General features: G+C 45.7%; 23 protein-coding genes (2 of these 23 cut by a window edge). 6 read left to right on the forward strand and 17 right to left on the reverse strand.

The window, feature by feature from the left end; translation table 11 throughout:
• The 12 genes from ASG16_RS07295 to ASG16_RS07350 all read right to left on the reverse strand — a co-directional run.
• Window positions 1-314, reverse strand: the start of a protein-coding gene (locus tag ASG16_RS07295) for a GHMP family kinase ATP-binding protein (RefSeq protein WP_056495279.1). The gene continues 586 nt to the left of window position 1, outside the view; the window shows 314 of its 900 coding nt (coding positions 1-314); its start codon is at window positions 312-314; the stop codon falls past the left edge of the window.
• A 13-nt stretch (window positions 315-327) separates the two neighbouring features.
• Window positions 328-9,096 carry a non-ribosomal peptide synthetase gene (locus ASG16_RS07300; RefSeq protein WP_056495276.1) on the reverse strand — a complete coding sequence of 2,923 codons (8,769 nt, stop codon included), beginning with the start codon at window positions 9,094-9,096 and terminating at the stop codon, window positions 328-330.
• Between the two features lie 18 nt (window positions 9,097-9,114).
• Window positions 9,115-11,157 carry a condensation domain-containing protein gene (locus tag ASG16_RS07305; RefSeq protein WP_056495273.1) on the reverse strand — a complete coding sequence of 681 codons (2,043 nt, stop codon included), beginning with the start codon at window positions 11,155-11,157 and terminating at the stop codon, window positions 9,115-9,117.
• Window positions 11,158-11,237: 80 nt separating this feature from the next.
• A complete protein-coding gene (locus ASG16_RS07310; protein ID WP_056495271.1) occupies window positions 11,238-17,609 on the reverse strand; it encodes a non-ribosomal peptide synthetase in 6,372 nt (2,123 codons plus the stop codon).
• 10 nt (window positions 17,610-17,619) lie between these two features.
• Window positions 17,620-24,741: a non-ribosomal peptide synthetase gene (locus ASG16_RS07315; protein WP_056495268.1), complete on the reverse strand. Its 7,122-nt coding sequence runs from the start codon at window positions 24,739-24,741 to the stop codon at window positions 17,620-17,622.
• 781 nt (window positions 24,742-25,522) lie between these two features.
• Complete coding sequence (locus tag ASG16_RS30840) at window positions 25,523-25,687, reverse strand: hypothetical protein (RefSeq protein ID WP_198674191.1); 165 nt, start codon at window positions 25,685-25,687, stop codon at window positions 25,523-25,525.
• Between the two features lie 70 nt (window positions 25,688-25,757).
• Complete coding sequence (locus ASG16_RS07325) at window positions 25,758-30,725, reverse strand: Ig-like domain-containing protein (RefSeq protein ID WP_056495265.1); 4,968 nt, start codon at window positions 30,723-30,725, stop codon at window positions 25,758-25,760.
• A gap of 188 nt (window positions 30,726-30,913) precedes the next feature.
• A complete protein-coding gene (locus ASG16_RS07330; RefSeq protein ID WP_056495262.1) occupies window positions 30,914-31,441 on the reverse strand; it encodes a hypothetical protein in 528 nt (175 codons plus the stop codon).
• Entirely contained in the window at window positions 31,422-33,209 is a 1,788-nt protein-coding gene (locus tag ASG16_RS07335; RefSeq protein WP_056495259.1) for a sensor histidine kinase, read from the reverse strand. Before ASG16_RS07335 ends, ASG16_RS07330 begins: the two co-directional genes overlap by 20 nt.
• Window positions 33,206-33,886: a response regulator transcription factor gene (locus ASG16_RS07340; RefSeq protein WP_056495256.1), complete on the reverse strand. Its 681-nt coding sequence runs from the start codon at window positions 33,884-33,886 to the stop codon at window positions 33,206-33,208. Before ASG16_RS07340 ends, ASG16_RS07335 begins: the two co-directional genes overlap by 4 nt.
• Window positions 33,887-34,140: 254 nt before the next feature.
• Window positions 34,141-36,711: a winged helix-turn-helix domain-containing protein gene (locus ASG16_RS31590; RefSeq protein ID WP_056495253.1), complete on the reverse strand. Its 2,571-nt coding sequence runs from the start codon at window positions 36,709-36,711 to the stop codon at window positions 34,141-34,143.
• 242 nt (window positions 36,712-36,953) lie between these two features.
• Complete coding sequence (locus ASG16_RS07350) at window positions 36,954-38,072, reverse strand: hypothetical protein (RefSeq protein WP_056495250.1); 1,119 nt, start codon at window positions 38,070-38,072, stop codon at window positions 36,954-36,956.
• A 136-nt stretch (window positions 38,073-38,208) separates the two neighbouring features.
• Between ASG16_RS07350 and ASG16_RS07355 the strand changes: the two genes are divergently transcribed.
• From ASG16_RS07355 to ASG16_RS07365, 3 genes are all read left to right on the forward strand, one after another.
• Entirely contained in the window at window positions 38,209-39,282 is a 1,074-nt protein-coding gene (locus tag ASG16_RS07355) for an RDD family protein (RefSeq protein WP_056495248.1), read from the forward strand.
• Between the two features lie 272 nt (window positions 39,283-39,554).
• Entirely contained in the window at window positions 39,555-39,971 is a 417-nt protein-coding gene (locus tag ASG16_RS07360) for a hypothetical protein (protein WP_233220522.1), read from the forward strand.
• Between the two features lie 8 nt (window positions 39,972-39,979).
• Window positions 39,980-40,306: a hypothetical protein gene (locus ASG16_RS07365; protein WP_048034918.1), complete on the forward strand. Its 327-nt coding sequence runs from the start codon at window positions 39,980-39,982 to the stop codon at window positions 40,304-40,306.
• Between the two features lie 149 nt (window positions 40,307-40,455).
• On the opposite strand, the gene ASG16_RS07370 is transcribed toward ASG16_RS07365, so the two are convergent.
• The 4 genes from ASG16_RS07370 to brnQ all read right to left on the reverse strand — a co-directional run bounded on the left by ASG16_RS07370 (window position 40,456) and on the right by brnQ (window position 46,688).
• Complete coding sequence (locus tag ASG16_RS07370; protein ID WP_056495245.1) at window positions 40,456-42,777, reverse strand: S9 family peptidase; 2,322 nt, start codon at window positions 42,775-42,777, stop codon at window positions 40,456-40,458.
• A 204-nt stretch (window positions 42,778-42,981) separates the two neighbouring features.
• On the reverse strand, window positions 42,982-44,574 hold the full coding sequence (locus tag ASG16_RS07375; protein WP_056495242.1) for a sensor domain-containing diguanylate cyclase: 1,593 nt from the start codon (window positions 44,572-44,574) through the stop codon (window positions 42,982-42,984).
• Between the two features lie 174 nt (window positions 44,575-44,748).
• Entirely contained in the window at window positions 44,749-45,345 is a 597-nt protein-coding gene (locus ASG16_RS07380; RefSeq protein WP_056495239.1) for a hypothetical protein, read from the reverse strand.
• Entirely contained in the window at window positions 45,342-46,688 is a 1,347-nt protein-coding gene (gene brnQ / locus ASG16_RS07385; protein ID WP_056495236.1) for a branched-chain amino acid transport system II carrier protein, read from the reverse strand. The genes ASG16_RS07380 and brnQ overlap by 4 nt, the downstream gene beginning before the upstream one ends.
• 811 nt (window positions 46,689-47,499) lie before the next feature.
• Between brnQ and ASG16_RS07390 the strand changes: the two genes are divergently transcribed.
• The 3 genes from ASG16_RS07390 to ASG16_RS07400 all read left to right on the forward strand — a co-directional run bounded on the left by ASG16_RS07390 (window position 47,500) and on the right by ASG16_RS07400 (window position 50,651).
• Window positions 47,500-48,978 (forward strand): hypothetical protein, encoded by a 1,479-nt coding sequence (locus ASG16_RS07390; protein WP_056495233.1) that lies wholly within the window; start codon window positions 47,500-47,502, stop codon window positions 48,976-48,978.
• Between the two features lie 252 nt (window positions 48,979-49,230).
• A complete protein-coding gene (locus ASG16_RS07395) occupies window positions 49,231-49,854 on the forward strand; it encodes a DUF2306 domain-containing protein (RefSeq protein ID WP_056495230.1) in 624 nt (207 codons plus the stop codon).
• Window positions 49,855-49,931: 77 nt separating this feature from the next.
• Window positions 49,932-50,651 carry a hypothetical protein gene (locus ASG16_RS07400; protein ID WP_056495227.1) on the forward strand — a complete coding sequence of 240 codons (720 nt, stop codon included), beginning with the start codon at window positions 49,932-49,934 and terminating at the stop codon, window positions 50,649-50,651.
• A 119-nt stretch (window positions 50,652-50,770) separates the two neighbouring features.
• On the opposite strand, the gene ASG16_RS07405 is transcribed toward ASG16_RS07400, so the two are convergent.
• Window positions 50,771-57,671, reverse strand: the 3' end of a protein-coding gene (locus tag ASG16_RS07405) for an SDR family NAD(P)-dependent oxidoreductase (RefSeq protein WP_056495224.1). 7,421 nt of this gene lie beyond the right edge of the window; the window shows 6,901 of its 14,322 coding nt (coding positions 7,422-14,322); its start codon lies beyond the right edge, outside the window — the gene reads right to left on this strand; its stop codon occupies window positions 50,771-50,773.

The raw sequence follows: 57,671 nt of genomic DNA on the forward strand, positions 1-57,671 counted from the left end.
CCTTTTCCTACTGGGAGTTCCGAATTGATCTCCAAAATTCCGCCAGCCGGAAAGCCATAATGCTTGAGTATTTTTTCTACGAGTCTTTTCGATTTTTGCTTGGAACGAGGTACAATGACGATCTCTTGTAAGGATGGAATAGAATAAAAAGTAGCATAGGAAGCATTTTTTATAGGCAAAGTCACTAGAAAATCCCGATTATTTTCCCCTAGAATCCCCTGCAGAAGCTCCCCAAAAGTACCGTTAGCTGCTCCGTTGCCTACGTCTGTTGTTTGAGGAAAATTACGAATGGAACTCGTCTTTATCATGCTCATAGAGGCCCCCCAATTAAATGGATATCGTTTCTGCAGGATGATAGTTCTTCATAAAATAATCAAAAAATTCTATTTTGTTAAACTGACTTTTATTCGTACTAATAAAAACCCCCAGATTCTTTTCTGGCAGCAACCACATGAAGGAGTTATACCCGATTACCTCGCCTGCTTTCGCCAAAATATTTTCATGGACATAATCAGGATGGAATTTCGCAGTGAAGCCATACCCTGTATAAGCCCCTTGTGGGTGAGGCACCGCTTTACTGGCGAACATTTTGCTAATCGAATCTTCATTTAGTACCCTTTCAGTCCCATAAGCGCCTTTGTTTAATAGCGTCAGCATCCATTTTGCCATATCGTCCCCAGTTGAGAGCAGACTGCCATCTGGAGAGTCCGCAGGGCTAAAATCGTACCTTTGAATCGGATTATTTTCCAGATCATAGCCTGTTGCCAGCTTCGCCTCCAGCTCTGGCTGCAAAAGAAAACTGCTCCTTCTCATTTCGAGAGGCTTAAATAATTTCTCACTGACATAGCGATGGAAAGGAACTCCAGTCACTCTTTCTACTAAATACCCTGCCAGCATAAAGGAGAAATTCTCATTGCAGTATTGTTCCCCAGGTTGATAAATAACGGTTGGCATATAGCGTTGAATGTATTCCTGCAAGGTTACGGACTCACGCTCGCCGTAATGGTAGCTTTGGTCATTTCCCGTAAACGGCTCGTCAAATCCTGCTGTATAGCTGAGTAAATGCTCAACCGTCAGTGGTCCTTCAACCTTTCTCGGTATTTCCATATCATCTAGATACGGCTGAATATCATCGTTCCATCCGATAAGTCCCTGCTCCACGAGTTGGATGATGGCAGCGACTGTGACAATTTTGGATATCGAACCTACCTTCATTACCGTTTCATCCGCACTCATCCGCACTCTTTCGTTTCGATTCGCATATCCATATGCTTTCTTTAGCTGCACCTGACCATGATGCACGACAACTACGACGGCACCAGGAATATCGTTCAACCTAGAAGCATCAAAAAATCCGTCTACCACTCCCTCGAAATCTACCGATTCCCCGAGGAGTCCGCGGTCAGTACTGTTGTGTATTTTCGTCAAGCAATGTTGAATGATTTCACATAAGCTCTCCTGAAGGCATGCCATTAATTCGTCTATGGTTTCATTTTTATACTGATTCTCACTGTAAGCTACCATAAATTGAAAACGACCATGTAATACAACGCACTCAATATCGATCTTGCATTCTCGGGACTGATCCAGACTCATTGATTCGCCACCAGAAAATGTAGACAATTGAATGTCGCCATCCTCTTCTTTTCGATCCAGATCAAACTGCCCCAAATAATTAAAGCTGACCTCAGGCTTTATGTTGTTCTTTCGAGGATTTTCCGCCAAATATTTCAATATCCCGTAGTGAATCCCTTTGTGAGGAATTTGGCGCACATCCTTTTTCATTTTATGGATGATAGCAGACAGATCCTGTTCGTTGCCAACGTCTACAATCACGGGATATTCACTTGTAAACCATCCCACTGTGCGGTTTATCTCCACATCAGGTAGAATCGATTCCCTGCCGTGCCCTTCCAAATTGATGGCGAATCGATCGATATTCGCCCATTTTTTAAAGGCCAACCCGATTGCAGACAACAACAACTCATCAATTTCCGTGTGATAAGCGCGATTGGCCTGTTTCAACAATTCCCTGGTCTGTTGCTCATCCATCACGATTGTTTTTGTCCTGGTTTGCTTCCGAAGAGGTTTCCATTCAACGTAATCGGTTGGCAACGATTGAAGTTCCATCTCCTCGATACGATTCCAATAAGCACGCTCGACCTCGATTCTATCGCTATGGGCATATTCGTTCAGCTTTTGTGCCCACAATTGGTAAGAATCGCTCTTAAGAGGTAGCGTCATCTCCTTGTCTTGAAGGAGCTGTAGATACGCTCGGTTGAAATCCTCGATTAGTATTCGCCACGATACCCCATCTACGAGTAAATGGTGAACTGCCATCAGCAGATGATCGCCATTATCGCATTGGAATAGCCCTAACCGAATAAGTGGACCATCAAAAATATGAAGACGGGATTGTATTGCGGTGCATTGTGCATCCATCACTTGCTGTATATTTGCATCGGTTATATTTCGATAGTCCCACACTTCCAAACTGTACATGTCGTCGCTTTCGCTGACCCCTCGGTTATAGGCTTGATAGCCCGTCTCCGTTTCGCGGAATACCATGCGTAGAGCATCATGGTGTTGCAGGAGCTTTTCAATTCCTTTGCGAACCAGTCTCTCATCAAACCGGTCTTTTCGATAGAGCATAAAAGATTGGTTATAGTGATGGGGATGCTGATTGTGCTCCTGAAAAAACCAATGCTGAATCGGGGTCAACTGTACAGCACCTTCGATATCCCGCTGATCAATTTTTTGTTTCATCGGTTTCAGTCTTGTACCCAGTTCTGCAATGGTTGGAGATGTAAACAGATCTCTGATCTCCATCTTGTATCCCAAGCCTGACAATTGAGAAGCAACTTGTATGGACTTAATAGAGTCCCCGCCAAGTTCAAAGAAATTATCCAAAATCCCCACCTGCTTCTCATGCAAAACGTCTTGCCATACTGATACCAATATCTTTTCGATCTCTGTTTTGGGTTCAACGAATTCCCTATCACTACGCAGCGTTATGTTGAGTTCTGTTAACGCTTTTCGATCAATCTTTCCATTTGGGGTCACTGGTATTTCATCTAACTGAACGAAATAAGAAGGTACCATGTACGCCGGCAACGTTTTTCGTAGCGCATCTCTCACCATACACGCTTCCAGCTCTTGCGCAGCCACATAAAAGGCAACCAGCCTCTTTTGACCTGATCCATCCTCTTTTGGGATAACGACTGCTTCTTGAATATCGCTTGTTTTTAACAATTCCGCTTCGATTTCTTCCAATTCGATACGATTGCCACGTATCTTGACTTGATTATCGAATCGCCCTAAAAATTCGATGTTTCCGCTGGGGAGCCATCGAGCCATATCCCCTGTCTTATACAATTTTTCACCCGCACAAAACGGACTCTGAACAAATTTTTCATTCGTCAAATCTGGTTGCTTGAAATATCCCCTTCCTACTCCCCGTCCACCGATATACAGTTCGCCAGGAATCCCCACAGGCACTACATTGCCGTTCACATCCAAAATATACATGTTCACTCCTGGCAACGGCTTGCCGATCGGTAAAAACTTGTAATCTTGCTGAGACTCTTTCTCGTAATAGGAAGCATCAATGGTTGCCTCCGTCACGCCATAGCTGTTAATGATGCGCATGGTGTGGCCGTACCTGTCTACAAGGTTGTGGAATACATGTAGCGGACATTGATCCGATCCAAGAATGAGTATTTTCATAAAATCCATGTTGAGGCCCTTCTCATAAATATCGTTCATGAGAGGGATCAGAAGGACCGGTGTGGATTCAAACAGGTTGATTTCGTGCTTTTCCATTAGCTGATAAATCCGTTCCAAATCAATTCTTGCGTCCGCTGGGCAAATGACCAGCTTTCCGCCGTATAACAGGCTCCTTATATAATCTCCAGTAAAAACATCAAAAGCAAAACTCGCCCATTGCAAGCATCGGACCGGGAATTCGTCCAGCTTGTATTCTTGCTTCCATGCCTGTGCAAGCGCTTGAAGCTGTTGGTGCTCGATCATGACTCCCTTCGGCTTTCCCGTTGTACCTGATGTATAAATGACATAGGCTAGCTGGTCGAACTGTATGGATAACCCCAAATTTGTATGCTCATGATGATAGGATTCATGGTCATCGAGTACAATTATTTTTTTGTCAAAATCGACTTTCTCTCTTAATGCTTGATGCAGTAGGAAAACTTCCGCTCCCGAATGCTCTAGCATATACCGAATCCGTTCATCCGGATAATCAGGATCAATGGGAATGTAGGCTCCACCTGCTTTTAAAATCGCCAATACACCGACAATCATCTCAATCGATCTCTCAGCCATGATGCCAACCAATTGATTGGCGCAGACACCCTCCGCTACCAATGTTCGCGCCAGTTGATTCGCCCGTTTATTCAGTGCGGAATAGGACAGCTCTTGCTCTTCGAAAACGACAGCAATGTGATCTGGAGTTCTCGCACTTTGCTCTTCGAACAGTTCAATGATCGTTTTGTTTTCATCCCCGTTGGTAAAATGCACGTCTATAAATCTGCTTACCGTAGCCTGTTTTTCTTCCGCAGACAATAACTCTATCTGTTTGAGAAAAATAGTTGGCTGATTCGTTACTTGTTCGATGATGTTATGCAAATATCCAAGCATCCGTTGAACAGTTTCTGGCCGAAATAAATCTGTCCGATATTCAATGCTAAGACTCGCCCCATCTTCTTGATCCAGGCATACAAGCGACAAATCAAAGTTCGTCATGGAATTATAGGATTCGACTGCCTTCATTTCCAGGCCGCTTATTTTTCCGTCTTTCTCTAACTTTTCAATATATTGGAACATAAAAGAAAAAATAGGGTTGCGGCTCACATCTCTCTCAGGGTTAATTTTCTCCACCAATTTATCGAATGGATATTCATTATGCGCGTATGACTCCAGCGCCAGTTGTCTGCAAGCCTGAAGCGCTTCAACAAAAGTGTGCTTCATATTCACTTCAAGCCTTAAAGGAAGGGTATTCACAAAAAAACCGATGACTTCTTCGATATCCATGTTGTTTCTTCCCGCTTCCGGAGTACCGATGATAATATCCTGTTGATTGGTCAGCTTGGACAGCCAAATGCCGACAACGGATAAAGTCACCATAAACATGGATGCATCATACTGCTGAGCAATCTCCCGCATACGACCGAAGATATTTTCTGGAAGATGATAAGATTCCACTGCCGAGAAAAATGTTTGGACGGGCTGACGCTGATAGTCTGTAGGCAAGTCCAATACAGGAATTTCTTTTTGGAACGTCTTCAGCCAGTACGCTTCTGATTCTGCCAGCTCTCCGTGATTGATAGCATGGTTTTGCCAGACTGCATAATCTTTATACTGAATGTGCAGAGCAGGTAATACGGGATCGATCCCTTGCTGCAAGGATTCGTAAATCTGACTGAAATCCTTCAGTAAGATCCCCCATGACCACTGATCACTGATCATGTGATGCATGTTCAGCAACAATGTATATTTTTCTTCGGCCACCTTACATAACTTCACGCGAAACAGTGCATCGCTCTCCAAGTCAAAGTACGTCTCCGACTCTTGTTGCATGATCAGTTGAATGGCTTTTTGCTTCGCGGCTTCTGACTGCTTGGAAACGTCAACGAATGAATAGGTAAAATCATGATTCCGCAGCACCTGTTGCACCGGATGTCCGTCTTTTACCAGGAATTTCGTTCGCAGTACCTCATGCCTCTGAACCAAGAGCGAAAATGCCTTATGCAAAATACGCTCCTTCAAGGGTCCCGTTATATGGTAAATCGTCGGCATATTATATGCCGTACTTTGAGGCTCTAGCTGCTGAATAAAAAATAATCTCCGCTGCGCATGTGAAACTGGGTAGTAATCCTTCTCCTCTGCCTTGTGAATCGTCGTTCTCTCCTGACTGGTATGGAGCTGATCACTTGCTGACTCTTCCCTGTGAGCCAGTAAGGAGGATAACTCTCGAATCGTTCGATGCTCGAACAAATCCTTGATCGTAACTTCAATACCCAACTCTTTTTTCATTCGCAAACGAACCTGAATGGTTTTCATGGAATGTCCGCCAAGTTGAAAAAAATCATCATCGATCCCCATATCATCTATGCTGAGCACTGTACTCCAGATCGCTGCTAGCCTTCGCTCCAAATCGTTACGAGGTGCGACGTATGCTTCATTCTTGGTTTGAACCGTATCCACTGTTGGCAATGCTTTTTTATCTACTTTTCCGTTTCGATTAAGAGGCATCGCATCGAGGATCATGATACGCTCTGGAATCATATATTCCGGCAGAATCGTTTTGAGATATTGCTGGAACTCCTGTTCATCCTGTTTTTCATGCAGGACAACATAAGAGACGATTCGATTGTCTCCATTTCTATCTTCGCTTACGACCGCGACACATTGTCTAACGCTCTCATGACGTAAAAGGGCGCTTTCTATCTCGCCAAGCTCAATCCGATGTCCGCGTACTTTCACCTGGAAATCGGCACGCGTCACGAATACAAGTCTCCCACTTGGCAAATAACGTCCCAAATCGCCTGTTTTATAAAGTCTTTCTTTTTTCTCTTTCAAAAAGGGATTCTCTGAAAATGCGTGCTCGGTACGTTCGGGATCATTTACGTATCCCCGCCCTACTCCCATCCCGGAAATGTAGATTTCTCCCACACAACCAATGGGAACCGGACGCATCCATTTGTCCAGCAAATAGTGCTTCATATGGCCGATAGAATTGCCCAACGCAACATACGGATAATCATCATGCTGATAAGAACGATCAATGATTTCATGCATCGTATCATCCGAGCATTCTGTCGCTCCATATGTGTTCACTACAATGCCTTCAGGATACAAAGTCTGCCACTTTTTACACAGTGTTACCGGCAGTCCCTCACCAGTAGAGATCATATATTGCAAGTGTGGCAAGGCTTGTTGTTCCGGAGAGTGAGCCAGCGCAGTGTTGTGCACGGCTTCAATCATTGCAGGAACCATTTGAATCACCGTTACCTTGTCACGGCTTATGGAATGAAACAATAACTCCGGGTCTGTTGCTGTCTCGTTGTCATAAATCACCACTTTTCCCCCTACCATCAGGGGAGCCAGGAATTGCCACACCGATATATCGAAGCAATGGGAAGCATTCTGTACAACAATGCTGTCTTGGTTCAGGTCGAGCACATCGATTTTTGCAAAAAGGTGATTTAACATTCCTCTATGCTCAATCATTGCTCCTTTTGGTATACCGGTAGAGCCCGAAGTAAAAAAGACATTTGCCAAATCATCATAGGCATTAATGATCTTAGGATCATTTGTATCCGCTGTTTGCAAAGAAGTCTTATCCGGACTTACGCCGTTGCCCTCGTTCAAGCAAAACACGATAGGTTTTTGCGCTACTTCCGTTGCCAGTGTCATGCTGCGTAACTGATAACTCGCCTCGGTTAGTATAACTTTCGCCTTACTATTTTCCATTATCGTAACCAATCGTTGATCAGGGTGGGCCGTATCTAGCGGAACATAGCATCCCCCTGCTTTTAGAACGGCCAGAATGCCAACCAACATATCGATGCTTCTCTCTAAAAAAATGGCAGCCAGATCATTTCTACCAAATCCTTCTCTGCGGAGCCAATGAGCCAAACGATTGGAAGTTTCATTCAATTCTCTGTAGGTAATAGAGTGGCTCATATAGACAGCAGCGACAGCATCAGGATTGCGCTTAACCCGTTCTTCTATGATTTGCTGAGCCAGTTGATCCATGTTTCGATGTGACTTCGTAAAATTGCCCATCACGTTCGTCATCATGTTTTGCTCTTCATCTGTCATGGCATTCAGATCGCTGATTTTCATTTCGAAATCCGAGCAAACCTGCTCAAGTATACGGATGTAATGGGACTGTAGCCTTTCCAGATCGCGCTTGGCAGAAGCATGGGGATGAATGAATTGAATTTGTATGGACTGGCCAACCTTCACCATTATTTCGAGCGAGGGAAGGCCACCTCGATAAAGGACGACCGATTCATAATCATCTCCTGCACCACTCACTACCGTCACTGTTGTTCCGATTAAAGGATGATCTTCCGGGACTCCAGCATAGTTACGAATCATCTCTTGTGTAATGAACTGATTTTGCTGCAATTCTTCCCAGCTTATCTGAACAATTTTTACAAAATGACACACGTTTTGATTCGCCTGTAATGTCATGAAGACTGGCAAACTGTGAGCCAATGGCCCAATAATGGTATCTGCCCCTTCCAGTGACTCAGGTCTCCCGGAGACGGTAACACCAATCGCTACCTTTTCATCCCCGCTATACATATTTAATAACAGCAGCCAAGCAGCCTGAAAGACAGCTTCAATCGAGACGCCTTGTTTGAATGCCATGCTCTTGATTGTTTGGGATAATGGTTCGGAAAGTACAGCATGGCAGATGGTCTGCTGATTCGCTTCCTGTTGTGCACCCTGACCCTGTACTGGGTAAAAAACTGACTCGTTATCATTGTGATTGATTTTATCTATCCAATAGCTTTTCGTTATGGAGCCATCTTGACTTGACTCCCAGATAAAATAGTCTTTGAATGATGTTCGATGATTATTAGATGAATAATTGCCCTTTGCTCTCTTTAGCCATTCCTCCAGAAGAAGCCCGCGACTGACATCGTCCATACACAATGTATGATTGGTCCAAATGATAACCGTTTGATTTTCCTCCATCTGCATCACAGACAGTCGGATCAATGGACCTTCCTCAAAGGCAATAGGCTCCTGATGGGACGCAATCTCAAGAAGATACCTTTGCTCCTGTTGTTCAGCAGATAATCCTCGCAGGTCGTGCCAGTCAATAGAAATCGGGAATTGCTTTAAAACCACTTGTACATATTTATTTTTTAGTTTACGAAAAACCGTTCGCATTAGCGGCGTCTCACTGACTAATTCATTCCACGCTTCTTGAGCTCTTTCCCTTTCGATAGGCTGTTTGATCAGATAGCGCACCGTTGTTATCATGTCTTGGCGTAAGAATTGCTTCTGCACCTTCGAAAGCTCAATTACTTCCCCTACATTTTCTTTTGTTAAATGCTGCAAGCCCGTGCACCTCTTTCACTAAAGGAATAGTTGCTCATAATCATCATTTGAAAGAAATTGGCTGTTTAGATGACTGACAAGTTCACGGATTCGTTGATGCGGTTGGGCTATCACACTTTGCAATACGTATTCATATTGGGATAACATTCTTTGTGCGGTCTCCCCCTTGAATACATTTGCATGATAGGTAATGGTTCCATGCAGTTGACCTTGTGACTCGTGGATGCGGAATTGAAAATCAATCGTGGAGTGTGGTTCTTCCTCGTTCATTTCAAACAAAATTTGCGGCTCAGGTTGTCCATGTAGCAACGATTCGAAGCCGTCTTTATATTGATAGGCTTCTTTTACCTTGCGCTGTACTTGCAGAACTAGCTCGGAAAAAAGTGGATTTCCTGATAGATCCGTTCGTAGCAATAGGAAAGGAATTTCTTGTAGCTGATCACAATCCGCCCGAAATGCTAGGGCCATTTCCTCTTTCTCGCTTTCAGCATGCAAAAGGACCAAAAATGTACTCATGAAAATATCAAACGATGAGCTGTCCCAAGATTGGGCCAGACGGGATATGTGAGTCGACAGCAACCCTGTTATTTCAAACTTCTCCCGTTCGAACACAGTGGAATCGCTAGAAAGACTGCTTCCATCCTCAGGCAGTATTTTAAAGGATGGCAAATGGACAAAGTTCTTCGTCCAGTAGTCTTTTTTCGCTTGGCTTTTTAGCATCAGGATATTTTCGCTATCATTTTTCAAAAGAAATAGACTGGCGGCTTCAAAATCGGCAATCCATTGGACGACCGTTTCTTCATTCAAAATATCCGCATTGTATTCAAAACCTGCCAAAATGTCCTGTTGGTTGTCCTTTTCAACCACAAAACATAAATCATACTGGGATATATTTTTATGAATAGGATAGGAACTGATTGTTAAGTCATTGCTTTGAAACGTATTTTGGGCATTGCCCACAAAATAGGCCCCATCTTGCTTAATCGCTTTTTGATGGACAAAAGCGGTTGAAAAAAAAGACGAATATTTTTTATCGCGATCATAATCCAGCTCTCCTGCTATCAGAGAAAATGGGTAGTTTTGATACTGGGAGCATAATGACAACTCTTCTTGAACAAGTCGGGCTAACTCTTTAAATGAACAATTCTTCGGGATTTTGATTCGGAGTGGCAGCATGACAAGACATGGTCCCATGATTGAATAAAACTCCTTTTGGGGCCTGCCAAATCTAGGGACACCGATAGTAATGTCATCTTGGCCTGAAATACGAGAAAGAAAAGCAAGGAAGAGAGACAAATAAATAACATCCGTTTGATAGTGATGATTTTTACGGTAAGCGATCATCTCATCGCGAAGCTCGTGTTTGCACGTAAAGAAAGAAATCCCGCCTTTAAACGACGGAGTATGGGGACGAGTTTTATCCATCGGCAACTCTAGCCTTTTAAGAGGTCCGCCCAGCTTCTTTTTCCAAAAAGCTCTCGCTTCCTCTCCTTCTTGGCTGGCTAAATAATTCAGTTCCCACTCAACAAAATCCGCATAATGATGTGTGGACGGTTGTATCACAAGCTCTTGATCTGCTTTCAACTGTTGATAGATCATCGTAAATTCATCGAGCATGAGCGAAACACTCCACCCATCTGAGCAGATGTGGTGGTACTTAAAGCTTAGAATGCTGCCCATCTCTTTATAATCCAGCAATCTGCAACTGAATAACGGCCCCTCGTCCAACTGAAACGACTTGCTCAATTCCTGATTCAGATATGCTCGAATCGTCTTATCGTCCCAGTCACCAGAAGCCACATGCTCAAAATCCAATATAGGCTCGCTGTAGACTTTTTGGATGGGCTCGTCTTCTAACACAAAAATCGACCGATTGATTTCATGACGCTTAACGATCTCGGTAAGCGTACGTATCGTCATCGTTACATCTAGTCGCTGCTCGAATCTGAAAAGAAACTGCTCATGATAAAAAGCACTTGTCGGGTGTACCAAATAGTGAATAAAGTAATCTTTTTGTGTTTCAGACAGAGCGATTGTTTTGATAAAGGTTCTCTGATCCATTCATGATCACCCCGATACTTTACTGCGTAATGGTTGGGCATGCGGCTTTCACCAGCATGCCCGAACAAGCAATCAAGCCGTTAGCTGAACAGTTCATTGAAATCGTATTCTTCCGCCAATTTCAATTGAGATAAACGCTGCATTGGATTTTCAATCATTTGGCATAGGATGTACTCGATTTGACTCATAAACGTATCCATGGCATTCCTGCTAAATACATCCGCATTATACTGTGCAGTAAATGTGAGCTGGTCATGATTCGTGGACAAAAATAACATCATATCCAATTGATCATCTTTTATAAAATGGCTTCCTTCATATGATTTGACCATTGTTTCATCCAGGAAACGATTTAACGGACAATACCTGTAGATAATGCCGTTTGATTCAATTAGACTTTTTGAGGCTTGTTGTCCAATAAAAACAGCGGAATACAAATTCTTCTTCAGGCCCTTCGCGGCTAGTTGATCCTCTACGACCATATTGTACGGATACTCTTGATTCTCATACGCCGCATACGCCGTTTCTCTCGTTCTCTTCAACATTTCCAAAACGGTTGGGTTGCCGGACAAATCTGTGCGCATGGCGACGGGATTGATAAGAGGACCAATAATTCCTTCGAGGTCCGTCTGGGTACGGCCAGATAAAGTAGATCCGACAGTAATGATCGTTTGGTCCGTGATGAGCGAAAGCCAAATGTTTAACGCCGTAAGCATGGTCGTATACACGGTACCGCCGGCCATTCGAGTCAATTCTGATAGCGACTGCGCTGTCGTTGGTTCAATGGGAAGCGACGTTACATTTGAAATCTGGTTGTCGCGAGTGAATGGATGTGCATCTCGCGGTATGAGCGGTGCAGCGACATTTTGTTGCAGTTGTTTTAACCAATAGTCCCGCTGCCGATTCAATTCTCCCTTTTGTAACCGCGCCTGCTGCCACACGGTGTAATCAATATAATCCAGCGGTTTGGAAAACGGACGATGCCCCCCGCTATTTTCTTGTTGATACACGTCCGCCAAATCATTCATAAACACATCTAACGACCAGCCATCAAATCCAATATGATGAGTGCCCAAAAGGAAGAAGTGCTTCGTTGGTGAGACTCGATATAACCTCATCCGAAAGAAAGACTCTCGGGAAAAATCAAATGGCTTGTACAAGTCAGATTCCAAATCCATTTTGATACGTTGCTCGCCTTCCGTAACAGATAAGGAAGACAAGTCCACATACTCGTTATCCGCCTTCAGGTCATCATGCACTTTTTGATACAATTGCCCTTCCTTTTCTATGATGGTCGTACGCATAATTCTGTGCCGTTCAAACATGAGACCCATAGATTTGTGCAGGACCTGACTATCAACAGGGCCCTCAACTTCAAAGAGGTACACCCCTCCGACTGCTTCCTGGTCACTGAATTTTACATGGAACCATTGTCTTCTTTGACCGTGGGATACTTCAAATAATGACTGACCCGGCTGATCCTCTACTCGTGAAACTTCATGAATACGGGTGTTCGACCCGCTGCCTTGCTTGATCTCAGCTATCCGGGCTGCTAGAGCTTCGATCGTCGTAAACTCAAATATGGTTCGCAAGGGGATGTCCATTCCCAGAACCGCTCTCATACGGGATATCACTTGGGTTGCCAATAAGGAATGCCCACCTATATCAAAGAAGGAGTCCTTGATACTAATCTGATTCATCTGCAAGATATCGCACCAGATGGAGTGGATAAGCTCCTCAGGAATTGTACGTGGTGCAGCGATGGAGGAGTCGGATGGTTTCATTACGGGTAATTCCAGTGCGTTGCGATTAATTTTTCCGCTTGTTGTTTTCGGGATGCTGTCCAGCTTTGTGAAATAGGTCGGAATCATATAAGCAGGCAATTGACCCTTCAGGAATGTACGCCATTCGTTTATATCCCCTTCGCCCACGATATATGCAGCCAATTCTGTAGAACCCCTGTCGTTTTGAACGGAAATTACGGCTGCTTCACGAATGGACGGAAGTCTGCTTAATGTCGACTCAATCTCCCCTAGTTCAACCCTGATGCCTCTTATCTTGACTTGATTATCTTGTCTGCCAACAAATTTGATATTTCCGGAAGGCAAGTAATATCCTTTGTCTCCGGTTCGATACATTCTTTCCCCTGCTACAAATGGATTCTCTATAAAAGCTTCCTTGGTTTTTTCGGGATTGTATAAATAACCTCTTGCCAGTCCCAGACCACCGATATAAAGGTCGCCTATGACACCAATCGGAACCGGGTTTAAATTTTTGTCCAGAATGTATATTCTGTTGTTGTCAATCGGCTTTCCTACACTGACACAGTCCTTCCCAAACGCGTCCTCAGGTGAGCAGGTATAAATGGTAGAGTCAATTGAGACCTCTGTTGCCCCCCAAGTATTATGGAGCTTGGCGTTCAATTTCCGATAGAACTTGCCTACTGTTTCCGGTAATAGCGCCTCGCCACTGGAGATAACATTTTTTAATGTCCCCAATTTTGCTGCATCATCAGGTGTAAGGGCATCGACAAACATGCTGAGCATGCTCGGCACAAATTGAATGCATGCCACTTGATACTGAATAGCTGCCTGAATAATTGCCTCTGGATCTCGATGCAACCACGGCTCCATCAGTGAGATCCGACCGCCTACAGACAATGGCCAGAAAAACTCAACAGCTGCATCATCGAATATCAGCGTTGTTTTTTGCAGGACGGACTCCCCTTGCTCCAAGCCATGTTGGCGCTGCATCCATAGCATTCGATTAACCCATCCGACATGGAGGTTTTCCACCCCTTTCGGAATACCCGTCGATCCTGATGTGTAATAAATCGAAACCAAATCCGTCGGTTTTACGGTTTGTTCCGGCAATCCCTCAGGCATGCTTGCTATCTTTTCCTTGTCTGCCTCTAGCTCTATGCATTGAACATGCGTCGCTTGTTCGAACAGATGCCTGAATTCCTGTTCTGTTATGCAAATATTCGTTTTTGAGCTTTCCAGCAAATGAGCCATCCTTGCTTCCGGCAGCTCGGTATCTAAGGGAATAAATGCTCCGCCTGCCTTTACGATGCCGAGAATCGATATGACAAGTTCAAGGGAGCGATTCATGCATAGCCCGACAGGTGTATTGGGTCGAACCCCGAGCGTAATCAAATAATGCGCCAGTTGGTTAGAACGCCTGTCCAGTTCCCGATAGGTTATCGTTTCATTGCCCATTTCGGCAGCGATTAGGTCCGGGGTCTTTCTTGCCTGTTCGATGAACAAATCATGCAAGCATGTATTCTCTGGAACGGCTGCTTCTGTCCGATTCCAATCCCCTACGATTTTGTGACGCTCATCCTTGGGTAACAATTCGAGTGATGCAATCGGAGCGTCCGGTGCATTCACCAGTTCTTGCAGCCAATTTTCGAAATGAACAGCCATTCTTCCTATGGTTGCTTGGTCAAATAAATCCGTGTTATAGATCATGTTCATGATCAGACCAGCTTCAGACTCACCCATGGACAACTCGATATCAAATTTTGAAACGTTATGACGAACAGGCATGATTTCTAACGCACCGGCAGACGATTGGTAAACATTCGATGACAATTCAGCCCACGTGAACATGGTCTGAAAAACCGGGGAGTAGCTTGTATTGCGTTCAAGCTGAAGCGTCTCTACGATTTTTTCAAATGGGACTTCTTGGTTTTCCTGTGCCAGAAGCGCTTTTTCTTTTACGCGAGCAAGCAGTTGTCTGAAGGTAGGACCGTCTTGAAAACTTGCCCGATATACGAGCGTGTTCACGAAGAATCCAATTAATCCCTCGATTTCTTTTACATTTCGATTCGCTACAGGGCTCCCCACCAAAATATCCGACTGTCCGGTATATCTGGATAAAAAGCTTTGATAAGCTGCCAACAGGGTCATAAATAAAGTCGCATTCTCTTGCCGGCTTACGGTTTTCAATTTCTCAAGCAACGTCGATGGCAGCACGGTTTTATGCATACTTCCTGCATAACCTTGAATCGCAGGTCTAGGCCGATCAATCGGCAATTGCAAGACGGGAAGCTCTCCAGACAGTTCCGCTTTCCAATAATCTAGCTGTAGACCTATCGCATCGTCCGTCAGCCATTCACGCTGCCACACAGAGAAATCGGCATATTGAATCGGTAGGGCAGCAAGCTCCGCACGACTTCCACTCTGTGCCTCCTCATAGAAGGCCAGCCATTCTTTTAATAAAATTTCCTCAGACCATCCGTCCGTAATGATATGGTGCATGGTACACAGCAGAACGGACTCTTCTTCCCCTAATGCAATCAATTTGGCCTGAATCAAGGGGCCTCGATGCAAATCAAACCTGATGCTTGCTTCCTGCTCCATAAAGTCGTTGAGTTGCTCTTCTTGCGATGCCTTGGTTCGTTCTCTCAGATCGATGACAGGCAAAGGTGTAAACTGATATGGTTGGACGGCTTGGAAAGGTTGACCATTCTCATTTGGAAAAACCGTACGCAATATTTCATGGCGCGAGAGCAGGGCATTCCATCCTTTTTCCAGCGCATTTGCATCCCACAGTCCAGTCAAACGCCAAATATGAGGAACGTTGTAAGCTGTACTATCCGGTTCCAATTGATGCAAAAACCATAAACGCTGCTGTGCATGAGATAATGGGAACTTTTCTGTATGCGGCGCTTTCGTAATCGTTGGTATCCGCTCTCTTTTTCCATTCTGACTGAGCTCCATTATTCTTGTATGTAAACTCGCGATCGTCGGACATTCAAACAAGATTCGCAACGGTATAGAAAGCTGGAAAGCGTCCTCCAGGCGGGATATGAGCTGTGTCGCAAGCAGAGAGTGACCGCCTAAATCAAAAAAGGAGGAGTGGATACTAATTCGTTCCACTTTTAAAGTCTCACTCCAAATGGATGCTATCTGACTTTCTGTCGCGGTACGTGGTGCGACAAATTCCTCCTCCATCATGACGGTTTCTGGCAATGGCAACGCCTTTCGGTCCACTTTTCCTTGCGTGGTAAGCGGAAATGCTTCCATTTTCACAAAATAGGACGGAACCATGAAAGGAGGCAATTGCGTACTTGCATACTTTTTCCACTGTTCGACTTCTCCATCTCCAGCCATATAGGCGATGAGCCTTTTATCGTCAGCTCCATACTCCTGTGCAATGACGATGGCTTCCCTGACGTCTTCCGGCTGATTCAAGACGGTCTCAATCTCGCCCAGTTCGATACGGTACCCTCTTATTTTTACTTGGTTGTCTTTTCGACCGATAAATTCAAGTCCTCGATCAGGCACATATTTCACCATGTCACCCGTCTTGTATAAGATGGCTTCCAGGTCTGGATCAAAGGGATGTTTAATAAATTTCTCTTGATTAATCTCGGGTCGATTCCAATATCCCAGAGCCAGTCCCTTGCCCCCCACGTACATTTCCCCTACAAGACCAACAGGCACAAGCTTTTGCTTGTCGTTTAAGATATACACTTCTGTGTCATTGATAGGGCGACCGATCGAAACGGAGTGTTGGATGGCGCTTCTATCTGTTACTGGATAAAAGGTGGCAAATGTCGTGGTTTCCGTAGGACCATAGCAATTGATCAATAACGTATCAGACAGGTTGTCTACTACCTTTTGAGCGTGCTTGGGGGACATAATATCCCCACCCACCAGCAATTGACGTAACCCTTTTACATCCTCCAGATGGAAATCAATCAGTTGATGAAAGACTCCTGCTGTTAACAATAATGTACTGACTCGATAATCACGCAATACCTGCCCCATCTCGCCAAGATCAAGCTCCTTGTATGGAAAAACAACGAGCTTCGCTCCATTTAGCAAGCTGCCCCATACCTCGAAGGTGGATGCATCAAATGAAATCGACGCCATATGCAGCATGGTTTCTTCCGCCGTAAGCGATACATAAGATACATGTTTAACGAGCCGGATCACACCACGATGAGGAATGAGTACCCCTTTCGGATTTCCTGTCGAGCCGGAAGTATACATCAAATACGCAAGGCTTTCTGGAGCTGCATGCTGCTCCAAATTCGCATCTGATTCCATGCTGATCGCCAGTTGGTCACGCTCAGGGCATACGACCTTCAAGCCTTCTGGCAGCCGCGATACCAAGCTTTCTTGTGCGAGTACTATCGTAATGCCTGCATCTTGCAGCATATAATGGATTCGCTGCTCAGGGTAGGCAGGATCAAGCGGGACATAAGCCCCGCCAGCCTTTAAAATCGCTACCATACTGATGATCATTTCGAACGAACGATCCATACACAAGCCGACCTTGCTTTCCGTCCCTACCCCACACTTTTTCAAATAATTTGCCAGCCTGTTGGCCCTGCTATTCAGCTCTTGATAAGTGAGTGAGGCATCCTTCCATAGCAAAGCGATGTTGTCAGGATGAAGTTCAACCTGCTCCTCAAAGAATGCAGTAATGGAATTGTTCATACAGCCCCTCCTAATTGCTCTTCCATAGTTCCAGCAATTGTTTTTCTTCATCCTCGGTAATGAGCCGCAAGTTTTCTATGCTCTCGTCAGGATATGCCGTCACTTGTTCGAGCCAATTCACAAAATGCCCGATCATTCGTTGTATAGTGGCATACTCAAACAAATCCGCATTGTATCCAAACGAAAACAATACAGAGTGCTCATTCATCACTTCGATTGAAATAGACAAGTCAAATTTGGCAACTTTGATGGCTAGCGTCACAGGCTCAACTTTTCGATTCGGCCATTCCTTTACATTTCGCAGATGAGTATTCATTGTAAAAATCGTTTGGAAAACAGGAGAGTAGCTTGTATTTCGTTCTGGTTGAAGGGCTTCTACTATTTTTTCGAACGGTACGTCCTGATTCTCTTGTCCACGCAATGCTTTTTCCTTGACTTGGGCGACCAATTGCCTGAAGCTCGGCCCTTCTTCTACATTCACCCGGTAAACAAGCGTATTTACAAAGAACCCGATCAATCCTTCCATTTCTTTGCGATTGCGATTGGCGACCGGACTGCCGACCAAAATGTCTGTTTGTCCGGTATATCGGGAGAGGAAGCCTTGGTAAGCTGCCAGTAAGGTCATGAACAGGGTTGTCCCTTCCTGTCTGCTGAATGCTTTTACTTTCGCTAATAAGGCAGGCTCCACTTGTATATGCTGCATATCCCCTCTATAGCTTTGAATGACTGGCCGTGGATGATCGAATGGCAACTGCAACACGGGAAGGTCACCCGCCAGCTCATTTTTCCAATACACCAACTGCTCGTTTACTGTCTCATCCGTTAACCAATCCCTCAGCCATACTGCATAATCCCCGTATTGAATAGCCAATGGCGGTAGATCGGCTGGCGTGCCACTGACTGCTTCTTCATAGAAAGCCATCCACTCGTCCAGCAAAATATCCTCTGACCAACCATCGAAAACAATGTGATGAACGGTACACAAAAGAACATACTCAGACTCATTCTTCTTAATCAGCTCCGCTTCAATCAGCGGTCCTTGACTCAAGTCAAATACGCGCTCAGCATTCCGTTGAATATGATGAGTGACGTGCCTTTCCCCTTCTTCCATAGAGAGGTGGCTGAGATCAATGACAGGCAACGATATCGGTTGATAAGGCTTGACGAGCTGTACAGCGGTATCATTTTGTTTTGCGAATACCGTACGAAGCATTTCATGACGTTCAATCAATCGGTTAAAGCCTTTTTCCAATCCGCTAACGTCCCAAGCACCGCTTAAACGCCAGACATACGGAATGTTGTAGACGTTGCTCCCAGGCTCCAGTTGGTCAAAAAACCATAGCCGCTGCTGCCCAAAGGATAGCGGAATCGGTTTCGTCCTATCCACTTGGTGCAATGCGGGCAATTGAGCCGCTTTTCCGCCTAGACGCAATTCGGATATCCGCTTGGCTAGGCTCTCGATGGTCGGGCATTCGAAAATATCTCGCAGAGGGAGATGCTGACCGAACACTTCTCGTATGCGCGAGGCGACCTGCGTCGCCAATAGAGAATGGCCTCCCAAATCAAAGAACGAATCAGATACGCCAATTTGGTCGATACGCAAAATGTCGCTCCATATGAGTGCTAGTAATTCCTCTGTTGTATTGCGAGGCGCTGAATAGTGATGGCTTACCGTATGGCTGTCAGGTAGCGGCAAGGCTTTGCGATCCAATTTGCCACTTGATGTGAGCGGCATTTTCTCCACCTGTACAAAATACGAAGGAATCATGTAAGGTGGCAGTTGTTTCTGCAGAAGGAGCTTATACTCTTCGACCGATGTGGTACCACTGTAATAGGCGATTAACCGTTTATCTCCCGGCTCAAATTCTTGGGCAATCACAGCGACTTCCCCTGCGCCTGGCTGCTTCCTCATGAGCGCTTCGATCTCTCCCAATTCAATTCGATACCCGCGAATCTTCACTTGGTTGTCCATTCGGCCAATAAACTCAATATTGCCGTCTGGCATCCACCGCGCATAATCTCCTGTCCTGTACATTTTTTCTGCCGATAAACGACCATATGGATTCGGGATAAAACGCTCTGCTGTCAGCTCGGGCTTTCCTACATACCCTCGAGCAAGCCCTACGCCCCCAATCACCAACTCTCCCATGACGCCAACGGGCTGCAAGTGACATTCTTTGTTGATGATATAAGCCTGCGTATTATCAATCGGTTTCCCAATGGGAATGACCGTACTGTCCGCGTGACAATCATAGTAGGTCACTTCAATGGTCGTTTCCGTCGGACCATACAGATTGTGGAGAGTCGTTTGATTCCGCTGCTGAATCAATCGATGAAAACGTTGAACCTGTTCCGTAGTCAAAGCCTCCCCAGTCGTGTACACGCGCTGCAAGCTTTTGATTTCTTCCGCACAATCGTTGCTTTCCAGATGGTCTAAAAAGATGCTGAGCATTGATGGAACAAAGTGAATATACGTGATCTGGTGTTTGGCGACCGTTTTTACAATCAGCTCCGGGTCTTTTTCAGCATAAGGAGCGAGAAAACATAGCTTGCTGCCGGTGAAAAACCATAAAACTAATTCGGTTACCGAAACATCAAAGCAATAGGGAGTTTTTTGCATGATCGTGTCGTATTCGCCCATAGGATAGCGATGAACCATCCAGTTCATGCGATTGACGACAGAGCGATGTTCAATCATGACGCCTTTTGGTGCTCCCGTCGAGCCTGAGGTGTAAATGACGTAAGCCAAATTTGTCGAGTGAGCAACTGGTTCAAGATTGTCGCATTCTACTTCTTGCTCAGGCATATTCTCACCAACGTACAGAACCGGACCATTGAAATCGATCGCTGTCCTGAATTTCTCTTGCATGACGACTACTTTCGTATCACTATCCTGAAGAATATAGGACAGTCTTTCTTTCGGTGCCATCGTGTCCATCGGCATATAAGCCCCACCAGCTTTTAAAATGCCAAGGATACCAATCATCATGTCAGGTGAACGTTCCATCATTAACCCGACTAATGTATCCGGTTTCACTCCCAGGTTTCGCAATTTTCTTGCCAGGAAGTTGGCACGATGGTTGATTTGCCGATAAGTCCACTGTTCGTTTTCAAATATGACCGCGATTTGCTCTGGTGTCCGTTCAGCTTGCTCCTCGAAAATTTGATGAATGGTTTTCTGATCCGCAAACGCAACAGAAGTGTCATTCCAGTTCTGGAGTATTTGATTCTGCTCAGAGACGGTCAACATTGGCATAGAATGGAGCGTCTGGTCACTGTGAGTAAGAACACTTTTCAGCAATTCTATATAGTGCTCAATCATGCGGCGCATGGTAGATTCGTCATACAAATCCGTATTGTATTCCCAATCCAAGCTGATACTCCCGTATTCCTCCTTCGTTAATAGAGAATCGGAGAGCTCAGAGTGGTTCGTCACTACCACGTTAATATCAAATTTTGCCGATCCGTTGCTAATGCCTTCAGTGAGTTGAATATCCAAATCGGATACAGGTAAATGGGTAACTTTCGTGTCTTGGAAGCTAAACATGACCTGGAATACAGGGTTCCGGCTTTGATCGCGCTTCAGTTTTAACGCATCGACTACCTGATCGAATGGAATTTCTTGATTCTCATAGGCTTCCAATGCTGACGTTTTGACTGCTTGCAAAACATCCTGAAACGTCATCTGATCGGTAAACTGCGTCCGAATCACAATATTGTTCACAAACATCCCGATCAAGTCTTCGGTGTCTTTCCAGCGCCGATTCGCGATACCCGAACCTACGATAATATCTTCCTGATTCGAATACCGATGCAGCAATGTCTGAAAGGCAGCCATCATGACCATGAATAAGGTCGTGTTTGTTTTCATGCAGTAATCACGCAATTGAAGATACAATTCTTCCGGTATTAAATGGGTGAACATGTTCCCGTTAAATGTTTGATTGACCGGGCGTGGCCTATCGGTTGGCAGTTCCAGAATCCCGTTGGCTCCGTTCAACAGATTCTTCCAGTATGTTAACTGCTTATTCTCCTTGCCCCGTTTAAACATCTCGTTCTGCCACACGCAATAATCTGCGAATTGAATCTGCAATTCCGCGAGTGGAGATGGTTTATTCTCCAGATACGCACTGTACAGCGTAAAAAGTTCTTTCAGGAATTTTCGGAACGACCAACCATCATGAATCAGATGATGCTCTACAAACAGAATGACCGATTCCCTATCAGAGATCTTGTAAACCAGCCATCTCGCCAATGGCAACTGCGAAATATCGATCGGCTTCTTGATCTCTGCTCGAATCAATCTCTGCACTTCACGTGCACGATCACTCTCAGGTACATGAGAAACATCAATAACGGGCAATTTCACATCGAATGGTTCATAAATGACCTGATACGGCCGCCCATTTTTCTCAAGAAAAACGGTTCGAAATATTTCATGTCTACGTACAATCTCGGTAAAACATTGATTCAAAATGGGGATATCTAGCATCCCTCGCACTTTCATGGTTGCCTGAAAGATATAAGCCAAATTATTGGAGCTTAACTGTTCTAAAAACCACACTCTCTCCTGCGAATAAGAAAGCGGCAAATCTCTGTCTCGTGATGCCCTGCTTATGGCAGGAAACGCATCCATCGAGTATGTATCCTCTGCGGCATTGATGACTGGCACGATACTTCGGATTGTCGGATATTGAAACAGGGTAGACAACGGGAGTTCTTTTTTGAAGACTGCGCGGATTCTTGCTACAACCTGCGTCCCTAACAGCGAATGTCCGCCTAATTCAAAGAAATTATCCTCTACACCAATCTCCTCATATCCAAACAAATCCTTCCAAATGTCCAAGAGCTGCATTTCCAGTTCTGTTTCCGGTTTTTTATATTCCGCTGAAATATGCGGTCGGCTATTTCCTACCTCTGGCAGTGACTTTATATCAATTTTTCCGCTGGGCATAAGCGGGAAAACATCCATTTTCACAAAATACGCTGGAACCATATACTCCGGAAGCTGAGCCTTCAAATAATCACGCCATTCCGTTATGCTTCCAGACCCTATCACATAGGCGACAAGCTTGTTATTTTCATAGGAATCCTTTTGGGCCACTATAATGGTTTGCTCAATAGATGGATGAGTGCTTAAAATCGTTTGAATTTCCTCAAGCTCAATCCGGTATCCCCTCACTTTGACCTGATTGTCATTGCGACCAAGATACTCCAGATTACCGTCGGCTGCATACCGAGCCAAATCTCCCGTTCGATACAATCGCGAATCTGCCTCTGGACGATAAGGATTGGCAATGAAACGCTCTTCGGTTAATTCAGGACGGTTTAAATACCCTCTTGCTACACCTGCTCCACCAATATAGAGCTCGCCAGCCACTCCGACGGGTTGGATTTGTAAATGCTCATTGAATACGTACAATTGTGTCTGACAGTTTGGCTTTCCAATGGGGATCAAAGAGCGATGATCCTCAGGCATACATTTGTAGCTGGCAACTTCGACGGTAGTTTCCGTTGGACCATAGGTGTTATATAAGATTGTCCCATGAGGAATAGTCAGTAGATGCGTAAATTTCCGGGCAACTTGAGGTGGAAGCACTTCCCCACCGGCAGTGACATATTTCAGAGAGGATAGGGCAGAAGACGTACGATCATTCTCGATATAATCCAAGACTACTTTTAACATGGATGGCACAAACTCAAGATGGGTAATGTTATATCTCTCCACTGCTTTTACCAGCAGGGCAGGGTCTTTCTCTTCGCCGTTAGGGAGGATGTACAAGCTCGCACCTTTCACCATCCACCAATAGAGCTCCCAGACAGACGCATCAAAAGAAATAGATGTTTTCTGCAAGATTCTGTCTGTATTCGTCAGTTCACTACGCTTCTCCAGTGTTTGAAGAAAATTCATGATGGAGCGATGTTCGATCATGACCCCTTTCGGATTGCCAGTCGAGCCCGAGGTATAGATTATATAGGCCAGATCGTTACCATTCACTTGGTTTTCAGGCTTTTCCATGCTTTCACTCGAGAATATTTCAGAATCATCAGATAAATTAATAGTTTTTATTCCGTCAGGTATTCTTGCGACAGATGCTTCATTCGCGATGACGATTGGCAATTCTGCATCTTCTATCATATAGCGCAGTCTTTGAACAGGATACGCGGGGTCCATCGGGACATAAGCGCCTCCTGCTTTCAACACGCTCAAGATGCTCACGATCATTTCACTGGAGCGCTCCAGGCATATGCCAACGAGCGTCTCACTCGTAACACCTATCTTTCTAAGATGATGGGCCAATTGATTCGAGCGTATATCCAATTCCCTGTAGGTAACTTCCTCTTGCCGAAAAACGAGTGCGATGGCCTCTGGATGACGATTAGCTTGGCAATCAAAGGCAGCTAAAATGGTATCAGGAAGCTCAAAAGCCTCGTCACTCCTGCACCACTCGTCTAGCAATTCGCTTTCCTGACTTTTGGTGATCAATCGCAATTGATCGACAGGTGTTTCCCTATTCGTTACAACCTGTTCCATCCAGTTACAAAAGTTCTCCAGCATTCTTCGGATGGTTTCTTGTGTAAACAACCTGGCATTGTAGGTGAAAGATATGCGCAAGACGTCTGCCTCTTCAACATCCACACGCAAATCTACCGTTGACTCGTCGTACTCGATAGAAAGCTTGTCTATCGTGACTACATTTCCGGCTTTTCTTACTCTCAATAAGGTATGAAATAATGGCGTGGCTACTGAAAGACTTGCGAACATCTGTCCCTTCTCTGCTTTATCCTTGCCCTCGGTTAGTAGCTGTTTAAAATTCATAGCTCCATCAACAAGGACTCGATTTATCCAAAACGCAGAGTCTCTCACCGCACCAACCCGAATATCCTTTTGACCCGTATACCTGTAAAGATAACTGTGATAAGCAGCTAAGAGTACAGTAAACAGATCGGCCTTTTCTTGTATCCCCACCTGTATGGCTTGCTTGCTCACCGTATCTGAAAGATCAATCGTTTGAGTCTCGCCCACATATCCAGTATGATGATGCCTGGAGATATCTAGCGGAAGCTGTAGCAATGGAGCTTCTCCAGCTAATTCTGACAGCCAATGGTTCTTTTGCTCTTCCATGGACATGGTCATCCTCCCTTTTCGCGTTTGGTAATGATGGGAATCTTCAAAACGAGCGAAGATCCTCACCTGTTCTGATTAATCAACACGACACCTCCCCTCCTCTTAGCAATGTCTGCAAAGGAATCAATGAGTGGCTTCATCGCACAGCATATGAAATAATCAGGCCAGCGTCTGATAATCGGTCTTTGTCAGTGCTGACACGCTTGTGGAGTATGCAATTGGAAGAATACCAAGAATGACAGCTTGATGAATCGACAATTCTAGCCCACGACTGTAATCTCGCCGCGGGGTGACTCTTCTTTTTAGGTGAATTGGAGTATAGATTTCATGTGGGAGTTGAATGATTAGCGCTTTATACACTAGTTGATTGGATTGCTATGATGGGAGATGGAGTGTAGAGTGAGGATGTTGTTATGTGTAATCAAACCAATGCAGGACACTGCACTTGATCATGAGAAATGGTTCTTTCGAATCAGAGTTGCTAAACTAGCTACTGACTCTATGAAAGGAGGGAAACTTGTTGAAATGCAAAGGAGTTGGTTAGGAAAGAATCGCAGAGAATTACCCATATCAAGTATGAATTGTAATCTTTTGCCATTTATTGATATTATATCATGTCTGAATTTTATGTCAAATAGGATGATATTGAGTCGTCTTTGCTCAACCGAAAACTATAATTAGGAAATTTTTGCACATAAAAAATATAAGACATTTCTTCTCCCTTGTGCTAGGTTCGTTTCACAGCTCACCTAACGCCAAGAAAGGAGAAATGTCTCAGACATTTCTAGGAAAAGTTATACACACCTACGCCCAATGACACTGCCAACAAAATACCAAAGTACCACTTCGTAAACCGAAGACTGAACCACGAGCCTTCCCACCATAAGACCCCAAAAAAAATGGCCCCAATCAAGATGCTGCTTGCAAAAGCAATGAGTGCATTTTCCATACTTCTTCACCTTTTAAACAGAATGGAAAAGGGGCTGCGCTCTACAGTTGATCGAACAGCCCCTTTTCGTTTACCAGACCGTAATGTTAATCGTAATGGTCTCGCCGCCGTATTCCACTGTAATCGTTGTTTTACCAGATTCCAGAGCGGTTACGACACCATTTTCTACAGTCGCAATCTCAGGATCTTCCACTGTCCATTCGGCATCCTTGGTGACGATCTCCTCGTATCTTTTTTCATAGACCGCATACAGGACGATCTCTCCAGTCTTGTCTGCCTTCAAGCGCAGCGAAGAGCGCGATGCTCGCAAATCTTTCACTTTCTTTTCCTCTACGACGAGCACACGATTGGTTACCTTTTTACCGCCAAATTTCGCAGTAATGACAGCCTTCCCTTCAGCCAGCGCTGTCACTTTTCCCTCTTTTGTTACTTCGATGACCTCTTCGTCGCTTGAGAACCAAGCTGCTTTTTCTGTGACCTCTTCGGTGTTCTTGTCACTGAAGACGGCTGTCAGCGTTAGCTGCTTCTCCTCATCGATCTCCAAAACCAAATCCTTGAAGGAAGTCGTCAACGAACGAATGGTTTTCTTAGAAACCGTCACCGGAATCTCCAGTTCCTCGCCCATATAGCTTACGGTAACGATGTCTTCTCCCTCTTCTTTGCCTGCCGTAATACGGCCCTGCTTGACGGTAACCAACCCGTTTTCCGTGTCGTACTCAACATTTTTGTCTCGCGTGATGTCTTTGCGTTTTTTGCCTTCTACTTTATAAAGGCGTAGGCTCGTGGTTCCCCTTGGCTTCATCCAGAAGGACGGTTCGTTTGTTTCCAACTGGAAGGTGGCTATTTCCTTAACGGTTACTTCCACCGAATCGGTTTTGTTCCCGTCTACGGTCGTTACTGTAATCGTCGCAGTCCCAGAAGCTACTGCCGTGATCTTGCCTTCCTCATCTACCTCGACGATCTCAGAGTCGCTGCTTTCCCACTCGACTCGTTTATTTGTTGCATTCGCTGGTTTTACAGTGGCACGAAGGCTTTCTGTATCGCCAACACGCAGCGTTAACTCCTCTTCCTCCAACTCAACTCCGGTGACCGGCTCTCTTGTTGGTGGATTCGGCACATTTGGCACATATAGCTCAATGGAATCATCCAGTTCGACGGAGTTTCCTGCCTGGTCGCGAAGCTGAATCAGAACTTTTTTCATCCCATTGCCATACGTCAAGTTCCACGGTACCGTCCCCGTCACTTTTTCCCAGCTACTCCACTTGCCTTGGTCATTGGAGATGCGCATCTCTACATCTCCCAAATTGTCCGTGGCAGTAACATGCAGTCTCACGCTGGTGGAGTAGGTTAGACGATCATCATTGTTAATGACGAACGTTCCCGTTGGTGCTGTCTTATCCAAGGTAAACGTGATCTTGATTTCGTTTCCGGAAGCATCGACGACCCGCAGTTCATGCTTGCCTTCACTGGTTACCTGGTCGCCACTTGCAAACGGAGCACTATTCAGCGTCGCGGTTCCTTCGTTGAATGTGATTGTCACGTCATCTTTGTAAATCCCTTTGTCCTCGACTCCTGTAACAACGGGCGCATCTGCATCCAGCTCGATCGTATCGGAAACGGTTGTGATGTGCCCTGCCCTGTCTGTGATCTGCATCTCGACAGTCTTGGTTCCATCACCGGACTTCAACTGCCATGCTTTGGTCGCAGTTACTTCCTCCCAATCGCTCCAGTCGTTGTCACCATTTGCAAAGCGGATTTGTACATCGCTCGTACTGTCGTTCGCTGTGATGGCGAGCGTAACATCACGGGACTTGGTGTAGCTGTCTCCGTTATTGATCGTGATAGATCCAGTCGGCGACTCCACATCGAGTTCAATCGTATCGCTTAGCTTTGTGACGTTCCCCGCCTTGTCCCGCAGCTTGACATAGACCGTTTTGATGCCGTTTGTACTGCCATCAGCCAGCTTCCATGCTTTGGACGCTGTGAATCGCTCCCACGTACCCGAATTGTCATCTGCGTTAGAGATAGCTATCTCGATGTCGTCTGGATTTCCGGACGCAGTGAGTTGCAGCGTAACCTCTTCTGTTTTCGCAAATTCAGCTCCGTTATCGATACTGAGTGTTCCAGCCGGTGGTGTTTTATCCAGTGTAAAACGAATCGTCGTGCGATTTTGTGCATCATCTGTGACGACCAACTCATACGATCCTTCCGCGCTGACGACAGAACCGCTCGTAAACGGATTGCCGTTCAGCAATGCTGTTCCCTCGTTGAAGGTAATCGTTACGTCGCTGGCATAGACACCATCCTGGGTGACTCCTGTGACAACGGGTCCAGAGGAATCCAGCGTGATTTGCTTTTGAAGAGCCAATTGGTTTCCGGCCGGGTCTTTCAGCTCGAGATAGACCGTTTTGGTTCCATCAGCACTGCTCAACTCCCATGGAACGTCGCCATTTGATGGTGCCGTTTTCCAATCGCTCCACGTCAGATTGTCATTGGACAAGCGCATTTCCACACCATGGGCATCAGCCGACTCCACACTCAAGGTAACTTTGCTCGTGTTGGTATTCGACTGGCCTTGATTGATCTCAAAAGCACCCGTAGGGATGGTCATATCGAGTGTAATCTCATCGGTAAAGCTGGCAATATTCCCTGCTTTGTCCTTTACTTCCATGTAAACCGACTTAGTTCCGTCCCCAGTCGGCAAGTTCCACGCCTTTGTCGTGGTCAGCGTTTCCCAGGAAGTCCAATTGGCTGGATCACTCGTATCATGGGAAAAGCGCATCTGTAGTTCATTGCTGAAATCGGTAACGGCAATTTGTAATGTGGCTGCAAGTGAATTGGTATAATTGGCGTCACCGTTGATTTTGAGACTGCCTGACGGCTTCGTTTGATCGATCGAAAATGGAAGAGCCGTTGTATTGCCCGCTTCATCAGTGACAATCAGCGTATAGGCTCCATCCTCATTTACGATTTCTCCGTCAGCTATCAGCTTTCCGTTCAAGGTCGCCTTTCCTTCGTTGAAGCTGATCGTGACACTCTGATTGTACAGCTTGTTGTTCTCTACCCCTGTGACTACAGGTGCAACCGTGTCGAGTGTAATCGATGCCTGTAAATCATGGGGGTTGCCAGCTTCGTCGATCAACTGTAGATAGACCGTTTTCTGTCCATCCCCATTTGTTAGCTTCCAAGTCTTGGTGGTCGCCACATCCTCTAGCACACTCCAACTGATGTTATCGTTGGACAGCTTCATTTTCACCTTGCTGGAAACGTCAGTGGCATCGATTTGCAAAGTGACATCCTGGTTGTTCGTATGGCTGGCTCCGTTATTGATCGCAAGAGTTCCAGTAGGCGCGGTTTTATCCAGGGTAAAGGTTACCGTAGTCGTATTCCCCGCTGCATCCGTCACGACCAGCGTATACTTACCCTCCACACTCACCTTTGTGCCGCTGGCAAAAGGTGCACCATTCAATGTTGCTGTGCCATCATCGAAGACAGGTGTGACATCTGCCGTATAGAAGCTGCCATTCGCAACCCCCGTCACAACAGGTGGCGTTTTGTCTAACACGATGGTATCCGATGTCGTAAACAGATTCCCTGCACCATCACGGAACCTCGCGTGGACTGTTTTTTGTCCGTCTCCACTAGCCAAGTTCCATTCCAGCTTATTGCTGGCTGGGACAGGTATCCAACTGCCTGTAAAGCTGTTATCATTCGACACTATCACTTCTACCGGGCCGTTCGCATCACTCCCCTGAATGGTAAGCTCTACCTTCTCTGATGAAGTGGCTACGTTCCCGTTATTGATCTCGATGGTCCCTGCTGGAGGTGTCGTATCCAGCAAAATGCTATCCTGCGCTTGCAGGACAGTTCCTGTTCCGTCACGCAGCTCCATGAAGACCGTTTTGGTCCCTTCGTCTTTCGTAAAGGTCCACGGTATAGGTGTCGCAAACGGCTTCCATTCGCTCCAAGAACCGCCTTCCACGTTCGTCAAACGATATTCGGGCTTGGCTGCGTCAGGATCATCATGGTTGATGGTGAGCATCACATTTTCTGAACTCGTAATGGCTGCACCGCCATTGATGGTAACCGTCGCTGTCGTAGGTGGTTCATTTTCATCCGTCACCTGAATGGTCATTACCTTGGCGAATGTATTGCCAGCCGAGTCTGTTGCGGTTATCGGCACAGAGTAAGTCGACTTCGTTTCAAAATCAAACGTTTCCGTCGCCTTCAGTTGATTTCCCTCAACAGCAAATGGCACCGTAGTGTTTTGAATACTGAACGTAACAGTGTCTCCTTGATCAGGATCTACTGCCGAAAGCGTACCAACTACCTCTCCTATTTGTTTGTTTTCAGGAATCGAATTGGACGATAAGAGGATATCGGTTGGCGGCGAGTTAGGAGCATAAGTGATTTCTAGCTGAGAAGCGTAGTTAAAATTTCTTTTATCGTAGAAAATGATTTGAGGCTGATACAAAACGGGGACAGGTGGCGCTGTTTGTCTTCCTCTTAAAACAAAGGTAGCTTTTTTGTCTGGAATATTACTCATGACAAAGCTGGTTACATCAAACGATTTCCACCCTGTGAAATTAGTAGGAATAAACTCATTTGTTATGATTCTTTCATGATGCGAGGGCAGCACGGTCGCAGCATCATCGTTCCAATTGTCATCAGACGAGCCCCATAGATCAATGAAAGGCATATCTCCGCCCGTTGCTTCTACCTTATGCACATAAATTTTCAAGGCAGCAGACTGAATTTTCCTCTCACTTTGCACGCCGCTCAGGTCAAAACGCAGGGCAGTATTCGCAGCCCCATAGTCCCCACCAGAGTCTCGGGCATAGCCGACGATCAACGCGTTCGGAATTCCTTGGTAATTCAGGCCATCAGGATAGGCACCAAACGCATCCACGAACTTGTCTGCCTCTACCCTAATCACAACGGGAAGATCGGCTGCTTTCACTTTTTCTTGAAGAAACACAGGTTGGACAATTGCGAACAGCAAAGTGAATACCAACAAACGAGCGATTATTCTTTTCATGAATAATGTTGTCCTCCTTTCTTCTTCATTTCAACTCCCCCTACTGTCGACACACTCCCCTAGCAAAACATCTAGGTGAAACAAAATTATGTTAACAACAGTCTTTTACAAAAAATACTAACTAAAGTTATGTCTTTTCGGTTGCAAATAAAAAGAACCCCAAAAATGAGGTTCCAATTGATCGGCCGTTATTTAAGGGTTAGCTCCTTCTCCCATGTCTTTTCATTGCCTTGCTCATTTTGAAAGACCAAGATCAATTTCCCCTTTTCCCCCTTCAACTCATCCTTGTAGTTGAAACTGGATAACGGCATGCTACCACCGATGACAAAGCGATTCTCATCAGGGTTACCTTCTGTGTCGTTTTTGATCGCTTGCTCTGTCGTGGTTACGATGTCAGTTTTCTCAGACTTCCACTGCATGCTAGCTAACGAATAGCCGGCAGGTCGCTGTTCGATAAAGAAATAGAAGCTATTTCCCACGATGGGTTTCGGTTCCTGGTCGACCACGACGAGAATTTCTTTTTCCTGCTGTTCTGCGACCATGTCTTGTGCAACGTTCTCCGGTTGTTTCTCCTTGTTTTCTTTGTTTTCCTGAGGAACTTGCGGCGGTACTTGACCAGTCGATTCTGAAGGAAGCGGTGTGCCACAAGCACTAGTAACGAGTGATAGAACCAATACAGCCAGTAAGCTTTTCATTTTATTCTTTTTCAAATTCATTGTCATTTCCACCTTTGTTTTCATTTTCAATCAACGTGAAGGAAAAAGCGACTCCATTCACGGTATTTTCCGCACCATAATCACTGCCATGCAGATCGAGGATATGTTTACAGATCGCCAATCCGAGACCCGTGCCGCCAGATTTCCGCCAGCGAGAGCTATCTACTCGATAAAATTGCTCCCATATCCGTGTTAGTTGATCGTCTGGGATGTGCGCTCCTTCATTTTCAATTCGAAACCGGATGCACTCCCGCTCGCGGGCCCCCGTAATCCGAATCTCACTTGATGGATTGGCGTGCCGGACTGCATTGCCGAGCAAATTCACGATCACTTGCTCGATACGTCTTGGATCTGCCCATACGTTGATCTCATCTTCAGGTAAGGCGAGCGATAGTCGTACCTGCTTGTTTGCAAGCTGTAGTTGAAAGGAAGCGGCTACGCGATCTACGATTTCCGATACGGGAAACGATTGTCTACGAAGCAAAATGGCTTTGGCTTCAAATTTGGACAACTCCAGCATATCCATAATGAGTTCGTTCATCTTGTCGACTTCGCTTAAAATGACGTCCATGTATCGCTCCCGCTTTTCATGTGCGACATCATCTTTTAACCCTTCCGCAAAGCCCTTCACAATACCAAGGGGGGTCTTCAGTTCATGAGAGATGTTTGCAATCAATTCTTTACGAAGCTGCTCCATTTTTTCCTTATGCTCAATATCCTCGCGAAGAGTGACATTGGCACTCGTCAGGTCTTTTAATGTCTGATCCAGCTTGCCAGCTAACGTATTCAGATGGCGAGAGAGCTCACCGAATTCATCCTGAGAATGAATCGAAGCAAGTTCTGTGAAGTCCAGATTAGCCATGCGTGAAGCGGAGTGACTCAGCATAACTAATGGTTTCGTGATGATCTTCGAAAAGACAAAGGACAGCAGCAGTAAGATGACGAGGATGACTGGCGTCGCGTATATGGAATAGCTGGTCAGCATACTTACCGCGTCGCTCACTGGTTGCAACGTCGTCACCGCCAGTATGTAATTCGCCCCGCCCTGATAGGAGAATCGATGAATCACGATGGCATAGTTTACACCACTCCACGGATCAGTCCACTTCCGCTGGATGAATGATCCGCTTTTCATCTGTGTAATCTCGTCGTGTTGCTCCGCCAGCCATGGTCCGATTTGATCCGCTACGAGAGAATCCTGATAAAAAGGGTTATGTGCCCGCTTCTGACTAGGCAGCATGAGTTCAGAAATAACAGCCGTAACCCGGGTCAGTCCATTTTCAGACACATTTGTGGATGGACTTTGCCTTGCAATCCGTATCGGCTTCATGATCGTATTGTTCTCATCCATGTAGATTCCGTCGATGGTAATCGTGTCTCCAACATGGAGTGCTTCAGGGAGTTCGGTGCTTTCCATTTCTTTTAGCGGTAAGGTAATCACTTGATTTTTATTTGCTACTCTTATTTCCATAAAATAGGGGGTTAGTTTCAATTGCCTGAGCTGCTCATCTACGATCGCGATGCTGGCATCTGTGCGATTCATCAATGTACCCACCAGCTTATCCAGCTTGTGCTTGTCGGGAGGGAGTTTGGCGTACTCATCTGGGAAAGATGCCATTGCTTCCGAGAGCTCGCTTACTTTCGCATGTAAATAAAAGCGCTCAAAGAAAAACTTTTCCCCTATCAATATCAAAGCGTAGAGCAAAAAGACAAAAACAAAAGTGGCGGCAAATAATTTTGTCACAACGTTTAGTCGAAGGCGTTTCATCGTTTTGCCTCAAACTTATATCCAAAACGGATCATCGTCTGAATCAGATGCTGCTCTGTATCCAGCTTGGCACGCAGTTTTTTCACGTGGGTATCAACGGTGCGATGGTCGCCAAAGTAGTCCATCCCCCAAACCCCATTCAATATGCTATCTCGGGACAAGACCGTCCCTTCATGCTTGATGAAGAACAGAAGCAGCTCATACTCTTTTGGTGTCAATGAGATCGGGACGCCTGCAACCGTAACGGTGTGAGCTCGTTTGTTTACCGTCAATGCTCCAAACTGAGCGATATCATCTCCCCTCCCAATGCTCCCCTCTGCCCTTTTCATCAGAGCTTTGGCACGGGCCACTAATACTTTTGGGCTAAACGGTTTGGTGACATATTCGTCCGCGCCAAGCTCGAAACCCATCAACTGGTCATCGTCGTCTACTCTTGCTGTAATGATCATGATGGGAACGTCCGATTGTCGGCGGATTTTTCTGCACACCGACCAGCCATCCATCTCGGGCATCATGATATCTAGCACAACTAAATCGACAGAGTGCAGAGCGAAAAGCTCCATCGCCATTTTACCGTGCTGCGCTTCGTACACCTCCCAAGCTTCTTTTTTAAAATAATCCGATACAAATTCACGTATGAGCTCGTCGTCCTCTACGAGTAATACTTTCCGTTTCATTTCCGCACTCCTTACTCGTGGTTGGGCATTTATTGCATAGATTACCAGTTTATTGTGAAACTTACGAACCATATGGTTTTACAAAATGAGTATAGATGGCTGATGTGACCGTTGTGTGTACATGAGATGGATTTGCAAAGAAAACAAACACCCGAAAATGGCTGAGGCCACTGAAAACATGCAAAACGAGCCTTAGAATCGATTCCAGAGGCTCGTTTTGCTTTTTCAGTGGCCTCCGTAAAGGCAGGGTGATTCTAATGGTCGATCTCGCTCTCTCTTAATCTAACAATCGCTTGTGCACGATTTTTCACCTGGAGCTTGCTAAAAATTTGATGCACATGCCCTTTTACCGTCCCCAGTGTGAGATGCAACTTGTCCGCAATCTCCGAATTGGATAACCCTTCACCGATCAGTGCCAGCACTTCTGACTCTCTTTCCGTCAATTTTTCCAATGCAGGAGATACCCGGATTTGAATATCAAGCGTAGGAAATTCCTTCTCCACGCTTTTGAGCAGCATCGAAAGATAAGCCATCTCTTGCTTGGATACGTTTTTGCTTTTATAGAGCGAATAGAGCATTTTGGCAACGCCAGGGCCTTCATCCAAAAAAGTGCGTACATAGCCTTCTGGTGCGGCTAATATCACCGCCATGCGCATACACTCCATCGCTTCATGATGCTGTTTTTGGATCATGAAAGCTTGGCTGAGCAGTAGAAAAGCTTCAATCTGACTCCCGAGCCGATCCTTTATTTCCGCCTCGTGCTTTAGACTGGTGAGCAGCATGATGGCTGCACTGTCGTTTTTTAAATAGATGTATACCCGGGCCAACGTCATTCGCTCAAATTCATGTCGGGAAGCGACAATATCGACATTCATTTTCGTGTAGGGCTCAGCCCATTTTTCTATTTCTTCCCGTCGATTTTCTTCGATCCATAATCGGACGCGGAATGTTTCTACAAAAGACATCCAATGGGGAGGCGCATCGTGCTGGCGGCATAGCAATGTAATTTCCTCCATGGCCAGCCACATCTCGTCGTTACGATGCTCTGCTTTTCTCCATCGGGCCAAAGTCAGATACACAGGGACCAATACGCCGAAATTCAAGGAGATGGTGCCTAACTGGATGGCTCGCGGTACGAAATATTTTAACTGCTCACAATCATTTTTCTCATAATAAAGCTCAGCCATCACGATGGAACCGTAGGCTAATATGCCAAGACCACTGTGCTTCCAGATCGCCCTCAGTTTTGGATAGTATTCATTCACGTTGGACAAATACCCGCTCAAGGCCACACGACTACGCAGCACATACGGCTCATCCGAATTCAGCTCGATGCCGACGATGAAGTAGCGGCTGAATTTTGGCTTCATTTGAACCGATTCTTCCATATATTTGAGGGAAAGGTCTACATTTCCCCGCATCACTTCGATATATCCCCGAAGCACACACATTTCAACTCGACAGTCGTCAAAGCTCCCATGAGTGGTTCGTGTTGCTTCGTCAGCCAATTGAAGGAGGATTTCAGCCTGATCAATTTCGTTGGACACAGCATGCAGCCAGGCAAAAGCAATGCACAGCTCGGGGTTGCTTTCCAACCAGGACTTCTCAAAGTATTTCATCCATCTGCGCAGTGTTATATTTTCGTACTGTTTCAACATCCACGGTGCATGTGCGACGATCAAACGGCTCGCCCGGGTCCAATCTTTTCCGAGAAACGCATGCTCAGTCGCCTCCATTATCCACCCGTGACTTTCAAACCAACCGCTTGCAGAGATATGTAGGGCAGGAAGCAGTTCGTTATATGTTTTCCTTACATGGGAGAGCAAAAGTTCTGCGAACAAATGGTGATAACGATACCACTCATTTACCCCGTCCAGCGCGATGACAAATGAATTCGTTCTCTCGAGCATGCGAAGGATGTCGTGAGCGTCCGGCTCTCCGGTAACGGCTGCGCATAGATCTCCTGTCAGACGCGGCAGTATGGACGTTTTCAACAAAAACATCTGCACCTTTTCTGGCAGTCGTTTCAATACTTCTTCCGTCAAATATTCCCCGACATACTTGTCGTTACCGGAAAATTGATGAATGATCTTAGACGCTTCGGGCTTTCCTTGCATGGACAAGGCTGCTAACTGCAAACCGGCCACCCATCCCTCCGTTCGTTTGCTTAGCGAGCCAATGTCTTGATCTGACAGACTCAGACCCAGTTGCTCCTGGAATAAGCGCCTGCACTCCTCCTCATTGAACCGAAGAGTGTCTGAGCCCAGTTGCTTCAACTGTTTCCGAACGCGTAGACGGTGTAAGGCAAAAGGAGGTTCCTCCCGCGTAATCAGGACGACATGCATATATAAGGAAGCATGCTGGATCAGAGTCTGCAGTCCTTCATGAATGGAAGGCTCCTTAATGAGATGGTAATCGTCCAATACCAGATAAAAATCACGTTCAAACCCCGCAATTTCTTCGAGTAACACGGACATCAACTGCTCAGCAGAAGCCGTGTACTGCGGGTGGAGCACTGAGGAGGCTTCTTTGCCCAAGCCTTCCTGCGCCGAATCAATTGCCCTGGCAAAATATCGCCAAAAGCGCACGGGATCATTATCGGATTCATCCAGGGAGATCCAACCGGTCGGTTTGCCGGAATTTTGCGTCCATTGACTGACTGCTGTCGTTTTTCCGAAACCGGCTGGCGCGCACACGAGAATCAATCTTGCAGCGCCCGCGTCATCGATTTCTTTCAATATCTGATGCCGAAGCAACAAGTCCGAACCATACTTCGGAACATGAAGCTTGGTTGCGATAAGTGGACTGTACGTTAATAAATCCATACGCATCTCCTGCCTAGAAGTAAAATGACATTCATGAAGGAAACATGGAAAGTAGCCTTGCTATCGATGTCCTGAAGCGCAATGAGGTTGGCTAACGGGGGAAAAAGAGTACATAAAAAGATAGGAAATATTGCTCAGATTAAAGATACAGCAAAGTAGTCCCTGAGTGGGTATTTTTTTTATGAACGTTGCATCCAGACAGAGAAAAACCCGACTATCTCAGTTGTCGGGTTTACTTTCAGTCATCTAAACATTCTGTTGATTCGTCTGGCTTCTATCGCGACTTTTTTACTGTACAGCCTTTTATCCTGCTTGAGTTGCAGCACCTTGGCACACTGGTGCGCTTTTCTTAAAACATTACTGTTGGAGTTGTTTGTCGATTTCAACATCTGGTCGGCCCAGCGGTACGCTTCTCTAGCCAAAACCTCGTCGCTGTCCTTTGCCTTCAAGCTGATATCCAACAAGGTCTCGCTCAAACTTCTACCCAAACCAGCACTTCTCCAGGAAGTAAAGAGCTTGAGCTCTGGCTCGCACTGCTTGACGCTGGCAAAAGCCTGGACCCAGTCCTGCTTGAGTAAATGGATTTCGGCTATTTTTAACCAGTGGGATACTTTGTCAAACGAATCTTCCTGTTCCGGGAAATTCTGTGTGAGATAGTGAAGTGCCTTGTCGTACTCTTCCAATCGTTTTGCCTGATGATACAGCAGAGAATAATGCTTTTTGTCAGAGCCCAACTGCTCTTCTAGCTTCTCCAGTAATTTCTTGGCTTCTGTCATGTTACCGAAATCGCTTGCTCTGTCCATTAACGTAATCAAGGACTCATCCTCGCGCTTGGCCGGATAAATCCTAGCCTTGGATTGAAACCATCGCTCCATATGTTCAGCCGTATACATCGTTTCCAGCTCCTCTTTCTTATCCTGAAAGAAAGAGCTGATTCGGTACAGAGCATTCTCTTCGATATACGTGATCGCCTCTTCAATCCCCGCCGAAATGATATATTCGGTGTCAAAGCCATAGTAGGTATCAAAATTGCTTAATTTTGCCTGCTCAAACAGTGGGATATGGTTAACATCCTTACACTTCGCCAACAAAAAAGCCACGATGTCCATGGATTCATGTAATCCCTGATACGGATGAGACTTATGCATCTCAATCTCTTGTCTCATCAAATAGTGCAGGAACTCTTTGTCTGCGTCTGTCACAGTCTGATCGTATTGAAGCTGAACGATCAACGCGTATCTTTTCAGCCCGTTCTTGTCATAACCGTATGCATCCTTACTCTTGCTATAGGCAAAAGAGCCCCAGAGGTCTTTGGAATGTTTGATCAATGGCAATTGCTCGGGTATTTGGTGGATTTCCATATGCGATTCTCCTCTCCGCGGAATGGGACGGCAGCGCCTTACTCATCTTTTTCCATTCTAATCGTCTACAATTGACAATACAATTTTCAAAGTGGTTAAATGTAATATGTTTACATTTTTCAGGAGGTGCACAAAATTGGAGCAACAACCGCCATCACCATTGGTACTGACAGAGTTTTCTCCTCATGCCCAGCAAGAGCCACCAAAAAACATGGGAGATTTGTCGAAATCGTACGACAGAGCGACGATTTTTTTCACGAGATGGGGAGCCCATGTTCTTGATCATATTCTCCTCGCTTGTTTTCTAATCGGATTGCTCTCACTTGGGGTTTCCATTGATAAAGACGCAAACGGTCTCTACTTCTTCCTCCTAGCCGCCATTATCCTATGTTCTTATTATGTACTGTTAGAAGGACTTACCGGATATACGATCGGAAAATTTACTTTCCGCATCATTGCTGTCAATGCGGAAGGACGGCCACCGGGGTTATGGAAATCATTTCTCCGCTCCCTCATTCGTCTATTCGAAGCAAATGTATTTCTTCTAGGCGGGTTGCCAGCCGGTATCAGTGTGTTGGCTTCCGACAAAAGACAACGCTTAGGCGATCTAGCAGCGAATACATACGTCGTTAAAGTAAAAGATCTGAACAACGTCAGCAAAAAGCAAACCACCGTACTCGCTGTTGTCTTCTCCATCGTAGCTGTTTTATCCATCATTGGGATGATTTTTGGGATAGTCGATCTCGCATCAAGAACGCCTACCGAAGAAATATTCTATAGCAAGGATAAAAAGTTTCAAATAACAGCCCCTTCGGATTGGAGTAAGGATTCAGCCCTTCACGATGAAGCGGATATAGAAATCTCCAATCGTTTTAGCGAAAAGTATGTACTGGTACTGTCAGAATCGAAACAGGATCTAGACAGTTCATTCACACTTCAGGATTATGCCCAAGTCATTGAAGCAAACCTTCAAGAGGCTGTAGAAAATGTATCCGTTGATAAACAGATTCGTACTGTAGTCGACAACCAGGTCGCCATCCAATTCAATGCCAAAGGCGAAATAGACGGCATTAAGGTCGCTTATATTGTGACATTGGTCGAAACGCCTACACATTTTCATCAAATCATGGCTTGGACAGAAGAAAAAAGATTTGAGTCACTCAAGCAAGAGCTCCAAAAGGTCAGTACAAGCTTCCGCGAGGTAAAATAGCGACAGAATACAGAAGCCACCTTCATTAGGTGGCTTTTCCCTTGGAAAAAGTAGGGACTCTATGCCTATTTGTATACAGGACCATATAACGATTGAAAAAAGTGGTTTATATGTATAATTGAAGGGTAGTCCTTCCTTACATATAATGTTAAAGTAATACAGGAACCATTTTTTTCTAGAACATTTATTCCGATAAGCGTTAATTTTCAGTCCAGGGTATCGCTCTTAATCCTTAAGAGTTACTATAAATATTTCTTGAGAGGTGCATGTACATGTTTATGGGGAAAGGAACAGTCCGCGAGCTCGGAAATCAAATCGACAAGGTTCTTGGAGATATTAAAGATATCCAGGCAGAAATTGACCGCGACTCCGATAAAATTGACAACGAATTGAATTCTTGCTCTCGTGAGCTGATCAATGCACAAACAACGTTGGGTGAAATTCAACCACTGATCGAAAGTCTCGTGGCTCAGGTTGGTCAAAATGCTCCTGATCACATCAAGGTGCTTGTTGGTACCATTGCAGATGGTATTACGGGTAAAGTAAAAAATACGTTGAACAACCTGGCTGAGGTTCAAAAGAACGTGAAGGACGTTGACAAGCTGACAGACGCCATTGATGGACATACGGATAAAATTGCACAAAAAGTAAAAGAAATCGATAGCATCACTGACAAAGTCCAAAAGTAGGTGATCGAATGTCGTACATAAACAATTCGAACGGTTGGGGTAATCAGCATACGAATCACGTGGCAAATAAGGTTGACCATCTCGCTGACAAAATTTCCTTTGCAGTGGATATGGTAGCCAATGCAGCGATTAACCTTGACGGCGCTCAACAAGAGCTACTTACCCTGGCAAATGCACCCTACCCACCCCAATCTAGCCAATTAATTTCGTTAGCGAATCGCATTGCAGCGAATAAGCGCCAGATTGATGATGGACTGGCCAAAATTAAAGAAATGGCCCGCACCATCGATCAAGAAACGAATCATATCCAGACCCCTCCTCAAAGAGGCTGGTAATGGACGGAGGTTCTACTTTTGTAGAACCTCTTTTATTTTCGCGACGCTGTATGGGTTAAGAATGGCTCCGTAGTTTCAATAAAATATGAAAAGAGGAGCTCTTCCTAGGGCTCCTCTTCGCAGCTCACTATTTTCTTTCCTCACACATACTACTTCTCTATCTGCTCTGTATCACTGGCCTTTTTGCTGGCTATTTGATTCCCCCACGGAGGTTCTGCTCTCATCAAGTGCCGTACAAAGTAATCCCATTTTCTGCGGATAAAGTACCGTTCCAAAGAAAAGCCGTGATGTCGGTTAGGCAAAATCAACATGTCAACATCTTTATCCGCTTTAATCAATGCATCTGCCATTCGAATCGTTTGGGAAGGATGCACATTTTCGTCCATATCTCCGCTCACCAGTAAGAGCTTTCCTGTCAGATTGGCTGCCAGACGTGCATTGTCTTGATCCCTGTACAAGTCCGGATCATACAGACCTTGATAGCGTTCTGCCCATGCTGATATATACAGCCGTTGATCATGATTACCGCACGCGGAAACCGCAGCCTTGTAAAACTCAGGAAATGAGAGCATGGCCCTTGTCGAAGCGTAGCCTCCCCCTGACGATCCCCAAATGCCTACCCGATCAACATCCACATAAGGGTAGCGCTCTGCCAATTGCCTTATCGCTATCACATGGTCAAGCAAACCTCCTGCTTCCTCCAATTTTCCGTTTGAAATGTCATGGAACGCTTTAGAACGATAAGGTGTTCCCATTCCATCTAGGATCAAAACGATAAACCCCAACTGCGCCAATGATTGTCCACCACCCAGCGGGTCATGACTTCGGCCGGGATCAAGCGCGAAAGCTTTCGGCGTATTGATGATTTGTGGTCCCCCGTAAATGTAATCGATGACCGGATACTTGCGTGAAGGATCAAACGGGAATGGACGCAGCATCACCCCATAAAGATCGGTTACACCGTCTCGTGCTTTGACAGTAATCCTTTCTGGAAATTGGTACCCCATCTCGAGCAGCATCTCCACATCAGCGTACTCCAATTCGCGAATCAGGCTGCCATCTACCGAGCGAAGAACAGAAACAGCCGGCAAATCAACTCGCGAAAACGTATCGACGAAATACTTCATAGAGGGAGAAAACACAATATCATGCTCTGCATCTTCTGGCGTCAGCAACGACAGACCGGTTCCATCCAGGCGAACGCGATACAGGTGTTGATAATAAGGATCGCGCCCCTCTTCTAGCCCCCCTCCAGTGATGTACACCCATCCCTGCTGCTCGTCCACTGCCATCAATTTTCGTACCGTCCAGGACCCCGATGTGATCGGATTGCGAATCTCTCCCGTTTTGCCATCGCAATGGTAGAGGTGGCTCCACCCATCACGCTCTGAGTGCCAGATGAATGAACCATCGGCCAATAACCGAATATTCGGATTAGCAGCTCCGAGATTATGCAGATCTTGGTTCAAAAACGTATCGCTTTCTTCCCGCAGTAGCGTGCAAACCTCACCGGAGCAAGGATCAGCTACGGAAAAATCGACAGAGCGGGCATCACGGGACATCCGGGCGAAATAGATCTGTTTACTGTCGGCTGACCATCCTGCCATTTGCATCCCCGGAGTGAGGGGTGAGACTGGACATGCCAGTAAAGGCTCGCTTTCAATCTGGACTTTGGTTCGCCTTTCCAAATCACAGACGACCAGCTCTGCCAGCGGTACGTGTGGATCGCCAACCAGTGGATAACGGTACGAATGCAGAACCGGTCTGACTTCTTCGCCTTTCGGAACCGATTGAATCAGATGCAAATTGCGCACCTTTCTTTGATCAAGCCGATGGGTCAACAGCATCTTGGAATCGGGTGACCAAATCGCTACGGGAGGAAGCTTCATGTTTGCCAATCTCTCCGCCACGGTCGAGAGCCGACATTCAGGCTGGGTTCCGTAATCATAGTATGCCTTGCCGTCGCGAGTCAGCCTGAAACGCTTTCCGGTTTCGAGTGACCGAACATACAAATTGTGATCATATACGAACGCCACCCACTTTCCATCTGGAGACGGCAGTTCATCCATCGACGGCTTATCAACTTTATCTATGCGCTTGCATCTGTATTCCTGTAAATCACAGTTCCAAACAGTACCGCCAACCTCAAACTGGAATGCCGATCCATTCTCGGTAAACAAAAGCTCCCCAAGTGGCAATGTTTCTGCACTATATGTTTCTCCTGCCCTTCCTGACAAACAGACGGCTAATCGCGCGTGATCGAATGCTGGTTGACTTGTATTCTGTTCAGCATCCACGATCACATACTGCCTGCCAGTACCCTTTTCCAACCGGATTTCTCGGATGTACCAGAACCGATTCCCGCTGATCCAGTTTGGCCTGAGAAAAGCATTGAATACTGCGTCGTAATAATTGGCAGGATGCAGGCGTTGTGCCCTCTCATACTGTTCCCATGTGACAACATTCTCCATTTGAATCCCCCTCTTTCAAAGTGAGATACAAGAATCATGTGTTTCACATTTTCAAACAAGAAATTCCCTTAATTATCCATTTGTTACATGCATATGTAAAAAGCGAGATAATATATCACCGAATTTACTTTTTTAGCACCGAACAAGTGAATTTTTTTCAAAAAAGAAAGAAGCGATCTCTCGCCTCTTCGCTCCAAACATAGATTACTCCACTTCTGCTATCATGGTTTGGTTCCTACCCGATTTCTTCGCCCTGTACATGGCCTCGTCAGCTATATTCATCAGATCTTCAGCCGAAACAGCATGAGAAGGATAGTGCGCAATGCCCTGTGACACGGTTAGCCGCTGCCCGATTGGATTTGTACTTGTTTCTAAGGCATGGCGTATTCGTTCGGCCACCTGATAGGCCTCCTCCAAGCCAGCATGGGAAACAAGGACAACGAATTCCTCACCGCCAAAGCGACTGCTCACATCTTCAGGCCGAAGTGATGAAGAAATCATTTTCGCAAAATGTTTCAACACCTCATCTCCAGACTGATGACCATATGTGTCATTAATACATTTAAATCGATCAAGGTCCATCATAATAAGAGAAAAGGGGATTGGCTCCATCATCCATTTTTGCATGGTTTCTTCGAGCGTTCTTCGGTTTGCTAGCCCTGTCAACGGATCTGTTCGCGCATCATGAGCCAACTGATCTGTCTGTTTTTTGATATCGTTTAATGTAAAGCGAATGGCTCGCGTTAACAGGTCAGCCTCTCGATTCCAATGCTGTTTACCTTCCGAGAACTCAACCTCTTCTCTACCTGCCTTGCTCACAAGATCGGCCAGGGATACGAAAGGCCTTGCTACTTTGCGTGCGAGCCCAATCACAACTAGCATTAATAATAGAAAAGGAGGCAGCGTATACAACAAAACGCATTGAATATCACGATTTACTTGTTCATAAACAACACTGATAGGTGACCCGACAACAACACCCCAGTCATTCTCAGCAACCTTCACGTAAGCGGCTAATACCGTCTGCCCCCTCAAATTGACGATCTGTTCATAGCCACTTTGACCTTGAAGGAGCTTGCGTACGGCTGGACTCGCACTGATATCCTCTCCGATCCGACTTGCATCACGATGGAACAACAAATGACCGTTTGAACCTACGATGTAGAAAGATGAACCTAGCTCGTCTGTTGGGTTGCTCCCAAGGATCGTATTTAAAATGTTCTCTTCTTGAAGATAAATCGTTCCTCCGATAAACCCACGATAAATTCCGTCCTTATCGTAAATAGGCTCGCTAATAAGTACAACGAGACGTTTCGAATTTGCAGTCATGTACGGTACAGAAATAAAAGGCTTTTTTTTTGCCAAGATCGTTTTCGCCGCTGTCGTCCTCAAATATGTTCCTTCCGTACCAATTGATTCGGGAGACACACTTCGAACTAACCCGGTTTCATCCACCACGGTAATCGAATTAAAATAGTTGTTTGTACGTCGTATCAATTCAAGCTTCGCATGTATTTCATTTGCATTCATCCCGTGCATATCGGAAAAGATACTCGCCGAATACTGTAAGCTACTTCGCATAGATTTGATCAAAGCGTCTATGGTGTGACTCATTTTGAGTGCACTTGTGTGATTTAGGGTCAACGTCGTGTGAATCAGTGCCTGTTTTTTGGATTGATAGAATGAGATAAGGAGGATGGTAACAGTCAGAACAACAGATAAAGAGACTAGTCCTGTTAACAGTGCCACCAGGCTAATCTTTTTTGGGTGGTTTGCTTTTTTTTGTAAGACAGGCATCGGATGCCCCCTTGTATTTAGCATATAGCGATAATCAATAAATAAAAAATAGTCTAACACTTGATAATATTCATTTCAAGTATATAAGAAAGTTCAAGCAGCTGACTCTTGGCTTGTGGACATAAAAAGCCACCTTTGTCAGGTGGTAGTTTCGCATCGCGTAGCCTTATGATGTTAATCACTCACTAAAAGTAAATCGTAAAATTCTATTTTCACATTATTATTAACTGTGAAAAACACTTCTTTTTTTGTTTTGAGGTCGCATAAACTCACTTGAAAAACATTGAATCTATTATATGCTTTTACAAACTCCCGAAACCCTTTCTTCTCGTAGTTTCCATTTGTATATCCAGTTACTTTGTAACCATTAAAATCAATTTCAAAATAAACACGATCTTTTTCTTCTCTTATAAACAATTTTGTCTCATTATGAAAATCGATACTTTGTTTCTTATGAGTAAAGTCTTGGATAAAAGTCAGTCTCTCATTAAGATTTCTAATCACTTCCTTAAAATTTGCAGTATCGCCAAATACCTTCCCAACTATTGGTAGTTTCCATGATTGTTCAACATTTTCTAATACGCCTATAATTACTTTATCTTTATCATTAGGTAAATTAACTGGAATTCTTATATCACCTTTTTCTATTTTTCCCCTATGGTGTACACTAATCCACTTACTAATGAACAAAACCCGCCTCCTATATGGTAAGAGACGGGTTTGTAAAGCATCTTCTAAGTGGCATGTGTCTATGTGAAAAGCTATTTTCATGCCTCCTTTTGTTTTTGAACGTGGTACACATTCTTCCGGAATACACTGATCATGTATCCGCATACCCCCCCTATAAGTGAAGGCAGCAGCCAGCCTAAGCCTACGTCATACAGTGGAAGGTACTGAGTAAAATAATGATGGACAAAACTATTTTCGAGTCCAGCAGCCTTTAAACCATCAAACAGACTAATCAGAAAAGTGAAAAGCAAACTTCCTTGATACACTTCTGGTCTGCCATTGAATGCGTTGTGCAGAAACGTCAAGAAGAGTAACGAGATCGCAATCGGGTACATGGTCATTAAGATCGGAACGGAGACCTTAATGAGTTGCGTCAATCCAATGTTAGCAACGAGTGTACTGAAAACAGACAAAATAACCGCAAATTTTTTGTAAGAGATCTTCGGAAACAATGAATGAAAAAAAGAAGAGCAGGCGGTAATAAGCCCTACACTTGTAGTCAAGCATGCCACTGTAATCATTAGTCCCAATAAAATGGCACCATATGAACCAAAGTAGTAATTCGAAACTTTCGCCAGAACTTCCGCGCCATTTTCTAAATGGCCCAACTTTTCTACACTAGAGGCACCCATAAAGGAAAGTGCAGTATAGAAAAGAGCGAGAAGTAAACCAGCTATCATTGTTGCTTTTGCGCACGCAGCCAAAACTTGTTTTTTGGCAGTAACTCCTTTGTCTTTAATCGCATTCACGATGATCATTCCAAAAACAAATGCGACAAGCGCATCCAAAGTTAAATACCCTTCTTGAAAACCCTTGAAAAATACATGGGATGTGTAATCTGCTTGCGGGGCTTGGAGGGCTCCAATTGGATAAAGAATAGCCGTTACTACAATAATTCCGATAAATGTCAATTTAATTGGAGTTAAGATTTTTCCGACTACATGGATAATTTTCATAGGATTGAGCGATAAGAAGCATGCCATTGCGAAAAACAGGATGGTAAATAGAATCAGCGGTGCCGAACCTGCCTGTTCTGATAGGAAAGGCTTTACCCCAATATCAAACGATACATTGCCGGATCTAGGTATCGCAAAAAACGGACCGATTGCTAGATATAAAACAATCGTGAATATCATTCCGAATACGGGATGCACGCGACTGGCTAAGGAGCGCAAGTCGTCTTTTCCCGAATAAACAAAGGCTGTGATCGCTAGCAAAGGCAACCCAACCCCTGTAACCAAAAAACCTGCATTGGCTATCCATACATTTGTTCCTGCTAATTGGCCAAGCATTGGCGGAAAAATTAAATTACCCGCTCCAAAAAACAGAGCAAATAACATGAATCCTATCGTAACTACAAAAGAAACTGGCGCTTTCTGTGACACAACAGTCCTCCTATTTGTTCTCTATCTCTCATTCATAAATGTTCATTCAGATGGTTACTTACACAACCTTCATTTATTCATTCTGATACTATACTCCAAATAAACATTCTTTTCAAACATACGAATCATCTTTCTCTTCCACATATAGAGGAGCACGACACTTCAATCGCTATGAGCTCAGTTACTCCAAGTTGCCGAAAATCAAGCTTACATCCCTGATACAGTTTACTACAAGCACCCCAATATCGCAGCAGGAAGTACCTTCCCTGGAAAAACCGCACATCATTTAGGTATGTATTGGAAGAGGGAGATTCGACCCGCCATCAACGAAACTTCTATATTTCAGAAAATATTTATTTTTCTTAACTTGAAATGAATTGTCAATTTTCCTTATAATTACAACTAAGCCTTTTGTTGAGAGTAAACTCATATAATTCCACCTCTATGGAAGGGAGGTGTAAACTCATGAAAAAAGTCGTAAAAGTAGCAGTGAACAAGAACAAACAAGTGCAAGAAATGAAAGCACTGAAATGGCGCGTAGTTGTTGATGTGTGCTTGTAAGAGAACCAAAAAGCATGCGTTATCTCCGTATATAAAATTTGAAAGGACGGGATTTCTCATGAAAAAGGTAGTGAAAGTACAGCTCTCCAGCAACCAAAACGTTCAAGAAATGAAATTGCTTTTCCATCCAATCATGACACTTGCGTGTAAAAAGTAATCGATGTTCAAGAGCACCTCGTGTGCTCTTGAATTTTTTACATAAGGTTCTCGCTTTCCAGGAGTAAGCATACATGACGGGACGGTGCAGATTATGAATCAAGCGGTTTTGTTGGATAGATATCATCAGTTGAGAGAGCTTGCCGAGGACACAGACGCATGGCTGGAATCAGAGATCGGTTCCGATCTTTGGGTGGATGGAATTAACGTATTTTTAACGGTATCACCAGAGGATTTTGTCGAGGGACTTGAGAGATTCGAGGGGAACTACGGTTTTAAGAACCATGGAATTGTAAGCGATATACTTCAATTTCAACGTTATTGTAGAGAAGCATCAGCGGATGGTGAATTTCCTTTATATCAGGCTCTAGCAGTTGGGATGACCTGGTTAAGCCTACAGCCTCAAATAAACGGCGGCTATTTCAACTTGCCTGTTCAAATTACCAATCACTCCATCGCTTTGTTGTTAAGCCCAACCTATTTAGCTGTTTGGGCACATAGTTACAATGAAGGGATTGGATTATACTTAGATTTACACTCGACACTCCCCACATTATTTCGACCAGAGCATGGACGGATCTATCAAAATGCAGGATCATATTTGGAAGGAAATCACATCAAGTTTCCTTTTCAAAATTACTTCCACGAAATTGCTCATATCCTCTTCTTCCATGACGTCTATCAACGTGTACTAGGGAGCGAAGACGAATGTAGAAGCTACTGGACACATATTGAAGCATGCATTTATGGGCTTGAGGAGCAGGTGCTAGCTGAAATGATGGAAGTCCAACCAGATTTGCATGCCATTGATGATGGATTTGGAAGTAGTAAAGGATTCGAGGACTTTATCTCTTATCGTTTTGGAATTCTTGGTGCTCAAGAGGATAGATCGATACCAAAAGACACGGTTCGAACGTACATCAAAAGAAGCATGCAATTAGGCGAAGCGAATGAAAACATCCCAGAGAATGAGGTAAAAGCAAGGATTCTTGCTAGTCATAAGCTAGATGAGGAACGATTAGAAGAGCTTGATACTTACTGCAAGTCATTTGCTACGGCATTGCAGGTACATAGCTTGTGGGGAATCAAAAGCTATCAACGAAACTCGATTCCAGCGTTTCGTGAAGTGGTAGAGTTACTCTCTCCTGATGCATACTGTCTGCAAAAACTCGAAGAATCTATGCGTCCAGATTCATGGCGTACATTAGAGGATTTGTTATCGAAAGATCCGTTTATGGAGATATGCTCTCAGACAAGAGAAAAAAATATTCAAGTTTGGAACTGGCGTGATACCCTGTCTCGTTTGGCAGAAATGCGCGGATATTTAGCAAATGCGAATGAACCTAGTTACGGTGAAACCAATCGAGAGCTACTTGAGATCGCAAAGCGTTTAGCTAAAGTAATACACGAGGAGAAACAAAAAGTGGACCCGGAAGACCAGCATGAAAGCCAGTACGCGGACATGAAACGAGAAATTAGCGAATCATTAAACCGATTGCCTAACGTGGAAGTACGCGATCATTTGCACAATCTTCTCTCCAAACCCTATTACTTTGTGTTAGAGCCCAATTAATAGCTGATTATGAGTCAAAGACCGGCGATATTTACTATGTTGGTCTTTGTTTTTTTATGCAACGTATACATAAGCCGCGATGACGTTCAGATTTTATCCTTTTTTTAGAAATCGTTTAGGGTTTGTTTTGAACTTGTGTTTAGGATGGGGGTAAGACAAATTATTCAGATGGGAGCGGTTTTGCGTGCTTGAGATGAATGTGAAGATTCCCCTTCCCCCTCCTCGTGTGAAACTATTTAGGGGGAAGAAGTCATGAAACTCCCTAAAATTTGGTGGGGATTATTTCTTGTATCGCTAGTGGTTATCGTTCCATTTATGTTTCCCTATTTAACATTAGACCCTGCAAACAGTCGCATAACGATTATTACCGGCACTGTTCAGTATCCTTTATTAGTTGCCCATATCGTGTCTGCTTTTATTGCTCTTCTCACTGGTTTTTTCCAGTTTGTCGACCGAATTCGCCTGAAGAAACCAAGAATACATCGTTTTCTTGGGAGGGTTTATGTGTATAGTGTGTTTATCAGCGGACTCCTCTCTTTAGCGAGTATCTTTTATGCAGAAGATTTCATGAAGGCAACAAGCTTCCTTATCTTATCTTTGGCTTGGCTGTTTACTTGCTGGAAAGGGTACCGAACCGCCATCAACAGGCAATATGAGGAACACCGAAAATGGATGATCCGCAGTTTTGGAATGACATTAGTTGCCGTAAGCGCGCGTCTGTTGGTGCCAGTATTACTCCTTCTGTACTTTATTCTACACGGTTTTTCTCTTCCGCATGGTATGGAAACCGTCATTGAAGAGGTATTGAATGTAAACATTTGGGCTGGGCTCATTCTCAATTTTGTGATTGTCGAGTGGGCTATATTGAAAAAATAGGCTTGCTTAGTCCCGCCACATTGTCATATTTAAAAGAGGAAAAACAATAAATAGTACAGCCTAAATGGAGAAAAAATATGCAAAAAATAGTTGGTTTGATTTTTGCTCTGTCCATGACTGTGCTCACAATTGGTTGTGGTGATTCGTCACGCAATATTTCCTCTAACTCCAATGGTACCCAGGTACAAAACGTGCAGAAAGAAGCAGAACGATTAACGTTTTCATTAGATTCAAAAGAATACTCAATCCCGATTCAAAAGGTTGACTCCATTTATAAATACCTTGAACAATTCGATCAAAGTGATCGAGAAACCGAGATAAAACGAATACAGGCTACAGCCTTCACTTCGAATTCCGGGATTATATATGGTGATTTTCAATACAGTTGTGGAACAAAACTTTGCAACCATACATTCGTTCAGATTAAAAATAATGAGATTAAATCCGTCCCTTTGCACTCTGGAAGCATCTTCTCTGATCATACTTTTTCTCCAAACGAAAAGAATCTCGCTATCTTACTTGGAAGAAATGAAGGTACTGATGTTGTCCGAAATAGTGTAATGATTATAAACACAGAATCCTTAACGCTAGCCGAGCTTGATGACGCTAGCGATATTGTCAATAAGGTAACGTCTACAGATTTTAGTATCCCGATACTTTCGTTACATTGGGAAAATGACACAACATTAAAGATAACCATACCAGATTTGACCGACTATTCGTTTGAAACACTCAAGCAATGGCAGCAAAAAGAGAGTAAAACGAAAGAAGTTACATTACGTATTACCACTATATAATATCCTGCCATTTCTCTCCGTAAGTTCGCCATCTTGTTACAGCCAGCGTAGGAAATTTTGGCTTGCCGAAACAAAAAAAAGCGAGATACGCATCTGCGTACCTCGCTTTTCTCAGTGTATTATACGAACATAGCGTGCTGCTTATAAAAGGATTGAAAAAAACGTGCCGAAAGCGGCCGCTTTCCATAAAGTTTCTCGCAGAACGCATAAATCGTGTGCCTTGCGGCTTCATCTTCGAGCATTGTCATATGTGTCGAAGCTTCAACGTCCATCACGTACGCCTGCGGGATCTGTTGAACCCATTCCTCCCAGTAAGGCAGATGGTCGAACGGAACGACCCCTTCTTTAGCCGTTAAATAAGGTTCCCATGATCCCATGAACACCCCACTCTGGTTTCGGAAGTAATAGCAGGTCACCTCATCTGGCCGAGGCAGAGGCAGAAGCTTATAGTCTATCAATCTGTAGCGCTGCTGCATGGAAAACTGACGCTCAAATTGCTTCTCCAGCAGCCGCTTAGGAATATCCAGACCTCTATGCTCGGCTAGCTCGGTTAGACGTTCAAAAAATACATCGAATCCGTTGTCGCAGTCAATCTCATCCCTATGGATGAGAAGACCTTTCTCATCGGCCGAGGCAATGCCATGGACGGCTGCCAACGCCATGTTAACGGTTTGCAGGGCTATAGAATTCTGATCGAGGGTCGTCCTCTGGACCTCTGGGCTAAACATCGTATCCAGCATGACCAAAGACGATACAGTCTCACCCGCTTCCTGAAGCTGACGCGTCATTTCGTAAGCCAACATACCGCCGAGCGAATATCCGCCAAGATCATAAGGGCCCTCCGGCTGAATCGCTTGGATGAGTCGGACATAGTGTGAAGCAATAGCCACTATGCCCTCAGGTGATTCATCGCCGGTACCGCCGAACGATTGAATACCGTAGAACGGTCTTTTCGCATACGCCGCCAAAGAACGATATACTTCCACGCTTCCGGATGCGCCATGAATCCAAAATACCGGCCTTCCATCCGTAATAGGATTGAGCCGAATGATCTGCTGATTAAAGTTCTCCTCCAAAAAAGAGCCGTCAACATGAAGATCATCAATTTCCGGCGGGAAGTTTGCTTGCACCTTGTCGATCAAGTCTTGAATCGTTTCACAAGTCAACAGATCAGGGAGCTCCATCGACGGAGCAGCCACTTTCTGCAGGCCTGCAAGCAATTGTGCGAGATGAAGCGAACTCAATCCGTAATACATCAATCGCTTGTCCGTTTGAATCTCTGTCGGCATCATGCCAAGAAGTAGAGCGACGCTGTTTAAGACGATTGTCTTTGCATCATTCCCGTTCATGGCAAGCTGAGCCTTTTGTACGTTCATCTCATCGTTCTTGCCCATCTCAGCTTCCGTCCGCTCTAAGCCCGCTTCCGGTTGGATTTCAAGCCAGCAGCGCTGCTTGACGAACGGGTAAGTGAGCAATGGTACGATTCTCCCCTTTCTTCGGCTGCGATACAATTCCCTCCAGTCCATATCGCCACCCTTTGACCAGTAGATGGCAAGCTTCTCGACATCAAGTTCATCCATCAAATGCTTCAAATACAACTGGCCATTCTTACCAGAAAGGAGCCTGAGCATATCATCCGGAGCTCCTCCCGCATTTCCTTCGTATAACCCGAAGCTCCCGGATAGCGGAATATCCGAACTGCCGGTATCATCCAGATAGTACGAGAGCGCGGCCATCAATTCTTCCCTGCTGCTTGCAGTTATAGCAAGGCGGAAGTCCATCGATTCACGACCGACCTGCAGCGTATAGGCCAGATCGTCCAGCGAAAGCTCCTCGTTCCGCTTCACATACTGACGTACATGGTATACGGCTTCCTTCAGACGTTCCCGGCTTTTGGCCGAGAGGATCAATAATTGATTTCTAGTTTCCTGTACAGATGGCTCTTCAGCAGGCGGCACATATTCCTCGACAATTAGATGAGCATTCGTACCGCCGGCACCAAAGGAGCTGATCGCCGCGCGAAGTGGGAATTTCCCGCCATGTGGCGCTTCATTTTCCGTCTGCTGCCAGTCCTCTAAATGCCGCTGAATACGGAAATTCGTTTCCTCAAGGCGTAAATTCGGATTCAAGGCTGTGTCCGAGCCGAGTGTCGGAACAAGCTGCCGATGCTTTAACTGAAGAACGACTTTTGTTAATTGGGCGATGCCCGAGGCAGCTTCCCCATGCCCGATGTTGGATTTGACGGATCCAATCGGTAGAGCACGCTTCATACCGGAATGACTGCGATACACCTTGTTCATCGCCGCCATTTCAACTGCATCGCCGATGGATGACCCGTTAGCCGCACACTCAATATAGCTGATCGACTCTGGTTTTATGTCGGCCTGGCGCATGCTTTCTTCCATCAGTTGAGCTTGTGCATTTGGATTTGGCGCTCCGTAGCCGTTTGTCTGTCCACCATGATTGACCGCGGTTGATTTAATCACCGCTAAAATGGAGTCACCATCCTCAATGGCTTTGACCAGCGGTTTTAACAGGACCGACCCAACTCCTTCCGATGGCAAATAACCGTCCCCGTCCGCGAAGCTTCTGCTTCCAGGATGACTGCCAGCCAAACGCGACATGCTTAAGCCGACATACTTTTGCGGATGAAGCGAAAGATTGACGCCGCCGGCGATCGCCAGCTCGCATTCACCCTTCCGCAAGCTTTCGCATGCCATATGGATCGCGACCGCCGAGGAAGAGCACATCGTATCGACAGCGATGCTCGGACCTTTGAAATTAAAGAAATGGGACACCCGGTTGGCGATGGAGCTATACGAGGACAGAGCAAAAAGCGGCTCCTTCGCCGGGTCGTTATTTAGCAAATGATAATGATTGTACATGCAGCCGGCATACACGCCGACCTTGCTGCCGTACTCGTGCTCAAGCGTCTGGCTTGTATAACCCGCTTGCTCCAGCGTGTTCCATACGGACTCGAGAAACAGCCGCTCTTGCGGGCTTATATAAGACGCTTCCAGGGGTGAGAGCTGGAAAAAGATCGGATCGAATTGATCGATCTCTTTTAGAAACCCGCCCCATTGACAGTAGCTCTTGCCTGGCTTGCCTTTCTCAGGATCATAATACTTGCCGCTTTGCCAACGAACAGCGGGTATTTCTTCAATACAATCCTTCCCGCTCTTCAGATTGTCCCAGAACTGGTCTAAATCGTCCGCTCCCGGATAGCGGCCCGACAATCCGATGATCGCGATATCGGACGCAGGTTGACGCTCGGATATCTCCTCGCGGATCAGCGTTGCTTGCTTTAACGCTGGATTTTTCGCCACTGGAGCCGGCGTAACGGATAAATGAGCAGTCGCTAAGACCGGTGAAGCTGCCTTTGGTATCACTTGCGTAAGCTCGGGCGCAAGCACCCGACGGAGCTTACTCTCATAATGACCGATAAGATATTCACACAGCGCTTGTATATTTTCATACTCGAAGAACAAGGTTTTCGGCAGCGAGCCTAATTCGTTCTCAAGCTGTGCCGTAAGCTGCATCGCCATAATCGAGTCAATGCCAAACTTGCTGAAAGAGGTCTTGGCATCCATGCGATGTAGAGGAATGCGTATATAGGATGACAGGGTCTCCCTTAAGTAGTGCATCGTTCTCTCATACAGCTCGTCTGGTCCGAGCGGGTTATCGCTATCTGATTGCCACTCGGCCGCAGGAGCTTGCTGCGCTGTCGCCAACTCTTCCATGAGCGGCGGTGTGCTCAAAGCCATGTTCATCACCGCAACTTGGTGCTTCCCACTTGCCAGCGCAGCGTAAAGCGCTTGAATGCCCTGCTGGCTCTGTATCGCTTTCATTCCCGAGCGCTGCTCCATCATCGCTTCCGTTGCGGGATCGACGGTCATGCCGCCTTCCTGCCACAACGGCCAATTCACTGAAAGCGTATGTCCTTGCCGATGGCCGGCCGCTACCAGCTCATTCCGATAAGCGGCAAAGGCATCCATAAACCCGTTTGCTGCTGCATAATCCGCCTGCCCATAGTTTCCGAGGCATCCGGAAAGCGAGGAAAACAGAACAAAGAAGTCGAGCTCCAGCCCGCTTGTTGCTTTGTCCAATGCTATGAGCCCATCCACTTTAGGTCCCAAGACAGCAATCAAATCGTCTGTTGTTTTATGGATCAGGAAGCTATCCTTCTTCATGCCTGCAGCATGAAGGATGCCGTTCAATCGGCCATGTCGAGCTACAATTCCACTCATCAGTGCCGCCATGTCCGATTCCTTACGGACATCTGCGGTATGATACTCCACATGTGCGCCTAACTCCCGAATCATTTCCAAATGGGACTGACGATTAGGGTCAAGCTCTGACCTTCCGGTTAGAATGATTGCCGCTTCACGGGATTTCCTAGCGATATCCTGTGCGAAGATCAATCCAAGTCCCCCGGCACCGCCGGTTATGAGGTAGACGCCTCTGTCCTTCCACGGCGCGTCCACCGCAACGTCCGATGCATTCAGGCCTTTGATTACCGCTTCATACCGCCGGCTTCCTTCATAGCGAATATGGCTGACCGATGGATGACGGCCGTCAATCTCTAAAAAGGAAAGAAGCTGCTCGGATGAGACGGCCGCATCGAATTCGATTAACTGGCACCATACATTCGGATTCTCCAGATGCGCCGTCTTCAACATACCGGCTAAGCCGGCGTACATCTGCTGCTCGCCGGAAGCAGGAATCAGCAACTGGATCAGCGACTGACCGCCAAGCTTGTCCTTTAAGATCTTCTGAATGTCAACCATGAGCTGCTCCGCATAGCCGACATACCGTTCCTCGATCACCTGCCCTTCTGCTTTCAGCACCTTGCACACCGCCTCAGGGAATGCTCGGGCCAACTGCGGGTTCATGCTTTGGTTTTCTTCCAGCAGATACATATACCGACGGGTGATTATGCGCGCTTCACTTCGGTCTTCATCATTGCGTTCGGCCCATGCCGGATTCCATAGCAGCGGAGCGTCTTCTTCCATAGCCATAGCCACTTCCACTTCCGCTTCCGCTTCCAATTGACGCGAAGAGAGGCCTTGCAGTATCGCGCAGTGTTTTCCATCCTCATCATAGATGTCGATATCAAGCTTTTGAATCGCCCCTATTGCGGTGCTTCCGGAGCTTCTTCGAATCCATGCCCACATGACCGCTGTACTTGGACCCAAAATCACCAAACGGTCCAGTGCATAAGGAAGTCCCGGCCTTAATGCTGCTTCCGAGCCAGTTCCTCCTTCCGAATCTAAAGGTAATGCGGCCATTCCGATTGATGCTTGCAGCGCCGAATCGATCATGCCCGGATGAAGCACATAATGCTCCAGTGTGGACAAGGCGGAAGCCGCAATTTCCAAACGCCCCAGCAGCTCGCCTTTACCGACTTGGATTCGGTCAATAGCACGATGGCCGGGTCCGTAATCCATGTCCAGCCGGCCAAGCATGTCATAACATTGGGCGCCGGTGATGAGTCCGACGTCACATCTAGCCTGAAGTTCTTCGAGCAATTTGAGAGGTGGCACTTGAACGGATTCGTCTAATGCCGCTGTTCCTTGACAGTGAACCGTTCTTCCCGCCGGATGACCCGATGTTTCCGTATAAATTTCGAAGAAGAAGTCCGCTTCGGAATTACGCTGCAATTGAATGCTCACCGTGACGGAACGATCTTCCACGACGATTGGCTGCGCCCATCCGATATGCCGCAGCAAGACGGGAGACGTTGGCGAACCTGATCCTTTTTCGCATGCTGCCGTCACAGCCGCCCGCGCCATCTCCAGATAGGTGACAGCAGGCAGCACCTTTCGACCTCGAACTGAATGATCCGTCAAGAAAAACTCCGTCCCCGTCAGAACCGTTTGAAACAATAGGCCTGAAGTGTCCTTCAATGAAGCGCGCTGAAGGTTCAGAGGCAAAGATTCGCTAGACGCTTTCATCGGTTCGCGTCTTTGTGGATCCTGCGGCGGATAGTCAGTATTCGAAACCCAGTAACGCTCTTTGGCAAACGGATACGTCGGAAGCGGAACACGCGAATAGGAGTCGCCAGCAAACAACTGACTGTAATTCAGCGCATAGCCTTGAACATACAATTCGGCCGCCGTGGACAGATGCTCCAGATACAAGCCTGGATTCGTGCACGTCTGGCAGCTCTCGATCGCGGCATTTCCGAACCGCTTTAACGATTGCTGCTCGCGAACGTCATTTTCCGCTAACTCGGATACGTACACTTGCGCCATTTTACCGCGCGATAGCCAGTTGGAGAGCAGTTGTTTTAGCTCTTCTGCGTCTTTGACGATACACGCCAACCGGTGATTCATGTGACGGCGTCCAACCAGCAGTGTATAGCTGATGTTTCCCGCATCAATGCCAGGTACCCGCTCGCAATGCTCCAACAAGCGCTCGGCTTGCTGCCTCAGCTGTTCCCCACTGCGGGCTGACAGCGTAATGAGGTAAAACGGCCTCGAAGTATGCATGCGCACAGGAGCTGGAGCCTCCTCAATGACCATATGCGCATTGGTGCCGCTGAAGCCGAAGGAGCTAGTGGCTGCAATCCGCCTTGAGCCCGGTGGAACCGCCCAATTTTTAATCTCCGTATTGACATAGAACGGGCTGCTGGAAAACTTGATATGCGCATTGCCCGTCTCATAATGCAAGGAAGGCGGGATTTGCTGGTTTCGCAACGATAGTAAAATTTTGAAAACGCTCGCGACACCTGCAGCTGCGGTTGTATGACCAATATTTGTTTTTATGGTTCCGATCGCGCAGAACTGCTTTTTATCCGTGTAATGGCTGAAGGCACTGTTCAATGCTTCGAACTCAATCGGATCGCCGAGACGGGTTCCGGTGCCATGCGCCTCCACCATTTGAATCTGCTCCGGATGAATGGCGAAACGATCATAGACGGACTTTTCCAGCCGTTCCTGCGAATTGGCGCTTGGAGCGGTAATGCCGTTTGTTGTCCCGTCCTGGTTAATGCCCGAACCCTTAATAACCCCGTGGATA

This window comes from Brevibacillus sp. Leaf182 (genome assembly GCF_001423865.2).
GTDB classification, from domain to species: Bacteria; Bacillota; Bacilli; order Brevibacillales; family Brevibacillaceae; genus Brevibacillus; species Brevibacillus brevis_C.

Bases quoted from the DNA above. Each gene is read 5' to 3' on its own strand.
- ASG16_RS07365 (WP_048034918.1), top strand. From the start codon at position 39,980: ATGTCGTACATAAACAATTCGAACGGTTGGGGTAATCAGCATACGAAT.
- ASG16_RS30840 (WP_198674191.1), bottom strand. From the start codon at position 25,687: ATGGAAAATGCACTCATTGCTTTTGCAAGCAGCATCTTGATTGGGGCC.
- ASG16_RS07380 (WP_056495239.1), bottom strand. From the start codon at position 45,345: ATGAAAATAGCTTTTCACATAGACACATGCCACTTAGAAGATGCTTTA.
- ASG16_RS07395 (WP_056495230.1), top strand. From the start codon at position 49,231: ATGAAACTCCCTAAAATTTGGTGGGGATTATTTCTTGTATCGCTAGTG.
- ASG16_RS07340 (WP_056495256.1), bottom strand. From the start codon at position 33,886: ATGAAACGGAAAGTATTACTCGTAGAGGACGACGAGCTCATACGTGAA.
- ASG16_RS07360 (WP_233220522.1), top strand. From the start codon at position 39,555: ATGTTTATGGGGAAAGGAACAGTCCGCGAGCTCGGAAATCAAATCGAC.
- ASG16_RS07350 (WP_056495250.1), bottom strand. From the start codon at position 38,072: ATGGAAATCCACCAAATACCCGAGCAATTGCCATTGATCAAACATTCC.
- ASG16_RS07315 (WP_056495268.1), bottom strand. From the start codon at position 24,741: ATGTCCATGGAAGAGCAAAAGAACCATTGGCTGTCAGAATTAGCTGGA.
- ASG16_RS31590 (WP_056495253.1), bottom strand. From the start codon at position 36,711: ATGGATTTATTAACGTACAGTCCACTTATCGCAACCAAGCTTCATGTT.
- ASG16_RS07330 (WP_056495262.1), bottom strand. From the start codon at position 31,441: ATGAATTTGAAAAAGAATAAAATGAAAAGCTTACTGGCTGTATTGGTT.
- ASG16_RS07325 (WP_056495265.1), bottom strand. From the start codon at position 30,725: ATGAAAAGAATAATCGCTCGTTTGTTGGTATTCACTTTGCTGTTCGCA.
- ASG16_RS07335 (WP_056495259.1), bottom strand. From the start codon at position 33,209: ATGAAACGCCTTCGACTAAACGTTGTGACAAAATTATTTGCCGCCACT.
- ASG16_RS07390 (WP_056495233.1), top strand. From the start codon at position 47,500: ATGAATCAAGCGGTTTTGTTGGATAGATATCATCAGTTGAGAGAGCTT.
- ASG16_RS07310 (WP_056495271.1), bottom strand. From the start codon at position 17,609: ATGAACAATTCCATTACTGCATTCTTTGAGGAGCAGGTTGAACTTCAT.
- ASG16_RS07400 (WP_056495227.1), top strand. From the start codon at position 49,932: ATGCAAAAAATAGTTGGTTTGATTTTTGCTCTGTCCATGACTGTGCTC.
- ASG16_RS07370 (WP_056495245.1), bottom strand. From the start codon at position 42,777: ATGGAGAATGTTGTCACATGGGAACAGTATGAGAGGGCACAACGCCTG.
- ASG16_RS07375 (WP_056495242.1), bottom strand. From the start codon at position 44,574: ATGCCTGTCTTACAAAAAAAAGCAAACCACCCAAAAAAGATTAGCCTG.
- ASG16_RS07305 (WP_056495273.1), bottom strand. From the start codon at position 11,157: ATGGATCAGAGAACCTTTATCAAAACAATCGCTCTGTCTGAAACACAA.